This is a genomic window from Methylomicrobium lacus LW14 (assembly GCF_000527095.1).
In the GTDB taxonomy this organism is placed as follows: Bacteria; Pseudomonadota; Gammaproteobacteria; order Methylococcales; family Methylomonadaceae; genus Methylomicrobium; species Methylomicrobium lacus.
The window spans coordinates 804,417-862,087 of sequence record NZ_AZUN01000001.1 but is presented as its reverse complement, the minus strand read 5'-3'; the positions used below and the strand labels follow the sequence as shown (position 1 = coordinate 862,087).

The following is a 57,671-nucleotide window of genomic DNA, read 5'->3' as shown; positions in this document are numbered from 1 at the left end:
GGTAAAAGACACCAAAACTGGTCCGGACCGGCTTGCCCTGCTCATCGATCAAGACCTGCTTGAAATCGGCGGACAACGATTTGGAAGACGCCAAAAAGGCTTTCAGCTGCTGCACCGGCTTATCGTCCGCCTGCGCCGGCAAATAGCTGAACAATAATAAAATCAGGATAAAACCCAACCACTTTTGTTGACTCATTAAAACACCTCGTTAAATTCTGTGACGGTCAGTGAGCGCTGAATTAGGCGCACGGAGCCCTCTCCTTTAGGGAGAGGGCTGGGGATTTTTATTCGCTCTGCGGAAAAAACTCCTCAAACCACGGCCTATCCTGTTCGATGACCGCATTGCCGCAGGCCGAATAGGCGGTCGGTTCGGAGCCTGCGACATAGGGATAGCCCCTGCCGTAAGGACAATCGGGCCCTGCCACCAAACCGGAATACGGGTCGACACGCACCATTTTGATATTATCGGGCGGCGTCAAATTGACCGGCTGCCGTGAAATCTGCCGCATAAACGCGGTCCAAACTTGCAGCGCACCGGTCGCGCCGGTCAGTCCGGCCGGCTTGTTATCGTCGCGGCCAACCCAGACCACCGACAAATAATCACCGGTAAAGCCTGCAAACCAGCTGTCTTTCGCATCGTTGGTCGTGCCGGTCTTGCCGACCAGACCGTAATCCTGCGGAAACACCGAATAAGCCGAAGCGCCGGTGCCAGAATGCATCACTTCCTGCAGGATCGTATTCAGGATATAGGTCGAGGACGGATCGACCGTTTGTCTGACCGTATACGGATAGCTTTGCAGCCTGTCCCCCGAGGCGGAGACCACCGCCTTGATGCCCTTGATCGGCGTCAGGAAACCGTCGCCGGCGAGGGTCTGGTACATCTGCGCGACTTCGAGCGGCGATAATTGCGCCGCGCCGAGCAGGAACGAGGGATACAATTCGACCTTGCGGTTGACGCCCAGGTCTTTCAGGGTTTTCGCGACCCTGCCGATACCAACGTCCATGCCGACCCGCACGGTCGCCAGATTGTACGATTTGGCTAATGCGGTATGCAGGCCGATCGTGCCGTGTTCCTTGTGATCGTAATTTTTCGGACTCCAGTCGTTGCCGTTGTCGCCCTTGATGAAGATCGCACTGTCGCTGACCGGGGTCGTGATCGTGTAGCGCCGCGGATATTGCAGCGCGGTCAAATAAATCACCGGCTTGATCAGCGAACCGATCGGCCGCACCGCATCCAAGGCCCGGTTGAATCCGGCCGAGGAGTCGTCGCGTCCGCTGGCCAGCGCGGCGATCTCGCCGCTGTCCCGGCGCGTGATCACGACGGCCGATTCGAGCGCCTTGGTGGCCTTGGGCTGTTTTTCCAGCTGCGGCAGCTTGCGCTTGATCGTTTCCTCGAGCGTATCCTGAATCTGCGTATCGAGCGTGGTAAAGATTCTGAGGCCTTCGGAGGTCAGATCTTCCTCGCGGTAATCCTGTCTCAACTGGCGCTTGACCAGGTCGAGGAAGGCCGGATAGCGATTCGCCGAACGACGCAAACTGGCGATCACGTTTAAGGGTTTGGCTTTTGCGGCGGCCGCGTCTTCTTCGGTGATGTACTCCTGTACGGCCATTTCATCCAGGACCAGATTACGGCGCTGCAACGCACGCTCCGGAAAACGCCGGGGATTGTACTCGGATGGCCCGCGCACCAACGCGACCAACGAAGCCAACTGCTCCAGCGACAAATCCTTCAACGGGCCGCCGAAATAAAACTGACTGGCCAGTCCGAAGCCGTGCACCGCGCTGCCGCCGTCCTGGCCCAGATAGATTTCGTTCAGATAGGCTTCGAGAATCTCGTTCTTACTGTAACGATATTCCAGGATCATCGCCATCAGGGCTTCCTTGAGTTTCCGGGTCAGCTTACGCTCGGAGGTCAAATAGAAATTTTTGACCAGCTGCTGGGTGATCGTACTACCGCCCTGCACCATGTCGCCGGCCTGGATGTTCGCGACCATCGCCCGCAGAATCCCGCGCAACGAAACCCCGAAGTGATCGTAAAAATCCCTGTCCTCCGACGCGAGCAAGCCCTTGATCAGCATCTCCGGCGCTTCTTCGAGCTTGATCAAGATCCGGTCTTCCTTGATGGTCGGATAAAAGCTGCCGATCTGCACCGGGTCCATCCGGACGATCGCCAGGTTTTGATTGTTCGTCAGATCGGTGATGCCCGCGATGCCGGCTTCGGAAAAATCCACGCGCATCGCCGCACTGGGCTGCGGTTCCTGCTGATCCCAAAAGGCGAAGGTGCGGGTCTTGACCGAAACTTGCCCGCCATTGCGGAAATAAGTGCCTTCCGCGGCCAGTTGCTGATCTTTTCGGTAATGCAGCATCTCCAGCAAATTCTCGAATTTTTGCGCGCTGATCCCATAGCCGGCATACAGCTCAACCGGATTGCCATACACGCGCGCGGGAATCGCCCAGCGTTTGCCTTCGAACTGCGTGCGGACCTGGTAATCAAGGTAACCAAGGTAGGTGAATAGAAAAAAAGCGCCGATGCCGAGCAGGATGACGAAGCTGTTTCTAAACCAATGGGATGTCGATTTTTTGCTGGGTGGCGTCTTGTTATACCGGGGGGAACCTCGCCGGGTCGGTCTGTCTGTCATGGCCTTTTTAAGCTTTAATGAGATGAATTTTCCGTAACGTGTCCGGTTATTATACCCAGTTCAGGCATGCCGGCATCAGAAACCGTGACATTAACAAGTCAACGATGAATGGATAATGAATGAAACCAAAACCTGCCGGGGGATTTTGCCAGCCCGGCAGAGGTCCAGGATGCGGCATCAGTTTGCCGAGGTCAGCACCGGTTTGAGTACCATTTCGGCGCGTTTGTCTGCCCCTGACGGCAGCCGGGCGCTTCTGGAGTCTATCCAGGCGGCAATGTCCTGCCAGGTCTTGTCGGCCTGCAAATCACGCAGCAGCATGTGATAGCCTTGTTGATAAAAGGCGACGGTTTTTTCCTCGGCGGCATGGTTGTCTTTCAGAAAGCGCTGTAAAAAGGCATAGGTCGGCTTCTTCGGAATGATGTCGTCCTTTTCGCCATACAACAGCAAGGTGTCTTCATTCAGTTTATCGGCGCTGTTGAACGCCAAGTCCATCAAATTGGCCAGGCCGTACAGCGTTTCGACGCGCGCGCCCTTGATCACCCAAGGATCGCTCCCCAATTCGCGCAGCATTTCGATATTGTCCGACGGCGTCACCTTCACGACGCCTTTGCCGGTCAGCCTGAGCCACGGCGTGGTATGCGCGAGTACCCATAACAGGCTGTTCTGATACCAGGGCATCGTCTTGCGCGCCCACAACGCCGGCGCGGCCAGAATGATGCCGTCGATCAAATCGGTCGTATCGTTTTTGACTGCGGTCATCACTACCGCGCCGCCCATGCTTTCGCCGAGCAAGAACAAGGGGCTCCGGGGATAGCGTTCCTTGACCAGGCGCGCCAGCGTCAACAGATCGTCTTCATACGATGCACAGCCGGCCCACAACCCGCGTTTCGGCCCCTTGCCGAAACCGCGCTGATCATAGGCGAAGCTGGCGATGCCGTGCTCGCTGAAATAGCGCGCGGGCTTATCGAAAAACCGGCTGTAATCGTTGAAGCCGTGTACCGCGATGATCACGGCTCGGGGTTCGCCCTGCGTCGGCCATTCCCTAAGCGGCAGCCTGGCGCCGTCCTCGGTGATGAAAGCTTGCGTATCAAGATCGAGATGTGCGGCGGTCGTTTTCGCGCCGGAAGGATAAATCGACGGCACACAGCCGGCCAGTAAGCAAGAGAGGATCAATATAATGTGCGTGAAAATCGTTTTCATAAGCTGTTCCCGGTTAGCTTCCGGGATAAAATGGACAGCGCGGATGCACCCTCGCAACAACGCCAAAACTATTGACTCTATTGATCTTTGAGGAGCGACTAAAGTTCATCGGGTTTCAAGGCCAGAATAGCGTTAGAATACCGATAATTCAATCCCCAAACTCGCCCGTCATGCCTATGGCAAATCAAAACCGAACCGTTGTTATCTCGCCCATTTTCCGAGGCTTAGTCAATCGGATTCTGCCGAACTCCCAGGCCGTCTCGCTGTCGTTGATACTGATCGTCCTTTTTGCGCTGATTTATTCGCTGTCCGGCATGCTGATGCCGGTGTTCGCCTCGGTCGTGCTCGCTTATCTCCTCGAAGGCCTGGTTGCCAAAACCGAGGCGGCAGGCCTTCCGAGATGGGTGGCCGTCTATCTGGTGTTCTCGATCTTCATGGCCTGCGTCGGCTTTCTGTTCTTTTATCTGCTGCCGATCGTTTCGCAACAGGCGGTCGAGTTCGTGCAGCAGATTCCGGCGATGGTGTACCGGCTGGAAATGAACATCATGCGGCTGCCGAAGCTGTATCCTAAACTAATCTCGGAAAGCCGGATCCAGGAAATCATGCATATCCTGCAACGCGAAGTCTGGACCTACGGGCAAAACATGCTGTCGCTTTCGGCCGCGTCGCTGGTCAGCGTGGTCAGCGCGCTGGTTTACCTGTTCCTGGTGCCGATGATGGTGTTTTTCCTGCTGAAAGATAAGAGCCTGCTGATCGACTGGTTTTTGCAGTTCTTTCCGCGCGATCGGCATCTGACCGTGCGCGTCTGGGAAGAGGTCGACATGCAGATCGGCAATTATATCCGCGGCAAGTTTGCCGAAGTGTTCATCCTGTGGGCGGCCAGCTTCGTGACCTTCAGTTTTTTCGACCTGAACTATGCGATGCTGCTCGCGGTGTTCATGGGGCTGCAAGTGGTGATTCCCTATATCGGCGCGACGCTGGTCACCTTTCCGGTGCTCGGCGTCGCTTATTTTCAATGGGGCTGGGGTAGCGATCAATTCATGTATGTCGCGATCGCCTATGCGGTGATCCAGGCCCTCGACGGCGTGCTGCTGGTGCCTATCCTGTTTTCCGAGGCGGTCAATCTGCATGCGATCGCGATCATCGTCGCGATCCTGTTCTTCGGCGGCCTGTGGGGTTTCTGGGGCGTCTTCTTCGCGATTCCGTTGGCGACCGTCGTCAAGGCGGTGCTGTCGGCCTGGCCGCGGCTTGGCGACCCCAGCCAGGACGCGTGTTTTGACCTATAGGTAATCCGAACCGTAATCGGCCAGCCGCGAGCGTTCGCCGCGGCGCAGCGTGATATGCGCGCCATGCTCCCAACGCTTGAAACGGTCGACCACATAGGTCAAGCCCGAGGTCGTCGCGGTCAGATACGGCGTATCGATCTGCGAAAGATTACCGATGCAAACGATCTTGGTGCCGGGACCTGCGCGAGTGATCAAGGTCTTCAACTGTTTCGAGGTCAGGTTCTGCGCTTCGTCGATGATCAGATAACGGTTTAAAAAAGTCCGGCCGCGCATGAAATTCAGCGAACGGATCTTGACCCGGTTCATCAGCACGTTTTGCGTCGCGCCCTGCTCCCATTCGGTATTGCCGGAACGGTTGCCGAGCAATTCGAGATTGTCCATCAGGGCGCCCATCCACGGCGCCATTTTTTCTTCCTCGGTGCCGGGCAGAAAGCCGATATCCTCGCCGATCGGCATTGTTTCGCGGGTCATGATGATTTCGTGATAAAGCTTCCGTTCCATCGTCAACGTCAACCCCGCGGCCAGCGCCAACAACGTTTTGCCGGTTCCGGCCGTGCCCAGCAAGGTCACGAAATCGATATCCGGATCGAGCAGCACATTGAACGCAAAATTCTGCTCGCGGTTTTTCGCGGTGATGCCCCAGACATTGTTATGCTTAGAACGGTAATCGCGGGCCAGCTCCAATATCGCGGTGCGGCCGTCACACGAGCGCACGATCGCCTCGAAATTCGACGAGCCTTCCATGTACAGATATTGATTCGGATACCATTCGGCGACCAGAGGATCTTCGAGCTTGTAGAAGGTTCTGCCCTTTTCCTGCCAGGAATCCATCTTGCTGCCGTGCAGGTCCCAGAAATCGTCCTCCAGCGCCATCGCGCCGCTGTACAAGAGCTCGATATCGTCGAGCACCTGGTCGTTGTGATAATCCTCGGCCGGCAATTCGAGGGTCGCCGCCTTGATCCGCATGTTGATGTCTTTCGACACCAGAATCACCTTGATGCCGGGCAATTGCTTGGTCAGCGCCAACACCACGCTCAGGATCGAATTATCCGCCAGGCTGCCGGGCATCGTCGCCGGCAAAAGCTCGCTCATGATGCTGGTCTGAAAATACAGACGGCCCGATTTTCCGATCATTCCGCCCTTGCCGTTTGCCTCCAGACGCGATAACGGCAGCCCGTCCTTGATACAACCGGGATCGACATCGCGGATCAGTTCATCGAGAAATCGGCTCGCCTGGCGCACGTTGCGCGCGACTTCGGTGATGCCTTTCTTGGCCCGGTCCAGTTCCTCCAGCACGATCATCGGGATGAAAATGTCATGTTCCTGAAAGCGAAAAATACAGGCCGGATCGTGCATCAGCACATTGGTGTCGAGCACGAATAGCTTTTTGTCGGGCGTGGTTTGAATATTCATGAATTCCTTGGACTGTCTGATGAATGCTGAGAGGTCACCCGCCCCGCTCCCGACGCTGATGACCATGAGCGGATCAAGACTTAAGAATAATCGCTTTAAACAAATTTATAAAGCACGGGTACGGCAAACAAGAATAACGCGGTTGTCGCCTGCGCAAAGAAATTTGAGAATTGCGATAGATTACTCAGAAAAATTTTCATTTCCATGATCTCGACTATACTTAAATCGGGGCCTGAAAGAGGCAGGATGATGATTACAAGCGGTCTTTGCCTTCTACACGTTAAAAAGTCATTATCCTTTGACTTCAGCCGCTAGAATACCCCACCAATCACTGCTACCGTCTTCCCAGTTAAAACCCAGAGCAATGATACCCGTTCACGCATTAAGATCAGCCCTGCTGTTTCTAACCAGTATCGCTCCGGCGCTTGCCGCCCAGGAGCCGCAGGACGTGATCGATCTTCAGCTGCGCTGGCACCATCAATTCCAGTTTGCCGGCTATTACGCGGCCGTCGCGAAGGGTTTTTATCGGCAGGAAGGATTGGAAGTCCGACTGCATGCGGGCGATCCGGCGCATCAATCGGTTCAGGAAGTCTTGTCCGGACGCGCGCACTATGCCTCAGGCAACAGCGAAGTTCTCTACAAACGCTTACAAGGCAAACCGCTGGTCGCGCTGGCCGCGATTTTTCAACACTCGCCTTCGATACTGCTGGTGCGCAAGGATTCCGGCATTGGCTCGGTGCATGATCTGGCCGGCAAAAAAGTGATGCTGATGAACCGAACCGATGACGCCGACGTTCTGACCATGTTTTTGAATGAAGGCATTGCGCTTTCCCAAATGGACATCATCCCCAGCAATGATCAGATTGACGACCTAATCACCGGCAAAATCGACGCTATTAGCGCCTATTCCACCAACGAACCGTTTTACCTGAATCAACGCCATATTCCGTACAACATCATCGACCCCGGCAACTACCGGGTCGATTTCTACAGCGATATTCTGTTCACTTCCGCTCAAGAATTGCGCGATCACCCCGACCGGGTCGAAAAAGTGCGCCGCGCGACGCTGAAGGGATGGCGATACGCGATGGATCACCCCGATGAAATCATCGGTCTTTTGGTCAATGAATATCACGTCGAAAAAACCCGGGCGCATCTCGAATTCGAGGCGGCCGAGATACGCAAGCTGATCTTTCCTGACATCATCGAAATCGGCCACATGAACCCGGAGCGCTGGCAGCATATAGCCGACACCTTCGTGAAACTCGGCTTGATCAAATCCAGCGCTCCGCTTGACGGCTTCATTTACAGCACGAAGGCCAAACACCTGCCGGCATGGGTACAGCCCGCGCTGACGATCGCCATCGCCGTGCTTATCGCGGTGTTGTCCGCGACTTATTATCTGCTGCGCTTGAACCGGCGCCTGATCCGCGCCGAGGCTCTATTACGCGCCACCAATACCGTTTTTGCTGCGGAAATCGATGACCGCAAGGCAATCGAAATGAGCTTGCGGGAAAGCGAAGCGCGCTATCGCTCATTGTTCGAAAATATGCTGGGAGGCTTTGCCTATTGCCGAATGCTTTATCAAAACGGTCAACCCGAGGATTTCATTTTTCTGGAAGTCAACGCGGCATTCGACTGTTTGACCGGTTTACAGGATGTGACAGGCAAAAGAGCCAGCGAAGTGATTCCCGGCATCAAGGCATCGAATCCGGAATGGTTTGCGATTTACGGAAGTGTAGTGACGGGAGGCGCTCCCGAAAAATTCGAAACCTTTGTAAAACCGCTGAATAGCTGGTTTTCGATAGCGGCTTACAGCGCCGGCCAGCAATGTTTTGTCGCGGTCCTGGAAAATATCACCGAACACAAACAGATTCAGCGCAGTTATGAGCAAATGGCGCAGATCGATCATCTGACCGGCCTGGCCAATCGCCGGCATTTCACGCAGCAGGCGGAAGCGGAGCTAGCTCGCACCTTGCGCCATGGCGTCCCCCTCTCCCTGCTGATGCTCGATTTGGATAACTTCAAACGGATCAACGACAATCATGGGCACCAAACCGGCGACCGGGTTCTGCAAACATTCAGCGACATCTGCCTGTCATCCCTGCGCAAAGTGGATCTGATCGGCCGTATCGGCGGAGAAGAATTTGTGATCATGCTGCCGGAAACCGCCATCATGGAAGCGATCGACGTAGCCGAACGCCTGCGCAAGACGGTTGCGGATGCATCCCTTCCCTTGGAAGATGATCAGGCGCTCCGTTTTACCGTATCGATCGGCGTCTCCACGGTCAATGCCTTGTGCGTCCATATTGACGGGCTTCTGCAAAAAGCGGATCAGGCGCTCTACCAAGCCAAGGCGGAGGGGCGCAACCGGGTTTTTGCCGAGGCTTCGGTACGGCAAAACCGAATGCTCTGTTAAACGCGCCGTTTCTCGATCGGCGAAAAGCTCAGCTCAAACCCTCGACCGCCAGCAGCACTTCCTGCGCATGCTCCTTGACCTTCACCTTGCGCCATTCGCGCACCAGATTGCCCCGGCTATCGAACAAAAACGTGCTGCGCTCGATGCCGCGCACCTGCTTGCCATACAGTGACTTCATCTTGATCACATCGAACAGGCCGCAGAGGGCTTCATCGGGATCGGAAAGCAGTTCGAACGGAAACTCCTGCTTGCATTTAAAGCCTTCGTGCATTTTGACCGAATCGCGCGAAACGCCGAATATGACCGTATTCAGCACGGCAAAGCGTTCGCTCAGATCGCGAAAATCGCGGCCTTCCTGGGTACAGCCGGGCGTATTGTCTTTCGGATAAAAATACAGCACGATGTTTTTTCCCTTAAAATCGCTCAAGCGGAGCGTCTTGCCGCCGGTACACGAGATTTCAAGGTCGGGCGCCACGCTGCCGAGTGTCAAAACGGTCATCAGGGCATCCTAACGTTTAATCGGTTCAAGAATCGCATCGATATTCAGTTGATCGCAAAAATCCAGAAATTCTTCGCGCAGCGACAGCAAACGGACTTCCGGCGGGATCAGCACGATAAATTTGGTCGAGAATACCGAAGTCGCGATATAGGGCGCCTGATAGGAACTGCCCGAGACTTCCTCGATTTCGATCCCGTGCATCGTTAAAAACGTTGAGACCGACTCGATAATATTGTCGCGGTCCACCGACAAGGTTTCGAGCGAATAAGGCAGAAATTCTTTTTCATGAGGCTCATGCTCGGGCCGGAGCATCTGAATTTGAATTTCAAGCCGTTTTTGCAAGGCATCCAACAGGTTCTCAAATTTGGCGATTTGATTCCAGTTGCCCTGTACCAACAAATGAGCCGCATCCACCTGTTTCAGGCGAGTGTAGCGGATTTCCAAAATACTGCATTTACAATCGCGGATGGTGGATAATATTTCGGCAACAAAATAGTTCCGATTATGTCCTAATACGGTAATGGCTAATTGCATATTTTTTCTAGGTTTTATCGACTCGTAGGGACAATTTGACAAAATTACATTTACTTAGCCTTAACTGCTGAATTAAGCAAATGAAAGTTATTGGATTTTTTCTGCGGCAAGCCATAAACTAGCCTTTCGAGATGCGTTATATTACTATCAAAGTTCACCCAAATGACAGAGCCAGCCAACAAAAAGTCTAAAGAAGGGCGCTACCGCCTCGACTCGAACCTCATCGAGGTCGAAGTCGAACCGGTCGTCGAGCCGTTGACCGACCTGGACAGCGACGAAGACGCGATCGATCGGTTGCTGATCAATACGGGGTTCGATGCCGAAACAGATTTTTTTTCAGCGGAAAACCTGGACCCGGATGCATGGGACAAGCCGCTAGCTGCCTACGATACTCGGACTGTCGAATTTGACGCGTTAAGCGATGACCCGATATTGGCTACGCGGCAAACCGGCGATGACGAGACTATCGAACCTGTCGACCTGGGCTCACCGATTGCCGACATCGAGTTAACCCCGGCGCCATTGCAACAGGAAACCGCAAGCGTTGACGCGCTGATTGAAAAGGCCGAACCTGTGCCTGCCGAAGATGACGGTTTTTGGGCGCCTGATGACCCTGAGGCCGAATTCAACGAATTCAGTCATGCTGCTTTCAACTTAGACGAAGCGATTGAGCCTGTCAACCTGGACTCACCCGTTGCCGGCATCAACCCGACTGAGGCAGCGGTCATCGATAACGCGCCGTTTGCATTTTCTGCTGCGCTTTTCGAACCGTCTGCCCCCGCGGCCGAGACGGAGCCCGAACCGCATCGCGCCTGGCAGGGCCCCAGGGACGATGCGGCTCCGATCGCGGCGGCGATTGCCCCCCCTGCCGAAAACGGCGGCGATCACACACCGCTCACGGACGCCCTGCTGGAACAAGCCATCCCCCCTGAGGTCCCGGCCGATTGGAGCCGCTCGCTCTCGCTGCAGGAAGCTACCGGGCGGCAATTGGCGATTCTCGAAGGCAAAACCAGAAACGCCGGGCGCCTGTCTTTGGTAGCGCTCGCTTTGTCCCTGACCGCGCTGTGCGCGGCGCTGACGCTCGGCTATCTGAATGTCCAGACGCGTGCCGAGCTGAGCAAACTCAAGACGATGACGGCCATCCTTGAAGAAGATATGGGCGGCTTGAGCGAAAAAGCGGGCAGCAACAACCCTACGGAGGAGGACAGCGAGGCGGCGCCAAGCCATTTTTCCGAAGAACCGGAGCCAAGGACGGAAAACAAAGCCATTGCCGCGCCGCCAACGGCGGCAACCGAGCCCGCACCGGCAGAGCTAGCCCCGAAGCCGGCCTTGGTCAGCAAAGACGCTTCGCCACCCGTGCGCAAAATTCAGACACCCAAGCCCGCGCTTAACATGGCGCGAGCCAAAGCTTCGGAAAAACCGGCCGCTAGCGCAAGCGGCGCCAAGTGGACGGTCAATCTGGCGGCCTTCAGAGCCATAGCCGATGCCAGAAAAAAAGCCGCGGAATTCCAGCGCAAAGGCATAGCGGTCAAAGTGATGAAAGTCGATATCCAGCATGCGACCTGGTACCGGCTTGCCGTGCCCGGCTTCAAAACCAAGGAAGCCGCCAGCGCGCATTCGACGAAATTAAAGAAATTGCTGCGCCTGAACTCGATTTGGGTCGCGGCTCTTTAAATCGCTTCCCAGCAACAAACGGTGGCCGCATCGCGCAAAACCACCGCCGGCTGATCAGGATTACTTCGCCGGCTCGCTCGGTGTCGGTGCGGCTTGCACCGGCGCATCGGCGTTTTTGGGCGTTTCAGGATTCGGTTTTGCCGCTTCGGTTTTCTTATCCGCAGCCTCCGGCGGCTCGGACCGGAGCATGATCGCCGAATAACAGTTCATCATGCTTTCGGTTAGGTTGTTATGCGCATCGGCCAAGGCTTTCGGCGATCCGAAATCCTTGCGCAACTCATCCAACGTCTTTTTCGGATCGGTTGACTTCATCAGCGACAACATTTTGGTGTAATTTTTATAAGCGGTACGGCGCTCCGGATCAAATTCGAAATAACCCGGCATATGCATCGTCGTGGTGTCGATCACGCAGCTAGCCATTTTTTCCGGATCAATCTTATAATCCTTCACATCCTGTTCCTTCTTCATTTCTTCCAAAACCGCCTCTTCATAGTCACCCTTTTCAGCGCAGGCGGTGATGAATAAAGCAGAAATCGAAATGAGCAGAATTTTTTTCATTAAAGTCAAACCTTTGATAATTTTTAAACAATTCCGAGGGGTTCAGGGAGAAAATAAACTGTTTGAACCCTGGACCTAATTTCCTATTTCCTTCATCGCATCGCTAATCCAGGCCTCGGCCTCGGCATTGATCTCGGCGGCCTTGCGGCCCTTGCTTTCGATCGGCGGGCCGATTTTGACCTTGATCGTGCCGGGATATTTCAAAAAACTGTAGCGTGGCCAATAAACGCCGGCATTATGCGCAATCGGCACCACCGGATAACCGGATTGCTGCGCCAGCAGCGCGCCGCCGGCACTGAATTTTTTGCTTTCGCCGGGCGCGGTACGGGTGCCTTCGGGAAAAATGAGCACCCACAGCCCGGATTTTAAACTTTCGCCGCCTTTGTCGAGCAACTTGCGTAGCGCCGCGCGCTGATTTTTGCGATCGATCGCGATCGGTTTCAGCATCGCCATCGCCCAGCCCCAGATCGGCAGCCAAAGCAGGGACTGTTTCAACAAGACCGAATGCATCGGCAAAAATTCGCGATAAGCGAGCGTTTCCCAGGCCGACTGATGCTTGCTCAGAACGATCGAAGTGCGGCTTGGATCGATATGCTCCATGCCCTCGACTTGATAGTCGATGCCGCAGCAGACTTTCGCGAGCCACAGCACCCATTTGACCCAGAGCCCGGCGATCCGGTAACGCATCCGGAAAGGCAGTACGATCGCCAGCACCACCAGCGGGCAGATCACAAACAGCGACAACGTCATGCCGAGAAACAGCAGCGTCGAACCGAAATAAACCTTAAAGTTATTGTCCCGAGACGAGGGAGTTTGCAGCGTCATATAAATTATCGAATACTGGAATCTTCAAATCGGGGTTGGCGTTCAGCGTTTTCCGGCCCTTGCCGGTCTTAACCAGGATAGCCCGCGCGCCGGCCGCTTCGGCGGCCTGAATGTCGCGCAGCGAATCGCCGATCAGCACCGCATCGTGCAGGTCGACCTGATGCTCGGCCGCAAATGCCAGAAGCAACCCCGGTTTCGGTTTGCGGCAGTCGCAACCGTTCTCCGGCCCATGCGGACAAAAATAAATCGCTTCGATCGCGCCGCCGTTTTCGGCCACCAAGCGGAGCATCTTTTGATGGATCTTATCGAGCATCGCCCGATCGAGCAGGCCGCGCGCGATGCCGGATTGATTCGTGATCACCGCGACCTTGAAGCCTTTCGCATGCAGCAGCGCAATCGCCTCCAGGCTGCCCGGAATCGGCCGCCATTCATCCGGCGATTTGATGAACTGGTCGGAATCCTCGTTGATCACGCCGTCCCGGTCGAGCAAAACATAACGGTTTCGAGTCATATTTTAAATCGGTTAGCCTCGATTCCGTTTATCCTGAGCGAAGCGACATTCATTCCTGATCAAGACTGCAATTTCGAAATATCCGCGCAGGTCAAAAACTGTTCGGACAGCAGCGTCAATAACGCCAGACGGTTTGCGCGCAATTCGAGATCGTCGCACATCACCATCACATGGTCGAAAAAGTCATTGACCACCGGTTCAAGCTGCGCGAGCCGGTTCAACGTGCCCTGATAATCCCGCTGCGCCAGCAAAGGCTTGATCGCTTCGCCGGCCGCATTGGCGGCTTCCAGCAAGCGCTGTTCCTGCGCTTCGGCCAGCGCGCCGACGCTTGCAGCCGGCGCGGTTTCCGATTTTTTCAGGATATTGCGGATGCGTTTGTTCGCGGCCGCGAGGCTTTCGGCCTCCGGCAACTGCCTGAAGGTCTTGACCGCGGCCAGGCGCTGGATGAAGTCGAGCGGCTCGGACGGATTGACCGAGAGGACCGCCTCGAACTCGTCGGACGTGTAGCCCTGATCCAGACAGTAGCCTTTCAGCCGGTCGAACACGAATTCGGTGACCGCAACACGCGTCGCATCGACATCGAAGGCATGGGTAAACTGGTACAGCGCAAAATCGATCAGATCGCGGATGTTCAGCGGCAGACGGTTTTCGATGATGATGCGCAGCACGCCGATCGCCGCGCGCCGGAGTGCATAAGGGTCCTTGTCGCCGGTCGGAATCAGGGCGGCGCTGAAAATGCCGCACAAGGTGTCGATCTTGTCGGCCAGCGCGACAATCTGACCGGTCACGCTGCCCGGCGTCGGACCGCCTGACTGTTTCGGCAAATAATGCTCTTCGATCGCCAAAGCGACCTCGGCCGGCTCGCCGTCCGCGAGCGCATAATAGCGGCCCATGATGCCTTGCAGATTGCCGAATTCGCCGACCATGTCGGTCAAGAGATCGGCTTTCGCGAGCAAGGCGGCGCGCTTCGCGTGTTCGACATTGGCGTGCAGCAGATTCGCGATCACCTCGGCCAGCTTGATTACCCGTTCGGTCTTGTCCGCGACGGTGCCGAGTTTTTCCTGGAATACGATGCTGGACATGCTCAACACACGCTCGGCGAGAGGCTTCTTGCGGTCCTGCTTCCAGAAAAATTCGGCGTCGGTCAGACGCGGAGTGATTACCCGCTCGTTGCCGCGCTGGATTGATTCGGGACGCTTGCTTTCGATATTGCTGAAGGTGATGAAATGCGGCAGCAAGGCGCCGTCCCGGTTCTTGACCGGAAAATATTTCTGGTTGGTCTGCATCGTCGTGATCAACACTTCGGCCGGCAGTTCCAGGAAGCGCGGATCGAAATTACCGGTCACCGGCACCGGCCACTCATTCAGCGCGGCGACTTCTTCGAGCAGATCGTCCTCGATATGCGCAATGCCGCCGACCTGCGCTGCCGCCTTATTCGCGGCGTCGCGGATGATCACCTTTCTGGCGTCGAAGTCGGCGATCACCCGGCCCTGTTCATGCAGCGTTTGGACGTAGGCTTCGGGGCTCGTGATCGTCAATTGTTCCGGCGCATGAAAACGGTGGCCCTGCGTCGCGCGGCCGGTCGTCAGGCCCAGAATCTCGGTCTCGATCACGTGCTCGCCGAACAACAGCACGGCCCAATGCACCGGTCTGACGAATTCGGTCGTAAAATTGCCCCAGCGCATTCGTTTCGCGATCGGCAAGGCGGCCAGGCTCTTGCGGATGATGTCCGGAATCAGCTTTTCGGTGGCTTGCCCTTCGATCTCCTGGGTGTAGGACAGCCAGGCGCCCTTGTCGGTATTCAGTTCCTGCAATTGCTCGAAGGTGGTGCCGCAGCTGGCCGCAAAACCCAACGCCGCCTTGCTCGGGCTGCCGTCCGGCGCATAGGCCGCCTGCAAGGCCGGGCCGCGTTTTTCGACCGTCTTGTTCGGCTGCGCGGTCTCGAGATTTTCGACCCATACCGCGAGGCGCCGCGGCGTCGCATAAAACTGGCTGCCGGAAAAGGCCAATCCGGCCTCGTTCAATCCGGCGACGATGCCGTTTTGCAGCGCCTGGGCCAGATTCAACAAAGTCTTCGGCGGCAGCTCTTCCGAGCCCAATTCGAAAAGTAAATGTTTAGTATCGCTCATCGTGATTCTCCCTGTCCTGCCAGCATCGGGAAGCCCAGCGACTCCCGGCGCTGGTAGTAAGCCTCGGCGACCGATTTGGCCAAATTTCTGACCCGCAAGATATAACGCTGGCGCTCGGTGACCGAGATCGCATGGCGCGCATCGAGCAGGTTGAACGTATGCGACGCCTTCAGCACCATTTCATAGGCCGGCAGCGGCAGGTTCGCCTGGATCAATTTCTGGCATTCCTGTTCGTAGGTGTCGAAACATTTGAACAGGAAATCGACGTTCGCATGGTCGAAATTGAACGAGGACATTTCGACCTCGTTCTGATGAAACACGTCGCCATAGGTCACGACGCCGTGCGGCGTCCGTGCCCAGACCAGATCGTACACGCTCTTGACGCCCTGCAAATACATCGCGAGCCGTTCCAGGCCGTAGGTGATTTCGCCGGTCACCGGCCGGCATTCGAGCCCGCCGACCTGCTGGAAATAAGTAAACTGCGTCACTTCCATGCCGTTCAGCCAGACTTCCCAGCCGAGCCCCCAGGCGCCCAAAGTCGGCGATTCCCAATTGTCCTCGACGAAGCGGATGTCGTGTTCGAGCAGATCGAAGCCCAGAGTGCGCAGGGAGCCGAGATAGAGCTCCTGAATGTTGTCAGGCGACGGCTTCATCAGCACCTGATACTGATAATAATGCTGCAAGCGGTTCGGGTTTTCGCCGAAACGCCCGTCGGTCGGCCGGCGCGAAGGCTGCACATAGGCGGTATTCCAAGGCTCGGGCCCGATCGCCCGAAGAAAAGTCGCCGGATGAAAAGTCCCCGCCCCCACTTCCTGATCCAAAGGCTGCAACAAGACGCAACCCTGCTTGGCCCAGTATTCCTGTAGGGCCAGAATCAGTCCCTGAAATGTCGATACATCGTAATTCGAACTCGCCACGGTACACACACGATATGCAGTAAAAATCCGGCGATTATAACTTAATTTTTGGCTTGAGGCAGGGTTTGTGATGGACGGCTGGCGGATTTACCGCCGCGAGTTAGAACCGAGACGGACGCCCTGCGCCCCGAACCGCGAAGCGGCTCAAGATACGCAGAGCTTGGGAACGCTAAAAAGATTGATCGAATCCTTACAGAATCTTCAAATATTCCAACAACGCGGCTTTTTCCTGTTTCGACAGCCGGGTACCGAATTCATGGCCGCAGCGGCTGTTGCCGGATTTGATGTTGTCGCCTTCGCAATCGGTCGTCTTCAAGACATAATCGAATTTGCTTTGCTCGACCGCGAGTCCGATTTTTTCAGGGTCATAGGCGGGGCCGATCTTAAATTCGACGGGCCGATTCTGCGCCGGCTCCAACAATGCCGCCAGCGTCGGCACCGAACCGTTGTGCAGGTAAGGCGCGGTCGCCCAGATGCCCTGCAAGACACGGGATTCGTAAGCAATAGCCGGAGTCGGATCGGTGAACTTGTCCTTACAGGCATACCCCCCGGCCTGCCGCAAGCTCGGAGGCGCCTGCATGGTCTGATAGGCGCCTTTCAGCAACGCGCTGTCCGAAGTCACCAGATCCGCCTGTTTTTTCAGCAACTGCTCGGTAATTTCCTTGACTTTGCGGTCTTTGGCAGCTTTTGCATCGCCGACCAGACGCTCGATCAAGCCTAATTTGGTTTGTGCCTTCAACTCCAGATCCAGCGTTTTCGGTGACTTGGTGTACTGCAACAAGGTGCCCATACCGACCATGCTCAGGACTCTGACCGCATTTTCGTCCTTTGCCTTCAGCGGCTTCTCGAGGAACGGTATCTTCGCCCCGGCCAGCACGCCGGTATCGACCGTCAAGCCAAACAACTCGAACTCCTTCGGATCCGTGCCGACATAGCACAGCGGCGTCGCCCAGGTCTTGTTCAAGGCGCGTGGAATCCCGTCGCGAATACCGTGGCACCCGGCGCAGCCGCCGTTTTCGGTTTGGGTCGGGCTTTCATAGATCGCCTTACCCTGCGCGGCCAACTTCGCATTGACCGCCCATTTGCCTTCTTTCCACGGCCATGCCGGAGGACCGATCTTTTTGACCAGATTCTCGACCGCCTTCAGCCCATCAAAATTGGCCGAATTATGTTTCAGATAATCGAAGCCGAGAAGCTGGCCTGGGGCTTTTTTCGGATAAAAATCGGCAAACACGCCCAGCACTTCACCGTAATTGCGCGACAACCCCAATAAACCGTTGCCGTTGTCCGCAAAGCCGGGCCACTGGGTCTTGTCCTGAATCGGCGCATTCCAGATGAACGGATAGCGCACCGGCGTGTCGGCCAAGTGAATGTTGGATTTGATGATATGATCCGGCGCCGTGCCGATATCCAGGCCGGTCACCCGGTTCAGGATCATCGCAACCGCATCGAGACGCGCAGGCCCCCACGGCTTGTCCTTCGGTAAGGCGATACTCATGATCGTATGATAAGGCAGGTACCAGGTCTCGACTTCTTTCCGCAAGCGCGTTTTTTGCTCGGCCGAAGGCGTTCCGCCCAGTACCGCGGCAGCGAAAGCGTCGAAGGACGGCTGATCATTCAGCGTATGCCCAACCGCGCCGTCCAAATCGGCTGCAAAGGTCTGGAAGTCGGAGATTGCAGGCCCCCCGTCGATCCGGTAGGCCTTGCCGCCTACCTCGATTTGCCGGGTGTGGCAGGCGGAACAGGTCATGCCGACCGCGTTGCCGTTGACCGTGAAACCGACCGGCAGGCCTTGGGTCTTACTGTCGGGATTCGGCAGATATCCGTAACGAGACATGCTGTCGTCTAAAAACGGCTTGCCGTTCGCCTGTTTTAATGCCAGAAACCATTGCAGAGGCATCAGCCGGGAGCCCTGATCCTGCGAGTAATATTGCAGGCGCGCCGCCTGGGTCCATTGTTTGCCTTGGTCGGTGTAGACCGGAGCGGATGCGGCGCTTGCCAAGCCGGGCAACAGGCAAACCGTAGCTGTGAAAAGGAGGGAAAGGGGATTCAACTTGAAGGATCGAAGTCGGATCATCATGACGAAAACCTCATTGTGAAAATGTTATTGTTATTGTTTTGGTCGACATATTTATAGCCATGTCAAGGCTTAAAAGCTTTCCCGAGAAGCCCTTGGAGGTATTAAAAAACCTCCAAGGGCTTTGCTGCCCTCGCGATTGTGATTGTGGGTCTAATGTTGATGCAGCCCCTGGATTGAAAATAACTTGCCGAAATTTAGTCCCTTACTTTTTCCTGTCATCCTCGGTCATCAACCGCGCGGCCAAGGCGTGGTCCGAAAAAGTCTCCAGCGCATGCCCGACCTCGCGGCACTTGCCGCCCTGCGCCGCGTAATCGTTGCTGAAATCATGGATGAAATCCATCACGGTATGATCGATCAGATAACCGTTCGAGAAATCGAAAATGAGCGTCTTGCCATTTTCGAGACCTGCCAGCGCCTTTTTTAACGGCAGATAATTCGAGAACAGCGCCGATCCCAACAGTTTGACCACGATCGTGTCAGTCCCTGATTGCTCGATCGTGAAATGGATCTTGAACATATTTTCGAGCCATACCCCGCGCGCGATGTGGATGCCCAGTTTGACCGCGATGCCGAGCAGCACGCCGATCAGCAGATCGGTCGCGAGGACCCCGAGCATCGTCACCACGAACAGGCCCAACTGTTCCGCGCCGATCGCCCAAACCTGGCTGAAGGTCTTCGGCGAGGCCAGCTTGAAACCGGTATAAACCAGCAGCGCCGCCAACGAGGCCAGCGGAATGTTATGGATCAGATGCGGAAACAAGGCGACAAATCCCAACATAATCAGCCCGTGAAAGAAATTGGCCCAGCCGGTTTTGGCGCCGTACTGGATATTGGACGAACTTCGCACGATCTCGGCGATCATCGGCAAACCGCCGATGAAACCGGCGACCGTATTGCCCAAACCGACCGCGGCCAGATCCCGGTCGATATCGGATTTGCGCTTATACGGATCAAGCTTGTCTACCGCATTCGCGACCAACAAGGTTTCGAGACTGCCGACCAGACAGATGCTGATTACCGCGCCCCAGAACTCCAGGGTCAGCGCCTTCGAATAATCGGCAAACTGAAAAAAGGACGACCAATCGTCCGGAATATCGACCAGAAATTTCGGCGCAATCGCATGCGCATGGCCGGCCTGGAGTTCCGCGTCCGTCAAGAAGGGATGCCAATGTTCATGCTGCACGCCGAAAATCTGCCCGAGCCCCATACCGGTCAACAGCACGACCAAGGGGGCGGGAACCTTCTTCAATTTCGGATGCTTGACCCAAGGCCAGAAAATTAAAATCGCCAACCCGCTGAGGCCGATGAAGGCGATCACCGGATCGGGATTCAACAGGCTGTGCGGAATCTGCGCGATCGTCGCGAAGATGCTGCCCGGCTCCGGGCTCGCCCCCAGCATCACATGGCTTTGTTTCGCGATGATGATGATGCCGAGACCCGCCAACATGCCGTGCACGACCGCCGGCGGAAAAAACGCGCTGTACTGGCCGGCCTTGTAAACGCCCATCAGCACCTGCAAGGCGCCGGCCAGCATGATCGCGGCCAAGGTATAACGGTAGCCGGCCAGCACATCGCCGTCGCCGAGCGTTTGCACCGCGCCGAGGATCACGACGATCAAGCCCGCCGCCGGGCCGTTGATCGTCACATGTGAACCGTTCACCCGCGAAACCAAGAGGCCGCCGACGATCGCGGTGATAATGCCCGCCGACGGCGGAAAACCGGAGGCGACGGCGATGCCGAGACACAACGGCAAGGCGATCAAAAACACAAAAAAACCGGCGAGCAGGTCGCTGCGCCAGTTTGCCTTCAGGGCGTCCAGGCCGAATCGGGGCGGCATTCCGGGTTGCATATTCATCAATAAACCTCGTTGAGTGACTAGGGGAACCCTCGTCAAGTCATGCGTGGCGAGGAGGAGAGAATCCATACGGGAATTCTACCACTTCTTACTGTAATGAAATGAGCATCCGGCGCATTCAGCCTGCTGAGGCGAAAAAAACAGGCTTACTGAGGAAACATTTTAACGCTTCTCAAATCTCATTTTTCGGTTAATAATTACCGAAGCGGGATTTTCACGAGAGTTGTGCGCAAAGCGTCCCACAATCGCATTTATTGACTATCTTTGAAGGCGCGGACCTGATCAAGAAGGGATTAAGACCGTTACTCTGAAATAAACAGTAGTAAATATTACTTTCTAAGCATCGACCTTATTAAGAAGGGATCATTAAAGGCCTGCATTGCAGGCCTTTTTCATGCGTTACTGGCCGAAGGAAGTTGTAATTTTTATGTGCCTACGACAATGCTTGTTCGGTGTTTGCGGTGTTTTGATGGGCGTTCCTGTAGCGAGTGCAGACGGCGCGCCTGCCGGGTTGATTGCCGAACTGTCTGACAAAGATGCCGCCACCTGGGCCGGTTTGCAAAAATATGGGGTGAATATCGGCGGTTGGGCGACGGCTGGCATCAACTACAACACCAACAATCCCAGTGACCGCAGTAACGCTCCGGTATCCATGACTGACCGGAACGCAGAGTTTCATTTGTATCAGTTGAATCTGTTTATCGAAAAAGCCGTCACCAAAGCCTCGAACTGGGATGTAGGTGGACGCTTCGACTTCATGTTCGGCACGGATACCCGATATACACAAGCGACCGGCCATTGGGACATGGGGTTGATCAGCCAACGCGACCTGCGCTTTTATGACATCGCCCTGCCGCAGGCTTATGTCGAGGTCTATGCGCCGATCGGTAACGGCCTGAGCGGAAAGTTCGGACATTTTTACGGTCTCATCGGCTACGAGTCGGTACCGTCGCCGCCGAATTTCTTTGCCTCTCATTCCTACAGCTTCAAGTCCTCGCCGTTTACCACGACCGGAGCGCTGTTTAGCTATGCGCTCAACGACCAATGGAGCGTAAACCTCGGCGCGGTGACGGGTGGAGATAATTTCGATCGGGATTTAGGCGCCTGGAGCCATATGAGCGGACTGACCTGGGCTAATGCCGACACCGGCACCACGGTTTCCTTTTCGGTGTTGCAGGGCGATGTCTACCAAAATCAGAGTTCTGAGCTGGTGTATTATTCGGCGATTCTCCAGCAAAACCTCGGTAAATGGCACTATGTCCTGCAGCACGACCGGGGCACCCAACAAAATGCCATCGCTCAGGGGCAGAATGCCGACTGGTATTCCATCGCCCAATACCTCACCTATGACATTGACGCTCAATTGGGCGCCGGTTTACGCGGAGAGTGGTTTAGGGATGACGACGGGGTCCGCTATTCCGCAGGCGCCGCCAACTATTACGCACTGACGGCGGGCTTGAACTGGAAACCTAAGGACTGGTTGATGGTCCGGCCTGAAGTGCGTTACGACTGGAGCGAGGCGCAAATCGCTCCATTCGACGGTGGGCATCAGACCGACCAGGTTCTGCTGGGTATTGACGCAGTCATCCAGTTTTGATTCCCCTTAGTGTGATCACGGGGTGTTAGCCGCCGTATTACTGATGGCCCTTGCCCCAAAAGCCCTCTGAGCATCCGATCCGGCTCAGCCCCGCTATCTGCTGACGAAGCCGGCGTGGGCTATCGATTGAACGAGGAGGAAACCCCATAACCTTGCGAAATCCTACAAATTCGCAATCATCACGTCTGCAAATTCGCTGCATTTGACTTCGGTCGCCCCGTCCATCAGGCGGGCGAAATCATAGGTGACCCGTTTACTCGCGATCGCGGCATCCATCGCGCGGATCACCGCGTCGGCCGCCTCGGTCCAGCCGAGATAGCGCAGCATCATCTCGCCTGACAGGATCAATGAGCCGGGGTTGACCTTGTCCAGATTCGCATACTTCGGCGCGGTGCCGTGAGTCGCCTCGAAAACTGCGGCGCCGTTTTGGTAGTTGATGTTGCCGCCGGGCGCGATGCCGATGCCGCCGACCTGTGCGGCCAAGGCATCGGACAGGTAGTCGCCGTTCAGATTCAGGGTCGCGATCACGTCGAAATCGTCGGGGCGGGTCAACACCTGTTGCAGAGTAATATCCGCGATCGCATCCTTGATCAGAATCCTGCCTGCCGCGAGGGCTTCGGCCTGCTCCTTGTTCGCGGCCGCCTCGCCATTTGCGGCCTTGGTTTTCTCCCATTGCAGCCAGGTATAGGTCTGCTCGGGATATTCCCGCTCGGCGAGTGCATAGGCCCAGTTGCGGAACGCGCCTTCGGTAAACTTCATGATGTTGCCTTTATGCACGATCGTCACGCTCTTGCGATTATTGACCAGGGCGTAATCGATGGCGGCGCGCAGCAGGCGTTCGGTGCCCTCCTCCGAAACCGGCTTGATGCCGATGCCGGAAGTCGCGGGAAAGCGAATCTTCGCATACTGCTTCGGAAAGTGTTCTTGCAGCAGGGCCAGGAAGCGCAGGTTTTCCTCGCTGCCCTGTTCGAATTCGAGCCCCGCGTAAATGTCTTCGGTATTTTCGCGAAAGATCACCATATCGACCGACTCCGGTTTTTTGACCGGCGACGGCACGCCCTTGAACCAGCGCACCGGCCGCAGACAGACATACAGATCGAGCAATTGCCTGAGCGCGACGTTCAGCGAGCGGATGCCGCCGCCGACCGGCGTGGTCAATGGCCCCTTGATCGAGACCAGATAATCGCGGCAGGCTTCGACCGTCGCGTCCGGCAGCCAGGTATCGAACTGACGGAAGGCTTTTTCGCCGGCGAAGATTTCGAGCCAGTGAATCTTGCGTTTACCGCCATAGGCGCTCGCGACCGCCGCATCGAGCACGCGCACGGTCGCCCGCCAGATGTCGGGACCGGTGCCGTCGCCTTCGATGTAGGGAATGATCGGATTGTCCGGAACGAGCAATTTGCCGTTCCGCATCTTTATCTGACTGCCGCCGGACGGCGGGACGAGAGATGGACCTGTCATGACGACTCCTATGAAATCGAATAAACTGACTGGGCAGCCGCGGTTCGGATAACTTGCGGCATTTTAAAATGCACTGCACTAGCATCATAGCAAAAGGCAATGGCTTTGTCCTGACCGTTAATGTATCTTCAGTATGGCGCTTTTCGAGGCGGCGACTCGCAGAGGATCTGACCGTGATCCAGGAACCTGACAGAACGCAGGAGATAACGAGAATGAAACGCTTATTTTTTGCCCTATGGCCCGATCCGGAAACCCGCACCCGATGCACGGCCGTTGCCGCCGCGCTGAAACAGGCCGGACGCCCGGTACGCCCCGACAATTTGCATATCACGCTGGTGTTTCTGGGCAGCGTCGATGAAGCGACCGAAACGAAACTGGTCGAAGCGGCCGCGGCGATCCGTTTCGCGAAAATTTCGATCCGATTCGATGCGCTGCACTATTGGCGCCGCCCCCGAATCATCTGCCTGTCCGGCAAACCGGAAGATTCAGCGGTAGCATTGCTGGTCGAACAACTGAACACGATCGCCGCGGCGCAGGAGATTACGACAGATGACAGGCCTTATCAGGCGCATGTGACCTTGATCCGCAAGGCCAGCCAATTGCCGCCATTGACCTTGGAACCGTTCCTCTGGCAGGCCGATGCTTTCTGTCTGGTCGAATCCTGCTCGACGCCGGAAGGCGTCGCCTACCGGGTACTGAAAACCTGGCAGGCTTATGAAGACCAAACCCCGATCGACAGCGAAGCGGATTAACAAACCCGAGCGACGCGATTATAATCGACGACACCTCCTCCACCCACCGTCCCTGAAACGCCATGCCCTATCTGAAACTGAACACGAACCGCGCGATCTGTGACGCACAAGCGCCGCCACTGCTGAGCCAACTGCCGCAATTAGTGGCGAAGAAAACCGGCAAGCCCGAGCGCTATGTGCCGGCCGAATTTTGGGGCTGGAACGGCTCGACGTTCGGCTGACCCCCATAGACTGACCGGAGACAAACATGAACGACAAAGAATTAGTCGCACAGCATGCCGCGCGGAAAATCGAAAACGGGATGATCGTCGGCCTCGGCACCGGCTCGACCGCGAATTGTTTCATCGAGGCGCTCGCCCGGCGCCATCATCAGGAAGGCTTAAAGGTGCAAACGGTCTCCAGTTCGGTGGTCAGCGCGATCAAGGCGCGCGAGCTCGGCCTGCCGTTACTCGCGGTCGAACAACTGACCGGCCTCGACGTGTATGTGGACGGCGCCGATGAAGTCGCGCCCGACATGACCTTATTGAAAGGCCGCGGCTTCGATCTGGTGCGCGAAAAGCTGCTGGCCGGCGCAAGCCGGGAATTCTGGGTGTTGATCGATCCCGGCAAGCGCGTCGGCCGGATCGGCGAACGTTATGCTATTCCGGTCGAAGTGATCCCGTTTGCCTGGCAACTGGTCAAGGAAAGTCTCGCCGCGATCGGCGGCAAGGCGGAACTGCGGCAAACCGCGAACAAGGACGGTCTGGTGGTGACTTCACACGGCAGTCTGGTGCTGGATACGGCGTTTGCGGAAGCGTTCGACAGTCACACGCTGGATACGGTATTGAACGGCATTCCGGGCGTTGTAGAACACGGCATTTTCAGCCATCTGGCGAGTGCGGTGTTCTGCGCCAAGGCGGGACGGGTCGAAGAGCAGATCGCCTGATCGTCCCGTAATCAGCGCTCCCACGTCGAAGCGCGGGAACGCCGCATTGAAATCAATATTGTTCTTTGTCGGTAATCTTGCCTTCACTGTCGACGGACACGGACCAATGGCTGCCGGGAACATCGAGCGTAAAATCGAACTCCTCGCCCGCCCCGTTCGGATTCACAATCTGCAGCGCTTGCTTGATTTCGTGATTCGGAAACTCGGCCTTCAGATTATCCAGGGTTCCCGGCGGCAACACGCCCGAGGGATCGATCACCGGCGCACTGACGAAAAAATGGCCATTCTTGCGGTAGTATTCGACCAAGGATTCCTCACCGTCCTTGAAATGGATTTCGTACAGGTCCTGATTGAAATGTTTTTTGGCCAGCGCGCTGATGTTCGCCGCATTCGGATGTTTCTTATACAATTGGTCGGCGACCGGGGCCGGCAAACCCTCTTTGCCGAGCAATTCGGCATGCGCCGAAAACGAAACGAACGCGGCCGCGGCCAACAATGAAGTCATGAAGAGTTGACGCATATTCCCTACCTAATAATAAATTTATTATAATTATCAATCTGATGCGGTATTGCAAAAAGAAAACCGCAATACCGCGGTTTGCGGTTCAGCAAAAAGCTGCGCAAATTATAACCAATATTCGTCAAAACCCGGATACGCAACATTATCACCGCATCCGATAGACTCACGCCATCCACGCCTTTTTGCAAACTTTCGAAAACCGATGCCGAATTCATCACCCGTAAAATCTTCCACGCTCAGCGTCGAACACTGGATTGCCTTGCTGAGCCTGGCCGGCATCGGCGCTTATCTGCCGCTCCGCTACGGACTCGCGATCGGCAGCCAGACCTATCGCCTGTCGCTCTCGGCCGCGTTCGGACCGGACGCGGCGCCGTTGTTCGAGCAAAGTTTCGCTTTCACCTTTGCGCTCGCGCAATTGCCGCTGCTCGCGGTGCTGGTTTTAGGCGGACTGCCCTTGCTCTCCCGCCTGCTCGTGAAACTGCTGCACGGCGATCTGGGCGCCGATCTGTTGGCCGGAATTTCGATCGTGACCGCGGTATGGCTGGACGAATGGCTGGCCGGCAGCCTGGTCGTATTGATGCTGTCGGGCGGCGCGGTGCTCGAAACTTATGCGCTGCGCAAGGCGTCTTCGGTGCTCGAAGCCCTGGCCAAGCGGATGCCCTCGATCGCGCATAAAAAGACCGGCGACACACTGACCGATATCGCGGCCGACAAAATCCGCATCGGCGATACGCTGCTGATCCTGCCGCACGAGATATGCCCGGTTGACGGCACCGTGCTCGAAGGCGCAAGCACGATGGACGAGTCCTATCTGACCGGCGAACCCTATCTGATGTCGAAAACCGCCGGCTCCCAGGTGTTGTCCGGCGCGATCAACGGCAACGCCGCACTGACGATTCACGCGGATAAAGTCGCGGCGGATTCCCGCTATGCAAAGATCATGGAAGTGATGCGCTCGTCCGAACGCTACCGCCCGAAAATCCGCAGGCTCGGCGACCAACTCGGCGCCCTGTACGCGCCGCTCGCGCTCGCGATCGCGACTGTTGCCTGGTACGGCAGCGGCGATGTCGTGCGCTTCCTGGCCGTGCTGGTGATCGCAACGCCCTGCCCTTTATTGATCGGCATTCCGGTCACGATCATCAGTTCGATCTCGCTGGCCGCGCAGCGCGAGATCATCATCAAGAACCCGGCCATCCTGGAAACGCTCGGCCTGTGCCGAACCGCCATTTTCGACAAGACCGGCACCTTGACCTATGGGCGTCCCTCCCTGATCGCGATCAAGACCGCAGCAGAACTCGACGAAGCCAAGATACTGACGCTGATTGCAAGCCTGGAACGCTATTCGAAGCATCCCCTTTCAGGAGCGATTCTGAAGGCGGCCGAGAAGGCCGCATTGCCCTTGCTGCCGGTTGCCGAGATTGCCGAACTGCCAGGGCAAGGCATTTCGGGCCTCATCGCCGGCAAAAAAATCGCGATCACCAGCCGTCATGCCGTTGCCGAACAACTTCCGGAAGTGCTCGCGCGCCTGCCCAAGGTCGGCGGCGGCCTGGAATGCATCGCCCTGATCGACGGCCAGTATGCGGCGACGCTGCAATTTCGCGATGAAGTGCGCGCGGACAGTTCTTCGTTCATCAATCATTTACAGCCGAGCCATTTGTTCGACCGGGTGATGCTGGTGTCGGGCGATAGGGAATCCGAAGTCCGCTATCTGGCCGAACAGGTCGGCATCGAACAAGTCCACTTCAGCCAAAGCCCAGAACAGAAACTGGCGCTGGTCAGGGCCGAAACGCGGAAAGCCAAAACGGTCTTTCTCGGCGACGGCATCAATGACGCGCCGGCGTTGACCGCCGCGACGATCGGCATCGCCTTCGGTCAGAACAGCGACATCACCGGCGAAGCGGCCGATGCGGTGATCATGGACAGTTCACTGCAGAAAGTCGACGAACTGTTCCATATCGGCGAAAGAATGCGCAAGATCGCCCTGCAAAGCGCGATCGGCGGCATGGCGCTGAGTGTGGTCGGCATGGGCGCGGCGGGCATGGGTTATCTGACCCCTGTCGCCGGCGCCCTGGCCCAGGAACTGATCGATGTGCTCGCGATTTTGAATGCGCTGCGGGCCGCGCTGCCGCCGAAAACGTTGTCCGATTTTTGATCCCACAAGACCGGTAGGGTGGATACGCTGCGCCCTTCGACAGGCTCGGGCAAGCTTAGCCATGACACTTAGCGATAAAAGTAGCCGTCTCTGTAATCATGGTCATTATGCTTGAAATAGCGAATATCCTCGGATGATCGCGCAAGCTTTTCCTTCAGAATCTGCCGCTCCCGCCGATTCAGATGACCATCCTGTGTGAAACGGCGTTCGACCCACTCGATATGGCGCTGCTGCCGGGCCAGTTGTTCATATTCATAAGGCGTCAACTGTCCCCGTTCGAGCCCGCTTTCGATGCGCTGACGCTGTTCCGACTGCACCCTGTTCACCTTACCCGCACCGTGGACGCGATAACCGGCGTGGTCGTGATAATCGCGGTAATGCGCCTCGGCGGTGCCGATCGAACTTAAACCGGCCAACAACGCCAAAATCTTTGCAATTTTCATGGTCTGTCTCCTCTGTTGATGACGGCTCTAGATTAGCCGCGGCAAGTTGAATCCAGACTGAACGCTTTTAAAAAATGATAGAATGCCGCGCGATGAATAAGACCAACACCCCGCCCAAGATTTATACGGTCTCCGAATTGAACCGCGAAGCCGCGCTGGCGCTCGGCGAGCATTTTCTGATGATCTGGGTCGAAGGCGAAATCTCGAACCTCAGCGCGCCCTCGTCCGGCCATCTGTATTTTTCGTTGAAAGACGCCGGCGCCCAGGTGCGCTGCGCGCTGTTCAAAAACCAGCAGCGCGGACTGCGCTGCAAACCCGCGAACGGCATGCAGGTTTTGCTCCGGGCCGAGGTCAGCCTGTACGAGCCGCGTGGCGATTATCAATTGATCGTCGAAAGGATGGAGGTGGCGGGCGACGGCGCACTGCGGCGCGCTTTCGACGCGTTGCGGCTGAAATTGTCCGAGGAAGGCCTGTTCGATTCCTCCCGCAAAAAAAGCCTGCCGCGCCTGCCCCAGGCGATCGGCATCATCACCTCGCCGACCGGGGCCGCGATACGGGACATACTCAGCGTCTTGAAACGGCGCTTCCCGGCGATTCCGGTGATCGTATATCCAACGGCCGTGCAAGGCGCCAATGCCAAATTTGAAGTGGCCGAGGCGATCCAAACCGCCAACCGGCACGCAGATTGCGATGTCCTGATCCTGGCGCGCGGCGGCGGCTCGCTCGAAGACTTGCAGGCCTTCAATGAAGAAATCGTCGCGCGCGCGATGGCCGCGAGCGCGATTCCGATCATCTCCGGCATCGGCCACGAAACCGACGTCACGATCGCCGATTTTGCGGCGGACCTGCGCGCTGCGACGCCTACCGCGGCGGCCGAACATGCCACACCGGATCAGCAGCAATGGCTGAACGGCTTCATGCAGCTCGAAAAACGTCTTGAGCAAGTCTTGCAGCGCAAACTGATCCGAACCCGGCAGAGCCTGGACTGGCTGGATAAGCGCCTTGAGCAGCAGCATCCTGGCCAAAAACTGCGGCGCAATGCCGAACGGCTAGACGCATTGAGGTTGCGCCTGACGCAAACTGTGCTGAAAATACAGCAGCAACAGAAACACCGGCTCGCGGCCGCAAGCGCCAGATTGGCGCAGTTCAATCCTGCCGTTCGCATCCAAAGCCACCAACAACGGCAACAGTACCTGACGCAACGCCTGGAACGGGCGATGCAGCACAAGCTGGAGCAAAACCGGCTCAGACTGGCGAACGCCGGCCAGACCCTGCATGCGGTCAGTCCGCTGGCGACATTGAATCGGGGCTATGCGCTGGTGACGCAGCCCGAGAGCGGCAACATCGTCCGCTCGATCCGGCAACTTGCGGTCGGCGACAGGATTCAGACGCGGATCGCCGACGGGCAATTTGTCAGCGAAATCGTTGATCTGTAAGCTAACGGTGAAATCGAGTCTGCTGCTATTTTTTCCAGAATTCGGGCAAGAACAGGATCACGATCGAAAAGATCTGCACCCGGCCGAGCAGCATCGTAAAGCTGCACACGACCGTCTGGAAATCGGTCAGACTGGCATAGTTGGTGGCAGGCCCTACCTGATTCAAGCCGGGACCGGCGTTGTTGAAGCAGGCGATCACCGCGGACAAGGCGCTGACAAAGTCCATCCCGCTGAGCAGCAGCGTGAACACCAGGATCACGATGCTGATGAAATACAGAAAAATGAAGCCGGTCACCGAAGTCACGATCGCGTTGTTGATCACATGCTCGCCGATTTTCAACGGCCGAATCGCCTGCGGATGAATGAATTTGAACAATTCGAGCCGCGCCTGTTTCAACAGAATGATCGTCCGGATCATCCGGATGCCGCCGCCGGTCGAACCGGACGAGGCCGAAAGACAGCTCAGAAACAGCATCCACATCGGCACGAAAATCGGCCACTGATTGAAATCCTGGGTCGCAAAACCGCAATCGGTCGCTATCGTGACCAGATTGAAGGTCGCATGACGCAACGCGGTCCAGAAATCGGCATAGGTGCCGTTCTGCCACAAGACCGACGCCGCCAGTACGCAACTGCCAAGCACCAGCGCCAGGAAGCTTCGCGCCTCCATATCGACCGCATAGGGTTTGAAGGACAGCTTGCGTATCGCGACGAAATGGGTCGCGAAGTTGATCGCGGCGATCAACTGAAAGACGGTCAGCACGACCTCGATAGGCAACGAGTTGAAAAAACCGACATTCTGATCATGCGTCGACATGCCGCCGAGGCTCATCGCCGCGAACGCATGACAGACCGCGTCGAACCAGTTCATGCCGGCCAGCTTTAACGACAAAATGCAGGCGACCGAGATGCCGGCATAGACCATCCACAAGGCTTTCGCGGTCTGCGCGATACGCGGCGGCAGGTCCGATTCCTTGACCGAGCCCGGGGTTTCGGCGATGTAAAGCTGCATGCCGCCGATGCCCAAGATCGGCAAGATGGCGACCGCGAAAATGATGATGCCCATGCCCGCGATCCAGTTCAGTTCATGGCGCCAGAGATTGATCGACATCGGCAATTGATCGAGCCCGGACATCACGGTCGCGCCGGTCGTGGTCAAGCCCGAAGCCACCTCAAAATACGCATCGACAAAACTCATGCCGGGGAAATAATAGAGCAGCGGCAAGGTGCAAAAGACCGGCGTGACCGACCAGGTGATCGCGACCAGTAAAAAACCGGTCTGCCGCGAGACTTTTTTCTGGACGCGCAGGGACGGAAAAAACAGCAGCGCGCCGGCCAGGAAGGTGACCAGCACACCCTGGGAAAAAGCCGATGTCGCCCCGTCGCCGGCCCAATACGACGTGATCAGGCAGGTGGTCATTAAACCGCTGAAGCCCATTGTCACCAGGCCGAAAATATGCAGAATCGTCAAAATCATAGCCATGACCGCGCGGGGTGACAAAGCACGCCGCCCATACCGGTTGAAAAAAAATGCGGAAAGATCGCGGTGGGAAATTTCAAGAGTAGTTATGGCAATCGCAAGCCACGAAAATCATCGATAAAGTTTGCTTCATAAGGTTTTATTCAGCGGCTGGAAGATTTTCTCAATATTGCTGACCAGCTTTTTGTCCATCGCAAACATCACCACATGATCGCCTTCTTCGAAAATCACGTCGTGATGGATCGGAATGACTTGATTGTTGCGGATTAATGCCCCCATCACGATACCGGGCGGAAAATGGATGCTGTCCACGCGCTTGCCGACCACCGAATTCTGATCGCTGTCGCCGCTGTAATGCGCGACCGCCTCGATCGCCTCGGCACTGCCGCCGCACAACGAACGCACCTGCGCCACATCGCCGCGGCGTACATGCTTTAAAATGCTGCCCAGGGTTTCCTGGTTCGGCAACACCGCGACATCGATATCGGTATCGGTCAGCAACTTCGTATAAGACTTGTGATTGAGCAGGCAAATCGCCTTGCGCGCGCCGAGGCTTTTCGCGAGCGATGCGGAAATGATGTTGACGCCGTCATTTTCGGTAATCGCGCAGAACAGATCGGTGCTGCCGACCGCTTCATCCATCAATAACGTTTCATCGGCGCAATCGCCGTGCAACACGATCGTTTTTTCCAGCTCATTCGCGATCTTGTTCGCGCGCTTCGGGTTCTTCTCGATGATCTTGACCTGATGATCGTCCTGCAGCGCTAACGCCAGGCGTTTGCCGACATGGCCGCCGCCCGCGATGATGATCCGCTTCAGCGGCGCTTCCAGTTTATGCAGCGCTTTTAATACATGCCGGACCTGCTCGCGCGGAGCGACCAGAAAAATTTCGTCACCGGACTCGATATCCGCGCCGCCATTGACGATCAGGGGCTTGCCGTTGCGGAATATCGCGACGACGCGGATTTTCGCATCGGCCAATTCATCCTTGATCGACTTGATCTTTTTGCCGGTCAGGAAACCGTGCGTCCCCACCTTGACCGAAAACAGCCGCACCAGGCCGCCCGCGAAATGGGAAATATGCAAAACCCCAGGAAACTCGATCAAATTGCGGATCGACTCCATCACGATCTGTTCGGGACTGATCACGATGTCGACCGGAATGCCGGTCGGACTGAAGAGATTCGGATTTTTCATATACTCGATCGCGCGCACCCGGGCGATCGTTTTGGGACGGCTATACAGCGTATTGATGATCAGACAGGCCAGCATATTGGTTTCATCGCTGTCGGTGACCGCGATCACCATATCGGTATTATGCACGCCGGCCTGTTCGAGTACGCTGGGATGCGCCGCATTGCCGGTGACCGTCGCGATATCGAAGCGCTGCTTCAACGAATCCAAGAGCTCTGGCTTGAAATCGACCACCATGATATCGTTTTCTTCACTGGCCAAGGCCTCGGCGACCGACGAGCCAGTCACTCCCGCTCCGAGAATCAGAATCTTCATAATTGGATGTTTGAACCCATGCAGTGAAATTGGCGGAGTATTATAGATAACGCCTTAAATATTGCATCAAAATTATACGCCGTCCTCAATGATTATAGCCGGCCGCGCTGATTTAAACACTTGATTATTGATATGAATCAATTGCCTGTTAAATATCAGTCAGTTGCATCGCAGATTCAAGAGCATCAGCAATGCCGTTAAGCGGCGTGATCCGCTGCGGGATGATTTTGTCGGCAGAGTAAAATTTACGCCTGCGTTTGCCCCGCAAACGCCCTGCAATTCGGAACGCCGGCAGGCGCTTGGCGAATCTTCTCCCGGCCTTTCGATGCGCACCATTCAGGGTGCATTAAGTTTGGCTCTTGATAATAGACTGCAATTTGTTGGAGGCGGCTGTCTCGCTAAAATGGGCCTTGAGCACAAAGTTCGGCCATCAATGTTATGCTTTATCCATCGAGGGCCAGTGTCATATGAGAGTGCGCCCACGACCCCGTTATTTATTCCACCGACTATTTTAATCTATGAAAAAATTCTACACATTCGGAAAAATCGCCTCGCTTGCGTCTGTCACGCTGATTTCAGGCTGCTTGGGCGGCCTTGGCAATAACAATAACGGCTACCCCGGTGGCGGTTATTCCAACCCAGGTTATCCGCCTGCCGGCTACCCCAACACCGGTTATCCGAACGCAGGCAATCCTTACGGCGGTTATCCAAACGGCGGCAACCCTTACGGCGGCTATCCGAATAACGGCGCCCAAAACAGCAGCCCCTTCGGCGCGATGCAAGGCGCGGTGATCGCCGCGATCATTCAAGGCATGGCGGGCAGCGTTTTCAATGGGTCAATCGGCTCGCAGCTGGCGCCGGTCGACCAAAACTTCCGGCTTCAACAGTTGGGCAGCCTGTTGCAATCAGGCTCGCTCAACCAGTCTCAGCAATGGCTTAACCCGCAAACCGGCAGTAAAGTCGCGATCAATCCGATCGGCCAGCTCAGCCTGAATGCAAAAACCCAGCAGCAATGCCAGAATCTCGAAGAAACCATCACGCTGCCCGACGGCAAAAAGATCCGCGAAAAACGGGTTGCCTGTCTCGATTCGCAATCCGGAAAGTGGAATCTGATCAAATAGCGGCTTGACGCATCTTTTGCCCTTTTGCCGGACGGGAATTTGTCCCGTCCGCATCAGTCCTCCGCCGGCTTGGGTATGATATGATATGATTTGATACACGGAAATTTTCTGTTTTTTACCCTATTCAACCCGATTGACCTGCGCGATGACTGATTCCTTTCTCTCCACCAAATCCATTCCATCCGAAGAACGCCTGATCATGGCGCTGGACGTTCCGAGTTTCGAAGAAGCGCGCCAATTGGTCGACACGCTCGGCGACAGCGTCGTGTTTTACAAGGTCGGGATGGAATTGTTCATGTCGGGCGATTATTTCGGCTTTATCGAATGGCTGAAACAGCGCAATAAAAAAGTCTTCGTCGACCTGAAATTTTTCGACGTGCCCGCGACGGTTGGCCGCGCAATCAAGGCATTGAGCCGCAAGGGCGTCGATTTTGCGACGATTCACGGCAATGACGCGATCATGGAAGCGGCCGCCAAGGACAAGGGCTCGCTGAAGGTATTGGCGGTGACCGCGTTGACCAGCCTCGACCGCGGCGACCTCAATGACCTGGGTTTTCAATGCGACGTGCGCGAACTGGTGCTGTCGCGCGCCCGGCGCGCCTTGCAGCACGGCTGCGACGGCGTCGTCTCATCGGGACTCGAAGCGCCGATGCTGCGCGCGGAGCTGGGCCAGCGCCTGCTGGTCGTCACGCCGGGCATCCGGCCGGTCGAAAACCGTGAGGAAGACGATCAAAAACGCGTCGCGACCGTCGAAACCGCCTTCCAAAACGGCGCCGATTATATCGTCGTCGGCCGCCCGATCCGTGACGCCGAAAATCCGAAAGTGATGGCCGAAAAAATTCAGGGCCAGATTCGCGAGCAATTCCGCTAAACCCTGAGCGCGTCTTGCCGGCGGATTTTTTTGTGTGTCCGTGTTTGTATCTTGCCGGCTCTGTGGTAATGTGGGCTGATTATGGTACTTGATCCCGCCTTCCCTACCTCCTACCCGGTCGCCTTTATGATGGGCTTTCTGAGCAGCGTCCATTGCATCGGCATGTGCGGATCGATCATCGGCACGCTGACACTCAGCCTCGACGCCAAAATCCGCGCCAGCAAAGCCGCGCTGATCCCTTACGTCTTCAATTACAACGCCGGCCGCATCACCAGCTACGCGCTGGCCGGCGCGTTAGTCGGCATCCTCGATCTGTTGATCGTGCTGTCGATCGGCAAGCTGGACGGCTACCGGCTGCTGCAAATTCTTTCCGCGCTGATCATGACCGCCTCGGGACTCTATATCGGCGGCTGGTTTCCGCGCTTCGCCTATCTCGAAAAAGCCGGCCTGAAACTGTGGAAACTGATCGAGCCTTACGGACGCCGATTGCTACCGGTCAAAAACCGCCTGCATGCGTTTCTGTTCGGCATGGTCTGGGGCTGGCTGCCGTGCGGTTTGGTCTACGCGGCGCTGGCCTTGGCCGCGACCGCCGGCAGCATTCCCCAAAGCATGCTGACCATGTTGTTTTTCGGCCTCGGTACTTTACCTGCGGTGATGGGTGTCGGTATAATGACCGGATTATTGACGCGGTTATCCAGATTGCGCTATTTCAAGCAGGCCGCAGGCCTGTTCATGATCGTGCTCGCGCTGTTCGCCGCTCTGCCGTGGCTAAACCCGATGGCTTACACGGCGCATTCTGCAATTCATTGAGGTCACAGCTTATGAACCCATTTAGCTCGATCATTGGCCAGTCCCCGGCATTGGAGTCCTTACTACGCAGCGCCGGCATCGCGGCGATGACCGATGTCACGATTTTGATCAAGGGCGAGACCGGCACCGGCAAGGAAGTGCTGGCGAATGCGCTGCAAAAAGCCAGTCCGCGCGCCAATAAGCCGTTCATTACACTGAACTGCGCCGCGCTGCCCGAAAGCCTGATCGAATCGGAATTGTTCGGCCACAGGAAAGGCGCCTTCACCGGCGCGATCGCGAATCAGCAAGGCCTGTTCCAGGCGGCCGACGGCGGCACCCTGTTTCTCGATGAAATCAACTCGCTGCCGGTTTCGATCCAGGCCAAATTGCTGCGTTTCCTGGACTCCGGCGAATGCCTCGCGGTCGGCGATACCAAGCCTTACAAAGTCAACGTGCGCGTAATCGCCGCGACCAACAGCGATCTGGTTCAGCAAATCTCCGCCGGCCAATTCCGTCAGGATCTGTATTTCCGCCTGAATGTCGTGCCGATAGAGTTGCCGTCATTGGCTCAGCGCCCCGAAGACATCGAGTCGCTGATCAAACACTTTCTGGCCGTTTTCTCAGATACCCATGCAATCGATCCGCCTAAATTCAGCCGGCAGTCGATCAAGATCCTAAAGGCTTACCCGTGGCCCGGCAATATCCGCGAATTGCGCAATTTGTGCGAGCGCCTGTGCATTCTACTGGCAGGCAGAACGATAGAGCCTGAAAATCTGCCCTTTGAATTTACCCGCGGCTTTACCGAAGAACACCACATCGAAACCGGCTTCAAGCTGCCGGACGGCGGCGTGCAACTGGATACGCTGGAAGCCGACCTGATCTATCAGGCCTTGAATCGCACCCAAGGCAACCGCAGCCAATCGGCGCGGCTGTTGGGTCTGTCCCGCGACACCCTGCTTTACCGGATGCGCAAACACGGCTTTGCCGCGCAGTAAAATCCTGCGCTGCTCGCCCTTGCCCCGGTCATTCTCGCGGCAAAAACAGCCTTACATCATAGCGATAAACAGCGAACCCACTGCACGGTAATATTGTCGCTCTTGCCGTTCGCGCGCAACAGCGACAGCTTGGCCGCCTTTCCGAGTTCGTTGATACCGCTTTCCGGCTGCGCCAGTTGCAGAAACTCCTGCGCTTTTACATTCTCCCAAAAGCCGTCGCTGCATAATATAAAGGTCTCCCCCGCCTCTGCGGCCGGATAGACGGCGATCTCGCTCTGATGCCCCGCCGCCACATTAATGCTGCGCCGCAGACAATTCTGTTCCGGATGCCCGCCCATTTCGCTTTCGGTGATCTTGCCCTCTTCCAGCAAGGCCTGCGGGATCGAATGATCACGGGTCCGCCATAGCACCTCACGCGGACTCAGCCGATACACCCTCGAATCGCCGCAATGCGCGGTCAAAACCTGATTTTTATCGAGGTAAAGAATCGCGCAGGTCGTGTGCGCCTCGAGCGCCGCCGGATCGCCCGCGAACAGATTTCGCATTTCCTCCACGGCGGCGTCGATCCATAACGCCATCGTCACCCCCGGCTTGTTCTCCATCAAGCGCGCAAAAGCTTCGGCATTTTTGATCAGGCCATGACAAAAGAAACGTGATGCCTTTTCGCCGGCATGATGCCCACCGAGACCGTCCGCGACGACAAACAGCGCAAAATCAGGATCGACGCGATAGGCCATGCAGTCCTGGTTAATCTCCCGGTTGCCCTGCGAGGTCAGTTGATGATGAACCAGTTTCATAGACTCATTTAACGGCTTGCAAGACGGCTTTGCAGCATCAATTGCTTCAAATCGCGAACCGCCTGATCGAGCCCGCTGAACAAGGCCCTGGCCACGATGGCATGACCGATGTTCAATTCGACGATTTCAGGAATCCGGCAAATGGCCTGCACGTTATGATAATTCAGGCCGTGGCCGGCATTGACCTGCAAGCCGGCAGCGTGCGCCAGGCGCGCGGCTTGGCGGATGCGCTCCAACTCCCGCGCGCACGCGGCGGGATTTTCGGCGTCCGCATAGCGGCCGGTATGCAATTCGATCACCGGCGCGCCGGCTTTAATCGCCGCCTCGATCTGCGCTTCCTCCGGATCGATGAATAGCGAAACTTCGACGCCGACCGCCGCCAGTCTGGCGCAGGCCGAGGCAATATGGGGCAGATTGCCGGCGACATCGAGGCCGCCTTCGGTGGTCAATTCCTCGCGTTTTTCCGGCACCAGACAGCAGGCGGTCGGTTTGAGTTTTTCCGCGATGCCGACCATTTCTTCGGTCACCGCCATTTCCATATTCAGCCGGGTCTGGATCATCGCCTGCAATAAAAACAGATCGCGGTCCTGCATGTGCCGGCGGTCTTCGCGCAGATGCGCGGTAATGCCGTCGGCACCGGCCTGTTCGGCGACCAGGGCCGCCTGCACGGGGTCCGGATACACGGTGCCGCGCGTCTGCCGCACGGTCGCAATATGATCGATATTGACGCCTAATAAAATTTCTCTGCTATCCATTGGCTTATAAACGTTTAATGATTTCGTTGAGGACCTTGCGGCTGTTCAGCGGCTTGCCGTGCAATAATTGATCCAGCACGCGCCTCAGCAACACTTTCGCCCCGACCAAGACTTCCGCATCGCTGAAATTGCGGGACTGCATGGCCAGCAAGGTATTGCCGGAATAAATCCCGTCCATCGCCTCGACTGGACTCAGATCGGCATCGAGGTGATATTTTTTAAGGGGATCGACCGGCCTGTCGTGATGAGCATCGTAAGCGAGTTGCAGACCGTAACCGGTCTTCTCGATCAGATTGAGCTCGAAATTTCTCAGCAAGGCTTCGAGCAAGCCTGGCTGCTGCAAATCGCCCAGGCATTGACGATAATCGGCAAACAACTCCGGATGCGGATCGTCCGGGTGCAGAAAAGCTGAGGTCAATTCATTCAGATAAAATCCGCAATACAATGCGAAACCGTTCAAGGGCAGGTACGATTCTGCCAGTTCGACATCGGTCAGCGTCTTTAATTCCGCCTTGCCGAGAAAAGTCAAATGCAAAGGAACAAAGGGCTGCAGCAAGCCTTGCGATTTCGATTTGGCTTTCCTGACGCCTTTCGCCAAGACCGAAATCCTGCCGAAATCGCGGGTAAAGGCCTCGAAGATCAGGCTTGATTCGCGGTAGCTGCGCTGCCGGAGGATATAGGCGGGCTGTAAATAGACACGGGTTTCAGTCATTAAATCCGAGGCTGTGCAAGGCGCGCTCGTTATCGGACCAGCCTTTTTTGACCTTCACCCACAGTTGCAGATAGACTTTCTTGTCGAGCAGCTTTTCGATGTCCAGGCGCGCATCCATGCCGACCTTTTTCAACAACTCGCCGTCCTTGCCGATCACGATCGTTTTCTGCGCCGAACGCTCGACCCAGATCACCGCATAAATCTTGGTGATGCCCGGCATTTCCTGATACAGTTCGATTTCGACGGTCAACGCATACGGCAGCTCGTCGCCAAGACGGCGCGTCAACTTTTCGCGGATGATTTCGGCGCATAAAAAACGCTCGGGACGATCGGTGATTTGATCTTCCGGGTAAATCAGGCCGCCTTCGGGCAACAACTCGAAGATCGCGCTTTCGAGGTCTTCCAGGTTGGTGTTTTTCAACGCCGAGATCGGCACCAGATGCTTGAACGGAAAGCGGTGCTGCGCCTCGGCAAAAAACGCCAGAATCTGCTCCTTGTCCTTGATCCTGTCCACCTTGTTGACCGCCAGAATGACCGGCAAGCCCGCCTGTTCGAGCTTTTTGAAGATGACTTCGTCATAGTCCTGAAAGGTCAGGCCGTCGATCAGCCAGACCACCACATCGACGCCGAGCAGGGTCGTATCGGCCGTCCGGTTTAGATAGCGGTTCAACGCGCGTTTTTCGCTTTGATGCATGCCGGGCGTATCGAGATAAACGATCTGGCCGGCTTCGGTGGTGTTGATTCCGACGATCCGGTGCCGGGTCGTTTGCGGCTTGCGCGAGGTGATGCTGATTTTCTGTTTCAGCAAATGATTCATCAATGTCGATTTGCCAACATTCGGGCGCCCGATCAGGGCCGCAAAACCGCATTTCATTGATCTGTTTTCTCCAGTAATTGCAGTATTTTTTCTGCCGCCGCCTGTTCCGCTCGCTTGCGCGACACGCCGGTGCCGATACACGCATCCTTCAACAGCGGGATCGTGCATTTGACTTTAAAGGTTTGTTCATGCGGCAGACCGGACATGGTCAACAGCGTATATTCGGGCAAGTCGATTTTTTTCGACTGCATCAGCTCCTGCAGCTGCGTCTTCGGATCTTTCTGCCAATTATCCAGCGACAAGGCTTGGACTTTTTGCTGAAACAAGTCCTTGATCCATTGCTTGCAGACATCCATGCCCTGATCGAGATACAACGCGCCGATCACCGCCTCCAGCGCATCGGACAGAATCGATTCGCGCCGGAAGCCGCCGCTTTTCAATTCGCCGGAACCTAAGAGCAGGTAATCGCCGAAGCGATGTTCGCGCGCCAGCTCGGCCAGCGAGCCCTGATTGACCAGATTCGCCCGCAGCCGGCTCAGTACGCCTTCGGGAGCGCAGGGAAATTTGTCATATAAAACTTCGGCAATCACGAAACCCAGAATCGAATCGCCTAAAAATTCCAGGCGTTCGTTGTTTTTCGCGCCGGCGCTGCGATGCGTCAACGCCATCAAAAAAAGATCGGGATTATTAAAGGTCAACCCCAATTTACCGCACAAGATCTTCGGTTCCCTAATCACACGCCGCCGTCTCCTCCAGTCTCTATCATGTCATGAAAATCGACCAACACGCTGAGGTTATAAGCCAACGGCTTGACCACCTCATAGGCGATCTCGACTTTCACATAATCATTGCTCTTGCTCACTTTAATATCTTCCGGAGCAATAAAATCGACATAACCGATATTAAAGCGATTATCGAGGCTCCGCCTGATCTCGTGTTCGGTCATCATCGGAAATGCCGAATCTTTTTTCAATGCGGATAATGCACTCGCGACCTTATTGTGATCCATATAAATCGGCCCGATTTTCAAAACCAGAAACACGAAGAAGCCGGCGATACCCAGCAGAATACATAAGGAAATAAAGGTCAGACCCCGCTGATGTTTTGGCAATGCTTGCATAACGCCTCCCAGGCTTAATGAATGAATCCCCTAAGTCTAGTTTATTTTAACGCGGTGCCAATACGGTCAAAACCGACGCCTTTATCCTGCCAATCCCAGCTCATCCAGATAAAGAACGCCTTGCCGACCAGATTTTGTTCCGGCACCATGCCCCAGTAACGGCTGTCGTTACTGTTGTCGCGGTTGTCGCCCATCACGAAATAATGCCCCTCCGGCACCACAAACACGCCTTCGACCGTAGGCGCTTCCTGCCGGACTAGAATTTTATGTTCGACGCCGGTCAAATCCTCGTTCAGTTCGATCGACCCGCTCATGTCCTGTCCCTGGCCGCGGCCTTCATAGGTGCCGATGGCCGCCTGACTGACCGGCGCGCCGTTCACGGAAAGCGTTTTATTGAAATAGCCGATCTTGTCGCCCGGAAGACCGATCACGCGCTTGATGTAATCGACCGTCGGGTCCTTAGGAAAGCGGAACACCACGATATCGCCGCGCTGCGGCTCATTCACCTCGATCACTTTTTTGTTGATCACCGGCAGGCGAATGCCGTAAGTAAATTTATTGACCAGAATGAAATCGCCGATCAACAAGGTCGGCATCATCGAGGCGGAAGGAATCCGAAACGGCTCGGCAATGAATGAACGCAGCACTAACACGATCAACACGACCGGGAAGAACGAATGCGCATATTCGACCAGCCAGGGTTCGTTTTCTGCGTCGTAGGGTCTGTTTTGGGTCTTTAACCATGCGACATAGCCGCCCCAAATGACGCCCGTGACGACGGTCGCCACGAACAGAAAAAACGAAAAATCGTAGTCCATCGTTATCCAATCCTGTGCTGATTATAAAGTGAAGACACCGCTCTATTCCTTGTTCAACTGCAAGACCGCCAAGAAAGCCTCCTGCGGTATCTCGATATTGCCGACCTGTTTCATCCGTTTCTTGCCGGCCTTTTGCTTTTCGAGCAATTTTTTCTTACGGGTGATGTCGCCGCCGTAACACTTCGCGGTCACGTTCTTGCGCATCGCCTTGACCGTCGAGCGGGCGATCACCTTCGCGCCGATCGCGGCCTGAATCGCGACCTCGTACATCTGCTTCGGAATCAGGTCCTTCATTTTTTCGACCAGATCGCGGCCCCGGTTTTGGCTTTGATCGCGGTGCACGATGATCGACAGCGCATCGATCTTGTCGCCGTTGATCAATACGTCGAGCTTGACCAAAGGCGCTTCCTGGAAACGCAAAAACTCATAATCGAACGAGGCAAAGCCGCGGCTGACCGATTTGAGGCGGTCGAAGAAATCGAGCACGACCTCGCTGAGCGGCATCTCGTAATGAATCGCAACCTGCCGGCCGACGAACTGCATGTCTTTCTGCACGCCGCGCTTTTCGATGCACAGATTGATCACGCTGCCGAGATAATCCTGCGGCACGAAAATATTCGCGCGGATGATCGGCTCGCGGATCTCCTCGATCAAGCCCGCTTCCGGCAGCTTGGCGGGATTATCGACCATAATGATCTGATTGCCGTGCGTGACGACTTCATAAACCACGGTCGGCGCGGTGGTGATCAGGTCGACATCGTATTCGCGCTCGAGCCGCTCCTGGATGATCTCCATGTGCAGCATGCCGAGGAAACCGCAGCGGAAACCGAAGCCCAGGGCCTGCGACGTTTCCGGCTCGAACTGCAAGGCCGCATCGTTCAGATTGAGCTTGTTCAACGCCTCGCGCAACTCCTCGTAATCGTCCGAGCTGACCGGATACAGCCCCGCGAACACGCGCGGCTGCACCCTCTGGAAGCCGGTCAATTGCTCGGTAGCCGGCTTGTCGGTCCAGGTAATCGTATCACCGACCGGCGCGCCGAAAATGTCCTTGATGCCGGCCACGACGAAACCGACTTCGCCGGTATCGAGTATGTCTTTTTCGAGACGCTTCGGCGTAAACACCCCAACCTTCTCGACCAGAAACGACTTGCCTGTCGACATGATCGTGATCTTTTGTTTGCGACGAATGCTGCCATGCACGATACGGACCAGCGACACCACGCCGAGGTAACTGTCGAACCACGAATCGATGATCAAGGCCTGCAAAGGCCCCTCGCTATTGCCTTCGGGCGGCGGAACCTTGGCCACCAGTTGCTCCAGCACATCGCTGACGCCTATACCCGTCTTCGCGCTGATCTTCAGCGCTTCATCGGCCGGAATGCCGATTACATCCTCGATTTCGGCAATCACCCGCTCCGGTTCGGCGGACGGCAGATCGATCTTGTTCAGCACCGGCACTACTTCGAGGCCCTGCTCGATCGCGGTATAACAGTTCGCGACGCTTTGCGCCTCGACGCCTTGCGCCGCATCGACGACCAGCAAGGCGCCCTCGCAGGCGGCCAGCGAGCGAGAGACTTCATACGAAAAATCGACATGTCCCGGCGTATCGATGAAATTCAGTTGGTAAGTCTCGCCGTCCTTCGCCTTATAATCCAAAGTCACGCTCTGCGCCTTGATCGTAATGCCGCGCTCCCGCTCGATATCCATCGAGTCCAGCACCTGCGCGGACATTTCCCGATCGCTGAGCCCGCCGCAAATCTGAATGAAACGGTCCGCCAGCGTCGATTTGCCGTGATCGATATGCGCGATGATCGAGAAATTTCTGATATGTTTTAAATCCACTGTATCTGCTAAGTCTGTAGAGGCCGATGAACGGAAGGCGGGACCATACCGGGAAATGATTGTCCAATGCTGTTGGAGCGAGTCGGACCGCGCCTGAATATAAACCGGACATTATAACAGAATCAAGCAGACCTGAACCGCAAGGATTTGCGTAAAACAAATTTAAACATCGTTTCACCACCTCTCGCCGGGCGGAACTATCGAAGCCGTGAAGTTGGCTTGAAGCGTTCGGGGCGGGCTTGCAAATCCCGCCCCGCCCCTGGAAACGCCGCATCGAAAGCCGCCGAGGCGCCATTTCAAGAACCTCAAGAAACCGGCAAATGCAGGTGGCGATGACAAAAATAACGGAACCTCGAACCGTAACTGCGATGTGTCCTTTTCCAGGTATCCCGAAAGGCTTCCGACTTCGCCCATTGGATGAACAAGGTCCGCCAGCCTTCGTTATCCGGATGTTTCCAGGTTTCCTCTAAATCCAGATCCAAATACACGTTCTCCATCAGTTGAATCAATTCGCTGCAGAAATAAAACGTCGACCGGAAAGTTTCGGGAATCGGTTCGGGGGAAGCTGCAGCCAATTGCGCATCCAGGGATTGCAGGTCTTTATTACCGCCGATCGCCGACCAGAGCCCCATCAGGCGGTCCGCATGCCGGGAGAACTGGGCAATGCTGGGCAGAATCGGCGACCAGATGTCGCTGAGCCTTTTTGCGCACTCGATAAAATCCGGCGCCTCGATATAGAGTCCCTCGATGTAGAGCCGGGTATCGGAATCGATATTTCTCAGCACCGGGTCGAAAGTCCGCCTGGTAATATCGCGCCCCAAGCGGCGATAACTCTCGAACTGGTCTTCGCCATAGAATTGGTCGCTGGTCGACTCGTGCGGGAAAGCCTGATGCGACGCCTTATATTGCATCACGGCCGTATCCTCATGCCCATTCATCGAGGCTTTGATATAGATTAAGGTGCCGGTAGAACTATCCTTATAAACGATCTCGCCTACCGCGCAGCGATTCCGGCTCCAGCGGACCCCAGCATCCGGCTGGATGGAGCGCACATCGATGTCGATTTTCGCCCCAAAATCGACATCGCACATCCGTATCAGGGTGCCCAAGCCTTCAAACTGATACTCAGGATCGCACTCGCCATCGCTGATGATGATCACTTTACACTGGCGTTTTATCAGTTCGTAAGCAGCCAGATTTTCGAAATGACCGCCGTCCGAAATCGACAGGTAATCGGAACGTTCGTTCGCCGCACCGAACAACTCCATCAGCAAATAGGTCAAGCCGAATCTCGGCGAAGTCCTGTTAACGTTGGGTTGGCTCGGATTCGGAAACCACCAGCCCAAGCGCACGTTGAACAAGGTCATCAGGAAGGCGGTGACCGGCGAGGTATGATAGCCCATGTTCGGGTTCGCGGCGGCGCCCGATACCGCAATCGCCTGCCCCAACGTCGGCTGGCCAAAGCGTTTGCAAAATTCGCGCGTATTCAAATAACCGACCGGCCTGCTGCCGTCATCCCCGCCGCCTTCGCTTTTGATTCGATAGCGGCTGCCGAAAGCATAGGGCGTCAAGGTAAAGTTCGCGCTTTGCCGGGTATGCAGCGCTAAATCGCTCGACCCGCCCAGATTCAGCGCGCAATTGACGATATGCAAAGGCCCGTTCAAATCATCCAGATCCGCCAGCGGCAAGTCGTCGCGATCGTCGAAGCCGGTAAAGATCTGCGGCTGGCGCTGCGTCGGCCGGGTGGCGCCGAGCCGGGTCGCTCCGAGATAACAGCGCGCGAGCCGGTTGCGGTAAAAAGCGTTGAAGCTGAATTCGTTGATATCGACACGCCAGCCGAGCAGCAATGTCAGCATGCACCCCGCCGCAAATAGCAACATCGCCCAATGTTCCTGGCTTATGTCTGCCGGCGCCTCCTTGATCAGCACGGACACGAGCGTCGACACCGCGACCAGCAAACCCAGGATGAACGCGAATGGCGCGATTTTCGCGACGACCTCGAGCACCCTCGAGCTGCCTCCATTGCCTGCGGTCGACGTGGATTTTCCGGCAAAAACACCGGCGATCGTCGTTCCTATCCAGGTCCCTCCAAGTAGCTCATCCCAGTTTTCCTCCACCAGCAGTTTGCTAAGAGCCGGCCCATATACGGCCGCCACGCTGATCACCATCCAACCGACGCCGTAAATCGACAACCAGGCGCCGAGGCGGCTCCACCATTCGCGCACGCCTTCGATCGAGTGACGCCCCAAAACGCCCAGCATCATGATGATCGAGATCGAGAATGCAAACAGGATCAGCGGCGGCGCCCAAACAAACGCCAGCCATTTCCCGACGTCTTCCGGTTGCTGCACCCAGCCTTTGAGCAGCCACCGCCCATCCTCGTCAGGCGTTATCCATGTGTGCAGCAGCAACATGGTCGCGGTGATCAACAGATACAACACCAAGGTCGCGATCGTGGGCGACAATACCAGCACCACGCCTTTTTCAAGCTGGGCGAGCAGGTTCGCGTCGGGTGTTTCTTGCGCATCGTCCGCGCCGTCCTTCAGGCAGCAGAAGGCGAGCAAAAACAGGGAGACGAAAGCGACTGTCAGCGGGAACGGCCAGTAGGCCCAAGCTCCGGTAAAAAAATCGCCGTAGGTTTCCCAATGACTATAAGGCGGTTTCAGACTTCGCTGCCAGACGATCGCCGCCACGAAAAAACCGACCGCCAGCATCGGCAGCACGACCCAGAGCTGCACCGCCCCTTGCGAATAATCGAACGGGACATCGCGATCGGACCTGTCTTTTCTGAATTGCAGCACGGCCGGCAGCAGAAAGAAACCGACCAGCACCAAACACAGCGCGATTGCAACCGCAACCGCAACATCCGAAATTTCACTCGCCAGCTCCCGGTATGCAAAAGGTTGAAAGTCGTAACGCTGATAGACCGCCGCGGCGATCGCGAGCAACACAAAAACCCTGAGCCACTGAATCTTGGCCTCCGTCTTTTTGATGTTCAGGCTGCGATTGTTGTAGGCGATGCCGGTCACCGCGAGAATGAACAGCGCGACCGTCGTCCAGCGCCAATCGAGCGCGATGAAAGGCGCATCCCCCGCCTCGGGCCACCAATTGAACACCGCAAACAACAGGTGCGGGACCAACAGCAGCACCGCAAGGCCCAGAATCACCGTCAACTGTATCATCAAGGTGTTGCGCAGCCAGACTGCCGCCATCGTCCAGGTGTCGGCGCTGAACAGCCCGACCTTGGGCGACAGATAATTCGAGTAGCGGCGCAAATGCCGAATCGAATCGTCCCATTGATCCTTCGCCTCCCCGCTCAGCCAGTCAGACACGCCATTCCCATTCGCGCGCCTGCAATTCGCGCTCAACCAGGCGCCGATATAGCCGCCGCCGGAAACGGTCGACAGGTAATCGACTTTCTTCAGCAAGCCGAAATCTCTCAGCGCCTCCAGCACGCCCAGGCCGAACGATGCGCTGCGGATGCCGCCGCCTGAAAAAGCCAGCCCTACGAGGTTTTTCGGGTCGATAGCCTGCCCCTGGCGTGCACCGAGCTTCTTCAGTTCATAGGCGAATACGAAGGCCCACTCCGGGTCGAGAGCGAATTGTTCGCCCCATTCCGTATCGCCGGCCAGTTTTTCCGCCCAGGCAAAATCATCGCTAAGCCGGTCGAACCACTCCGGTTTATGCAAAAACAGCGCGGCCCATTCCGGTTTACTAATGAATAATTGGAGCCATTCCGAATTATTTTTAAATGATTTTTCCCACGCGCCATCCGCATCCAATTTTTCGAGCAGGGATTTTGCCTGGCTTTTGAACAGGCCGATCCATGCCGGATGCGGCAAAAACAAGTTCAGGCGGTCGAGATAAGGCGCGCTGGTCAGGAACGCCGCCGCTTCGTCATGGTCCGCAAGCACGTCCCGCCACCCCGGATGGCGCGCAAAAAGCTCGGCCAATTCCGGTTTGGCGGCAAGGCGCTCGCCCAGTTCAGGCTTGCGTTCGGTCAACAGCAGGCGCCATTCCCCCTGCGGATCACCGAGGGTGAAGAGATCGATCCAGGCTTTTTTGTCCTTGAAAAGATCGAACCATTTTTTATCCGGCAACAGACTTTCGAGCGTATCTGCACCGACTTTATTCACAAGCGAAGGATGTTCATTGTTATTATTCATATTTCCCCCTACTTTATTTTTCAGCCCGGTAAGGGCATAAGAATCTTACGTTAGGCCGCAGTCAACTCGCCCCGCAGAGCCCTCACTGCAAGCATAATAATCCCGTAATTTTTACATTATTATTAATTTATTAATCAATTACTTGTATCTTATACTTGATACTTTATGTTTTTTGCAGCCGGCTCGTGCATCCTGCCACAAAAACCACTGAACTGCCAGTTCTGACTGTAGCTTTTCTTTATCGGGAGCATGCTATTAATTTTCTAACATCGCTTCGCGCCGAACTGGGGTTCGGCGTTCCCTGAGTTCCCACGGCAAATTAGCTTGAAGGCGTTGTCTCCGCTGATCGCCTGATCCAATGCGGCAAAACGCTGGACTTATCCTTAAACACAGAGAACAAAATAAACGGAGAATGGAGACTCGAACCGAAGCCCGTTAAATTTTGGTAAACCGATAAAATATCCGCTTGGCCACTTCGGCGGTCGCGATATAAAGCGCAACAATCCCTCCCAATAAAGCCAGCAGACTGAATGAAAGCGGCTCAAAGCCGATCAAAGAAGCGAACGGCAAATATGGCAAGGCAATTGTCAAAGCGATAATCGTTAACGTGGCGCCCACCAGATAGCTGCCGGGCCGGCTTTTGAAGACAGACTTGCTGCTGCGAACGACAAAGACGATCAAGGCCGCCGATACCACCGACTCCAAAAACCAACCGGTGCGAAATTGCTCGACGGGTACCTTTAACCCTAACAGCAAACCGAAGGTTAGATAGTCGAATAGTGAACTGACGATGCCGAAGGTGAACATGAATTTGCGAATGAATTGAATGTCCCAGCGCCGGGGTTGGGTCACCATTTCCGGGTCGACGTTATCGGATGCTATAGTCATTTCCGGAAAATCGGTCAGCAGATTAGTTAATAGTATTTGCTTGGGCAATAACGGGAGAAAAGGCAGGAACAGCGATGCCCCGGCCATACTGAACATATTGCCGAAATTGGAACTGGTCGCCATGAACACATATTTCAGCGTGTTGGCGAAGGTGATGCGGCCTTCTTTGACGCCTTTGACCAGAACGTCCAGATTTTTTTCCAAGAGCACGATTTGAGCGGTTTCCTTGGCAACATCGGCTGCGCTATCGACCGAAATGCCGACATCGGCGGCATGCAAGGCGGAAACATCATTAATCCCGTCGCCCATGTAACCGACCACAAAGCCGGCTTTTTTCAGGGCGATGATAATGCGTTCCTTCTGGTTGGGTTCGACTTCGGCGAAGACATTCACCTCGGCTACTTGATTCATCAAGGCCCTACCGCTCATTTGCGCAATTTCCGGGCCGGTCAAAATCTTGGCGCCCGACAGCCCCAATTGATGACTGACGCTTTCGGCAACCAAACGATTATCGCCGGTGATGATTTTCAGGGTAACGCCGAGTTCGCGTAATTGCTCGATAGTTTGGGCGCAGTTGGCTTTGGGCGGGTCGAACAAGGTGATAAAGCCCAAAAACAGCATCTCCTTTTCATCGTCCTTATCAAGCTTATTTTCTTCAGTCAGGGGCTTATAGGCAAGACCCAAGGTGCGAAGGCCTTGCGCGCTATAGGCTTGATAACTTTGTTCAATACGGCTTCGAACTTCATCGATAGCGGTCAAGCTGCCGTCGCTGTTTTCAGCGTGCGAGCAGACATCCAGCACATTGGTCAGCGCACCCTTGGTAATCAGAACGCTCGTGCCGGCATCGGAAATCAGCATACTCAAACGTTTACGATAAAAATCGTACGGAATTTCAGCTAATTTTCGGCACTCTTTGACATCGAACGAACGAAAATTCCGGATTGCTTCATCGATCGGATTATTGAAGCCGGTCTCGTAAAAAGAATTCAGATAAGCATAACGCGAAACCTTCTCGCTGGGTTTGCCCTCCCAATCCACCGCGCTCTTCAGGTGCACCTTGCCTTCGGTTAAGGTGCCGGTCTTGTCCGAACACAGTACGTTCATACTGCCGAAGTTCTCAATCGAAGCCAGCTGTTTGACGATGACTTTTTCCGCGGCCATGCGTTTGGCGCCATGCGCCAGATTAATGCTGATCACCGCGGGCAACAATTGCGGCGTCAGCCCCACAGCCAGCGCCAATGCAAACAGGAACGAATCGATCACCGGTTTATGCAGATAAACGTTCACCGCAAAAATCATGATGACCAGGATTAAGGTGACTTCCATCAGCAAATAGCCGAAGCGCCTGACTCCGCGTTCAAAATCGGTTTCAGGCGCTTTGAGTTTGATACGTCCGGACAGTTTGCCGAATTCGGTACTTTGCCCGGTGGCAATGACTAAAGCCTGTGCTTCACCGCTTTGCACATGCGTTCCCATCCATAGCGCATTGCTGCGCTGGCCTAGCGGCGCATCGGCGGCAACGAGGCCGGGTGATTTTTCGACCGGATAACTTTCGCCGGTCAACATCGCTTCATCGATGAAAAGATGGTCGGCGGTCAGTAACACACAATCGGCCGGAATGATGTCGCCGGCTTTCAAGACGACTATATCGCCCGGAACCAGTTCGTCGGCCGGAACCTCCGATGCGATGCCGCTGCGCATGACCGCCACCTTGATTTGCACCAGCGCGAGTAATTTTTCGACCGCATCGGCCGCGCCTTTTTCCTGCCAGAATCCCAGGACACCGCTGATCAAAACGATGGTCAAAATAATCGCCGCATCGACTTTGTCATGTAGGAAAAAGGATAACCCGGTCGCAAACAGCAAGATCAGGATAATCGAGCTTTTGAACTGAGCCAAAAACAGGTGCACGGACCCCGTTTTTTTCTTTCCGTTCAGTCGGTTGGCGCCGAAGCGTTTAAGGCGCTCGCCGGCTTCCTGATCGCTGAGGCCTAGCGCCGGCGTTTGCAGCCGTTGCAGATGCTGATCGACGCCAATGGCCCAGAAAGCTGAATCGGTTTTGGCTGCCGCCGGCAGTTTGGGTAGTGTCATGAGACTCTCCTTCGATAAGACTGAATTCCTGCCAAGTTTTTCCTAAAGCGGATCACCTCCGTTAATCGATCTGAAATTAACGGCAGCTTTGTCGACCTTTATTTACCGGTATGAATGATCTTATTCTTGAAGGCCGAGAGCGCGTTTTTAAGCTTATCCCAGGTGGCCGCCGCTTTTTGAGTATGAATGACGTCTTTGATTCCGTCGATGGCATCGTAAAGCGGCTTATAATCTTCCTTGGCGCCATAACCCAAAATTTCAGCCAGTTTCAACTTCTCCTTGGCCGCATCGGTCAATTTCAAGATTTCGTCCCGGCTGGTTTCTTTTTTTAAATCGCTTTTATGTTCCAACTCGGATGCAGCCGTCAGCAACGCCTCGGCTTTCAGCACCGGCAACGGCATGATCTCGGTGGTTTTATCCAGCAGACTCAGAACAGCGTACAGCGCTTCCTTAGCCTCCTCCGTTTTGCCTTGATCGATCAGTTTGGCCGCCTCCTTGATGGCCGCAGGGTATGTGCCTAAAGGAATGCTTGTCGTGGTAATGCGTGCTTCGCTGACCAATTCATCCAGAAGATAACGGGCATCCTGCACCTTATGCCCTCTGAGTAAGGTATCGGCTTGATCGACCATTTTTTGGACTTGAGCGGAATCGCTGTCGAAATCATCAACCTCCGCTTCGACATTCGCGGAAATCAAATCGATCTTGGGGTACTTCGCTAACAAAATACCGAGTTTGCCGGAAACATCCTGAAGTAAGGCCGTCGCTTTTTTCGTATCGTTCGTTTGCAACGCCATTAAGGCGTGCTGCGTGCCCGTCACCGCCTCTAATGCCTCATGCTCTATTTTTTGTTGCCTTTCCGCAAGCAGTTTATTCTTTGTCGCCAGCGATTCTTTCGGCACAGACGCCGATGCAGAAGCCGCTTGGGGTGAGTCGGTTGCCGCTGAAACGCTGAATGCCATCCCGGCTGACACAACGATGGCGATCGCCGCCGTCGCGCTCGTTTTTTTCAATGCCTGTCTGTTCATGTTTTTGCCCTTTATATCGAATGATGGTTAGCACGGCAATTAGCCGATAGACATAAGCTTAAGCTCTCGATGAGGCGATCACTGCGTTTGCCGATATGATCTGAATCGGAGTGGATAGGCTTCGTGTCTTTGCATTTCGTAATACAGCAAGCCGCATGCCAAAACCATCGCATCGCTGACAACGGGATCAAGGAAAAGCTTGCCTATCCCCCTAAAGCCCGCTATTGACGCGATTGCTTAGAAATTGGCAGAGCGACTTGGACCGTAAATACCCCCCCTGTTTATTCTCTTTTCGGCCGTTTTAAATGCTTTACAGCACTCGGTATCGGTTTAATAAACTCATCCAAGGTGGTTGTTTTAAACCCATTCAATCCATAGCTCCCTTCGTTAAAGGGAGTATGGACATCCGAGTCTTTTAGGATATCTGGACAATTTTTTGGCCCCGGCGTTGCGGTGCGTAGGGATGATCCGCGTTACTGTCGCAGTGGCTCTGCGGACCTTAGCGCTCGGTTTTTTTGAGGAAGATTACGCGTGAATCGGGAACTCAGGAACAATGCTCGAAAAGGCCGTTGTTTAGGCGATTTTTTAGAAAAAATGTATCCATAATCGATTGCAAATAAATCGTTGGCTTCGGCTTCGCTCAGCCACTGGCAAAACCCTGACCGATTGACCCGGTCAGCAATAATCTCTCAAACTCCTGTGCGGAAACCGGCTTCGAAAACAAGTAACCCTGCGCATAATCGCAGCCGACGGCCGCCAGCAAGTCGCGCTGCGCCTCGGTTTCGACGCCTTCCGCGATCACTTTGATGCCCAGTCGGTGCGCCATGCTGATGATCGCATCGCACAAAACCATGTCATTCGATTGCGGGGTAATGTTGTGGACGAACGACTTGTCGATCTTGAGGTAATCGATGTCAAATTTTTTCAGGTAGGACAGCGAGGAGTAGCCGGTGCCGAAATCGTCGATCGCCACCTCGATGCCGGCATCCCGGAACTCGAGCAACCGTTTCGTGACCCGATCATTCGCGTCCAACAGCAAACTTTCGGTGATTTCGACCACGATGCTGTGCTCTCCCAGCTTGTGTTCGCGCAGATGCTCGATCCAGGATGAATTCGCGCGATTTTCAATCAAAAACTGTACCGGGGATTTGTTCACGCTGATCTGAAAATCCCGATGGTACGCGGCTTGCCAAACGGCTACCTGTTTCGCGACCTGCCTGAACACCCAATCTCCGATCTCTACAATCATGCGGGTCTCTTCGGCGATCGGCACAAAAATCTCGGGGCTGATAAAGCCCTTTTCCGGATGCCGCCAGCGCAGCAAGGCTTCGGCCTTGTGGATGCTTCCGGAGGCAAGATCGACGATCGGCTGATAGTACAGCTGCAACTGGTTGCCCGCGATTGCCGCGCGCAGATCATGCGCAATGCCTCGGCGCAGTTCGGCGGCGGCCTGCATGGCCGGAGTAAAATAATGAAAACGGTTACGGCCCTCGTTTTTAGCCGCATACATCGCATGGTCCGCGTTTTTCAGCAACGCTTCGATCGAGGTCGCGTCATTGGGGAATAGCGCGATGCCGATGCTGGCCGAGATGTAGGCCATTTCGTGTTCCAAATAAAATGGCATCGCCAATTTATCGAGAATGTTCTGCGCAATACGGCCGATGCTCTGGTCATTCTCGCAATCGTTGATGATCACGGTGAATTCGTCTCCGCCCAAACGCGCCACCATATCGGTTTCACGCACGCTCTCGCGCAGGCGTTGCGCGGCATCCTTGAGCAAACGATCGCCCATGCCGTGGCCCAACGAATCGTTGATTTCCTTGAAATGATCCAGGTCGATAAAGAAAAGCGCGGCCCGCTCGCCCTTGCGTTGGGCTTTTTTCAGATCCTGCTCCAGACGATCATGGAACATATTGCGATTCGGCAGGCCCGTCACATAATCGAAGTTCGCTTGTTTCCAGATGATGTGGTCAAGGCGCTTGATTTCCGAAATATCGCTGAATATGCCCAAATAATGCGTGATATTGCCGTTCTTGTCATAGATGACGTTGATGTTGATCCAGATCGGGAAATGCTTGCCGTCTTTATGCTTGTTCCATACTTCGCCCCGCCAACTGCCGGCCGAGCGGATCGCGTGCCACATGTTAGTGTAAAACTCGCTATCCTGGCGTCCGGACGACAACAGAGAAGGATTTTTTCCGATCACCTCCTCCGCAGGGTAGCCGGTGATATCGGAAAAAGCCCGGTTGACCGAGATGATCTGCCTGGAGGGGTCGGTTATCAGAATCCCATCCATGCTGTTCTCAAAAACCTTGCCCGCCAAAAACAGCTGGTCATTCGTCCTTTGTTGTACGAGGACGATACTGACGAGGTTGGCGGCCAATTCGAGTAATTTCTGATGAAATGCATTGGGCAGGCGGTGTTCGAAGCTTGATAATGCAAAAGACCCCAGAACTTTGCCATTCTTGGCGCGGATAGGCACTGACCAGCAGGCGCAAATGTTAAACGCTTCCGCTAAATGGCGATTATCCTGCCAGCGGGAATCGGTCAACGTATTCCTGACATAAACCGGCTGTTGTCGATAGACGGCATTGCCGCAAGAACCGGCGCCCGGCCCGGGGCGCAGGCCGTTAAGCAATCTGACGGCCTCATCCGGCACACTCGGCGCGGCGAAAACATTTAAGACCTGGCCCGCTTCGTCGAACAGCATGATCGATGCGGCCGAGTTAGACACCAGCAATTCCCCAAACAAACAGATCTGCTCGCAGATGCTGATCGCATCATGCCCTTGCGCGACCCGGCTCACAATATCTTGCTGCTGTTGCAAAATTCTGGTCTGATCCTGAACGGTCAGGTCTAAAAAGTCCGGTTGCCGGGCCTGTTTTGGCAAATCTTGTGCCGAGGACTGATTGTTTGAACTCATTAGCAGATTCTTATCGCATCAAAAACCTGGCGACCCTACCGCTTTTTCAGGGTTCACCCGCATGATTAGCCCCGTCAGTACCCACATCTGTATTGATGTGGACAGCAGCATAGTTGCAACGGGAAATAAATAATATAAGTATATATGAATATTAGAAGAAATGTGAACTGATACCCTTCGGCACGCAGTGGACAATAGCTTGATGATAGAAGGACCGTAAAATCCGCACGGGCCCACATTTTGGCTTTGGCAAAAAGCAGAGTGTTACAAAATACAAGATGCCGTGAAATTTTTCGTGCCTTTCGAGTTTTTCGTGGATATTAATCGTGCGTAACTGCGCGCGTGAAACTGTCAATTGCGGTCATCGGCGTGCAAAGCCGTACATTGCCATTATGTATGGCGCTCGCCATGCTGAAATTCTACCTACTCCACTTTTTATTATTTGCTCGCGCATCGTTCGCGCAGAGCGCTGTCTGCCTGAAAGCCGATGAAACGGCCGTCAACGATGCCGCGCGCGCCTAGGATTTCGTCAAAAACAACTTCCCTAAATGAAAGTGAATTAGCGGATAATAACACGCCATCGACAACGCAAATCCCAACAGGACATGATTGGTTACGAGCCTGCAATAGAAGTCAAAATGCAACGCCTTTTTGCGAGCCTATCCGAGAAAGATAGGCGCCGCTATGCCGGCATAGAAGCCGCCAAGCTGGGGCATGGCGGCATTGATTATATCGCCCGACTATTTGCCCTGGACCCCAAGACCATCCGCCGGGGCCAGTTGGAACTCGACGCGACCGATGACCCGGCAGCGGATCGGGTCCGAAAAAAAAGGTGGGGGCCGGAAAACGGCGCTTGAGCAATCGGCGCAGTTGGAGACTCACTTTCTCGACCTGTTGGCGGACTTCACCGCCGGCGACCCGATGCGCGAAGGCGTCTTGTGGACGAATCTGTCGTGTGGCGAAATCAGTCGGCGCTTGGGCGCGAAAGCGACGCCGGTCAGCCCGAACACGGTGCGCAAACTGTTGAAAAAACACAAATTAGGTCGGCGTAAAGCGCGCAAGAAAAAGGCGTTGGGGGCTCACCCTGACCGCAATGCCCAGTTCGAAAACATCGCCCGGCTCAAAGACGCGTATCTGAGCGCAGGCGATCCGGTGCTCAGCATCGATACCAAAAAGAAAGAACTGCTGGGCGATTTCGCCCGCGACGGTTACACCTACACGCAGGTGCCGGTCGACACCCTGGACCATGATTTTCCTAGCGTCGGCAACGGAAAATTGATCCCGCATGGGCTCTATGATTTAGCGCGGAACGAAGGCACGATACACCTCAACACCAGCCACGATACCAGCGAATTGTGCTGTGCCAGCATTGCCCAATGGTGGCAACGGCACGGCAACCGGCACTATCCCGAAGCGCGCAGGTTGCTCATCCTCTGCGATGGCGGCGGCAGTAATGCTGCCAATCGCCATGTGTTCAAGGAAGCGTTGCAGGCGCTGGCGACCCAATTGGGGCTGGAAATTCGCATTGCGCATTATCCGCCGTATTGCTCAAAACATAATCCGATTGAACATCGCCTGTTTCCGCACATCACCCGCGCCTGCCAAGGCATCGTCTTTCATTCGCTCGCCATTGCCAAGCAGTTCATGGAACAGGCAAGAACGTCCACCGGACTGAAGGTCACGGTGGAGGTGTTGGCGGGCGTTTATGAGACCGGGAAAAAATGTGCTACGGATTTCCTCGAAAACATCAGGATCGTTTTTGATAAACATCTTCCTCGTTGGAATTATCGGGCTTTTCCGTAGGAGCGTTTCGGGAAGTTATTTTTGAGCAAATCCTTAGGCTTCCTGAACACAACGATAAAAACAAGAAAAACGGCATCAACCCTGAAACCTTATTTTTTAGCGAGCCCCAAACCCGCTTATTTGAGAAATTGATTTTGTTCATGTTGCTATCCTCTGTCTTAATTCACGTTAACCGCGCTCCAGGCGGCAGCGACTGTTGCTTTTTCAGCACTCTCCAAGCCGAAAAGATCCCCTGCCGCGGCAAGAGTCGCCGCACGCGCTCCCGCATAGTTCGTCGAGGAGGTCATATAGACGGTGAGCGCCCGGTACCAGATTCTCTGCGCTGCATCCCGACCAATCCCGGTCACTGATGAGCCATTGCAGGTGGGACTTGCCGGAATCGCTGCGCTGCCTTCGGCCAGCAGATAAAAGAAATGGTTAGCCACGCCAGAGGAGTAGTGGACATCGAGACTGCCTACCGAACTGCTCCAACAGCTTGCCGATCTGCCGTCGAGACTCGGATTGTGCATATAACGAAGCGCCTTGGTTCCGCTCTTATAAAGTTTTTCACCGATTAGATAGTCGGGCCTGTCTTGAGCATTATTCGCATAGTACTCCACCATCGTGCCGAAAATATCGGAAGTGGCTTCGTTCAATCCGCCCGATTCGCCTGAGTACGTCAGGTTAGCGGTGCGCGAGGTTACGCCGTGACTCATTTCATGTCCTGCGACATCCAGCGAATCGAAAGGATTAAACGTTGTCCCATCGCCGTCGCCATAGGTCATGCAAAAGCAGCCGTCGGACCAGAAGGCATTGTTATAGTTTCTTCCATAATGCACGCGGTTAAATGCCCCCTTTCCATCATTGGCGATGCCAGTTCGACCATGCACATTCTTGAAGTAGTCCCAAGTCATCGCCGTTCCGTATTGAGCATCGACGCCAACCGTCGCTCGGTCTGTAAGCAGGAAGTTACCCCATGCATTGTCTGCATCGGCGAAGAGACTACCGCTACCTCCTTGTTTGTTTTTCATATCGACGGTGTATTGGTTACCACGAGAAGGATCTCTCAGAGAATAACTGTTGGAGCTGCTGCTATAATCCGTTGTCACCGCGACGGTTCCATTAAAAAAACTATCCCCATTCCCGTCAGAGCTGCTAGTTTCAATATCATCCCAATGATCGAGTAGCTGCGGAGCATTGGCGCCGATAATGTAATGGACTTCCGCTGGCGTTCCATCATCCTTACTACCCAACACCTTGACATCCCAAGCAAGCACAGGATCTTCATCGCGTGTATAGACGACCAGTTTACTGATAGATGAGGCATTGCGAATGCCGGTCGCAT

General features: G+C 55.4%; 47 protein-coding genes (2 of these 47 cut by a window edge). 16 read left to right on the top strand and 31 right to left on the bottom strand.

Annotated elements, in window-relative coordinates:
• The 3 genes from lolA to METLA_RS0103800 form a co-directional block, all read right to left on the bottom strand.
• Nucleotides 1–196 carry the beginning of an outer membrane lipoprotein periplasmic chaperone LolA gene (gene lolA / locus METLA_RS0103810; protein WP_024297292.1) on the bottom strand. Its footprint begins 434 nt before the window's first position, so 196 of the gene's 630 nt are visible here — the first part of the coding sequence; the start codon lies at nt 194–196; its stop codon lies beyond the left edge, outside the window.
• An 88-nt stretch (nt 197–284) separates the two neighbouring features.
• Entirely contained in the window at nt 285–2,639 is a 2,355-nt protein-coding gene (gene mrcB, locus METLA_RS0103805; RefSeq protein WP_024297291.1) for a penicillin-binding protein 1B, read from the bottom strand.
• Between the two features lie 177 nt (nt 2,640–2,816).
• Nucleotides 2,817–3,839: an alpha/beta hydrolase gene (locus tag METLA_RS0103800; protein WP_024297290.1), complete on the bottom strand. Its 1,023-nt coding sequence runs from the start codon at nt 3,837–3,839 to the stop codon at nt 2,817–2,819.
• A gap of 176 nt (nt 3,840–4,015) precedes the next feature.
• Between METLA_RS0103800 and METLA_RS0103795 the strand changes: the two genes are divergently transcribed.
• Nucleotides 4,016–5,125, top strand: a complete 1,110-nt coding sequence (locus METLA_RS0103795) for an AI-2E family transporter (RefSeq protein ID WP_024297289.1) — start codon at nt 4,016–4,018, stop codon at nt 5,123–5,125.
• On the opposite strand, the gene METLA_RS0103790 is transcribed toward METLA_RS0103795, so the two are convergent.
• Nucleotides 5,120–6,538 (bottom strand): PhoH family protein, encoded by a 1,419-nt coding sequence (locus METLA_RS0103790; protein ID WP_024297288.1) that lies wholly within the window; start codon nt 6,536–6,538, stop codon nt 5,120–5,122. The two genes, METLA_RS0103795 and METLA_RS0103790, sit on opposite strands and share 6 nt — an antisense overlap.
• A 364-nt stretch (nt 6,539–6,902) precedes the next feature.
• Between METLA_RS0103790 and METLA_RS21275 the strand changes: the two genes are divergently transcribed.
• The gene (locus METLA_RS21275; RefSeq protein WP_084480053.1) at nt 6,903–8,957 is read left to right on the top strand and encodes a diguanylate cyclase; all 2,055 of its coding nucleotides are present in this window, start codon (nt 6,903–6,905) and stop codon (nt 8,955–8,957) included.
• 28 nt (nt 8,958–8,985) lie between these two features.
• Here METLA_RS21275 and METLA_RS0103775 read toward each other — a convergent pair whose 3' ends face one another.
• Both METLA_RS0103775 and METLA_RS0103770 read right to left on the bottom strand, forming a co-directional pair.
• Nucleotides 8,986–9,456 carry a peroxiredoxin gene (locus METLA_RS0103775; protein ID WP_024297286.1) on the bottom strand — a complete coding sequence of 157 codons (471 nt, stop codon included), beginning with the start codon at nt 9,454–9,456 and terminating at the stop codon, nt 8,986–8,988.
• A 9-nt stretch (nt 9,457–9,465) separates the two neighbouring features.
• Nucleotides 9,466–9,990, bottom strand: coding sequence for a glycine cleavage system transcriptional repressor (locus METLA_RS0103770; protein ID WP_024297285.1), 525 nt, complete (start codon nt 9,988–9,990; stop codon nt 9,466–9,468).
• A 162-nt stretch (nt 9,991–10,152) separates the two neighbouring features.
• Here METLA_RS0103770 and METLA_RS0103765 point away from each other — a divergent pair, with 162 nt between their 5' ends.
• Nucleotides 10,153–11,664, top strand: coding sequence for an SPOR domain-containing protein (locus tag METLA_RS0103765; RefSeq protein ID WP_024297284.1), 1,512 nt, complete (start codon nt 10,153–10,155; stop codon nt 11,662–11,664).
• 60 nt (nt 11,665–11,724) lie between these two features.
• Here METLA_RS0103765 and METLA_RS0103760 read toward each other — a convergent pair whose 3' ends face one another.
• The 7 genes from METLA_RS0103760 to METLA_RS0103730 form a co-directional block, all read right to left on the bottom strand.
• Nucleotides 11,725–12,222 carry a hypothetical protein gene (locus METLA_RS0103760; protein WP_024297283.1) on the bottom strand — a complete coding sequence of 166 codons (498 nt, stop codon included), beginning with the start codon at nt 12,220–12,222 and terminating at the stop codon, nt 11,725–11,727.
• Between the two features lie 75 nt (nt 12,223–12,297).
• Nucleotides 12,298–13,047 carry a lysophospholipid acyltransferase family protein gene (locus METLA_RS0103755; protein ID WP_024297282.1) on the bottom strand — a complete coding sequence of 250 codons (750 nt, stop codon included), beginning with the start codon at nt 13,045–13,047 and terminating at the stop codon, nt 12,298–12,300.
• Complete coding sequence (gmhB, locus tag METLA_RS0103750) at nt 13,013–13,558, bottom strand: D-glycero-beta-D-manno-heptose 1,7-bisphosphate 7-phosphatase (RefSeq protein WP_024297281.1); 546 nt, start codon at nt 13,556–13,558, stop codon at nt 13,013–13,015. The genes METLA_RS0103755 and gmhB overlap by 35 nt, the downstream gene beginning before the upstream one ends.
• Before the next feature lie 59 nt (nt 13,559–13,617).
• A complete protein-coding gene (gene glyS / locus METLA_RS0103745; protein WP_024297280.1) occupies nt 13,618–15,687 on the bottom strand; it encodes a glycine--tRNA ligase subunit beta in 2,070 nt (689 codons plus the stop codon).
• Nucleotides 15,684–16,604: a glycine--tRNA ligase subunit alpha gene (glyQ, locus tag METLA_RS0103740; RefSeq protein WP_024297279.1), complete on the bottom strand. Its 921-nt coding sequence runs from the start codon at nt 16,602–16,604 to the stop codon at nt 15,684–15,686. Before glyQ ends, glyS begins: the two co-directional genes overlap by 4 nt.
• A gap of 190 nt (nt 16,605–16,794) precedes the next feature.
• Complete coding sequence (locus METLA_RS0103735; protein WP_084480052.1) at nt 16,795–18,684, bottom strand: di-heme-cytochrome C peroxidase; 1,890 nt, start codon at nt 18,682–18,684, stop codon at nt 16,795–16,797.
• A gap of 202 nt (nt 18,685–18,886) precedes the next feature.
• Complete coding sequence (locus METLA_RS0103730; RefSeq protein WP_024297277.1) at nt 18,887–20,539, bottom strand: SulP family inorganic anion transporter; 1,653 nt, start codon at nt 20,537–20,539, stop codon at nt 18,887–18,889.
• Nucleotides 20,540–21,008: 469 nt separating this feature from the next.
• On the opposite strand from METLA_RS0103730, the gene METLA_RS0103725 reads away from it, so the two are divergent.
• Nucleotides 21,009–22,136 carry a porin gene (locus METLA_RS0103725; protein WP_245598722.1) on the top strand — a complete coding sequence of 376 codons (1,128 nt, stop codon included), beginning with the start codon at nt 21,009–21,011 and terminating at the stop codon, nt 22,134–22,136.
• 162 nt (nt 22,137–22,298) lie between these two features.
• Here the strand turns inward: METLA_RS0103725 and icd are convergent, their stop codons facing one another.
• Nucleotides 22,299–23,597, bottom strand: a complete 1,299-nt coding sequence (icd, locus tag METLA_RS0103720) for an NADP-dependent isocitrate dehydrogenase (protein WP_024297275.1) — start codon at nt 23,595–23,597, stop codon at nt 22,299–22,301.
• Nucleotides 23,598–23,809: 212 nt separating this feature from the next.
• Here icd and thpR point away from each other — a divergent pair, with 212 nt between their 5' ends.
• The 3 genes from thpR (at nt 23,810) to rpiA (ending at nt 25,274) form a co-directional block, all read left to right on the top strand.
• A complete protein-coding gene (gene thpR, locus METLA_RS0103715; RefSeq protein WP_024297274.1) occupies nt 23,810–24,349 on the top strand; it encodes an RNA 2',3'-cyclic phosphodiesterase in 540 nt (179 codons plus the stop codon).
• Between the two features lie 62 nt (nt 24,350–24,411).
• Nucleotides 24,412–24,570 (top strand): tautomerase family protein, encoded by a 159-nt coding sequence (locus METLA_RS23130; RefSeq protein ID WP_198408443.1) that lies wholly within the window; start codon nt 24,412–24,414, stop codon nt 24,568–24,570.
• 26 nt (nt 24,571–24,596) lie between these two features.
• A complete protein-coding gene (rpiA, locus tag METLA_RS0103705; protein WP_024297273.1) occupies nt 24,597–25,274 on the top strand; it encodes a ribose-5-phosphate isomerase RpiA in 678 nt (225 codons plus the stop codon).
• Nucleotides 25,275–25,326: 52 nt separating this feature from the next.
• Here rpiA and METLA_RS0103700 read toward each other — a convergent pair whose 3' ends face one another.
• The gene (locus METLA_RS0103700) at nt 25,327–25,779 is read right to left on the bottom strand and encodes a hypothetical protein (RefSeq protein WP_024297272.1); all 453 of its coding nucleotides are present in this window, start codon (nt 25,777–25,779) and stop codon (nt 25,327–25,329) included.
• 217 nt (nt 25,780–25,996) lie between these two features.
• On the opposite strand from METLA_RS0103700, the gene METLA_RS0103690 reads away from it, so the two are divergent.
• Nucleotides 25,997–27,946, top strand: coding sequence for a heavy metal translocating P-type ATPase (locus METLA_RS0103690; protein WP_024297271.1), 1,950 nt, complete (start codon nt 25,997–25,999; stop codon nt 27,944–27,946).
• A gap of 68 nt (nt 27,947–28,014) precedes the next feature.
• Here the strand turns inward: METLA_RS0103690 and METLA_RS0103685 are convergent, their stop codons facing one another.
• Complete coding sequence (locus METLA_RS0103685; RefSeq protein ID WP_024297270.1) at nt 28,015–28,389, bottom strand: hypothetical protein; 375 nt, start codon at nt 28,387–28,389, stop codon at nt 28,015–28,017.
• Nucleotides 28,390–28,481: 92 nt separating this feature from the next.
• Here METLA_RS0103685 and xseA point away from each other — a divergent pair, with 92 nt between their 5' ends.
• On the top strand, nt 28,482–29,825 hold the full coding sequence (xseA, locus tag METLA_RS0103680) for an exodeoxyribonuclease VII large subunit (RefSeq protein WP_024297269.1): 1,344 nt from the start codon (nt 28,482–28,484) through the stop codon (nt 29,823–29,825).
• Between the two features lie 25 nt (nt 29,826–29,850).
• On the opposite strand, the gene METLA_RS0103675 is transcribed toward xseA, so the two are convergent.
• Nucleotides 29,851–31,308: a TrkH family potassium uptake protein gene (locus METLA_RS0103675; protein ID WP_024297268.1), complete on the bottom strand. Its 1,458-nt coding sequence runs from the start codon at nt 31,306–31,308 to the stop codon at nt 29,851–29,853.
• Between the two features lie 126 nt (nt 31,309–31,434).
• Entirely contained in the window at nt 31,435–32,814 is a 1,380-nt protein-coding gene (trkA, locus tag METLA_RS0103670; RefSeq protein WP_024297267.1) for a Trk system potassium transporter TrkA, read from the bottom strand.
• A gap of 518 nt (nt 32,815–33,332) precedes the next feature.
• Here trkA and METLA_RS0103665 point away from each other — a divergent pair.
• From METLA_RS0103665 to METLA_RS0103650, 4 genes are all read left to right on the top strand, one after another.
• Entirely contained in the window at nt 33,333–33,935 is a 603-nt protein-coding gene (locus METLA_RS0103665; RefSeq protein ID WP_024297266.1) for a hypothetical protein, read from the top strand.
• Between the two features lie 145 nt (nt 33,936–34,080).
• Nucleotides 34,081–34,806 carry an orotidine-5'-phosphate decarboxylase gene (gene pyrF, locus METLA_RS0103660; RefSeq protein ID WP_024297265.1) on the top strand — a complete coding sequence of 242 codons (726 nt, stop codon included), beginning with the start codon at nt 34,081–34,083 and terminating at the stop codon, nt 34,804–34,806.
• 81 nt (nt 34,807–34,887) lie between these two features.
• Nucleotides 34,888–35,616, top strand: coding sequence for a sulfite exporter TauE/SafE family protein (locus tag METLA_RS0103655; protein ID WP_024297264.1), 729 nt, complete (start codon nt 34,888–34,890; stop codon nt 35,614–35,616).
• 11 nt (nt 35,617–35,627) lie between these two features.
• On the top strand, nt 35,628–36,590 hold the full coding sequence (locus METLA_RS0103650; protein ID WP_024297263.1) for a sigma-54 interaction domain-containing protein: 963 nt from the start codon (nt 35,628–35,630) through the stop codon (nt 36,588–36,590).
• 56 nt (nt 36,591–36,646) lie between these two features.
• Here the strand turns inward: METLA_RS0103650 and METLA_RS0103645 are convergent, their stop codons facing one another.
• The 12 genes from METLA_RS0103645 to METLA_RS0103590 all read right to left on the bottom strand — a co-directional run bounded on the left by METLA_RS0103645 (nt 36,647) and on the right by METLA_RS0103590 (nt 54,544).
• Complete coding sequence (locus tag METLA_RS0103645; protein ID WP_024297262.1) at nt 36,647–37,387, bottom strand: PP2C family protein-serine/threonine phosphatase; 741 nt, start codon at nt 37,385–37,387, stop codon at nt 36,647–36,649.
• An 8-nt stretch (nt 37,388–37,395) separates the two neighbouring features.
• Nucleotides 37,396–38,142 (bottom strand): pyridoxine 5'-phosphate synthase, encoded by a 747-nt coding sequence (pdxJ, locus tag METLA_RS0103640; RefSeq protein ID WP_024297261.1) that lies wholly within the window; start codon nt 38,140–38,142, stop codon nt 37,396–37,398.
• Between the two features lie 4 nt (nt 38,143–38,146).
• Nucleotides 38,147–38,854, bottom strand: a complete 708-nt coding sequence (gene recO, locus METLA_RS0103635) for a DNA repair protein RecO (protein WP_024297260.1) — start codon at nt 38,852–38,854, stop codon at nt 38,147–38,149.
• Nucleotides 38,847–39,728: a GTPase Era gene (gene era / locus METLA_RS0103630; protein WP_024297259.1), complete on the bottom strand. Its 882-nt coding sequence runs from the start codon at nt 39,726–39,728 to the stop codon at nt 38,847–38,849. The genes recO and era overlap by 8 nt, the downstream gene beginning before the upstream one ends.
• Nucleotides 39,725–40,408: a ribonuclease III gene (rnc, locus tag METLA_RS0103625; protein ID WP_024297258.1), complete on the bottom strand. Its 684-nt coding sequence runs from the start codon at nt 40,406–40,408 to the stop codon at nt 39,725–39,727. The genes era and rnc overlap by 4 nt, the downstream gene beginning before the upstream one ends.
• Nucleotides 40,405–40,791 carry a DUF4845 domain-containing protein gene (locus METLA_RS0103620; protein WP_024297257.1) on the bottom strand — a complete coding sequence of 129 codons (387 nt, stop codon included), beginning with the start codon at nt 40,789–40,791 and terminating at the stop codon, nt 40,405–40,407. The genes rnc and METLA_RS0103620 overlap by 4 nt, the downstream gene beginning before the upstream one ends.
• 41 nt (nt 40,792–40,832) lie before the next feature.
• Complete coding sequence (lepB, locus tag METLA_RS0103615) at nt 40,833–41,609, bottom strand: signal peptidase I (RefSeq protein WP_024297256.1); 777 nt, start codon at nt 41,607–41,609, stop codon at nt 40,833–40,835.
• Between the two features lie 42 nt (nt 41,610–41,651).
• Complete coding sequence (lepA, locus tag METLA_RS0103610; protein WP_024297255.1) at nt 41,652–43,451, bottom strand: translation elongation factor 4; 1,800 nt, start codon at nt 43,449–43,451, stop codon at nt 41,652–41,654.
• A 305-nt stretch (nt 43,452–43,756) separates the two neighbouring features.
• A complete protein-coding gene (locus METLA_RS0103605) occupies nt 43,757–47,617 on the bottom strand; it encodes a patatin-like phospholipase family protein (protein WP_024297254.1) in 3,861 nt (1,286 codons plus the stop codon).
• Nucleotides 47,618–48,052: 435 nt separating this feature from the next.
• The gene (gene mgtA / locus METLA_RS0103600; RefSeq protein WP_024297253.1) at nt 48,053–50,596 is read right to left on the bottom strand and encodes a magnesium-translocating P-type ATPase; all 2,544 of its coding nucleotides are present in this window, start codon (nt 50,594–50,596) and stop codon (nt 48,053–48,055) included.
• 98 nt (nt 50,597–50,694) lie between these two features.
• Nucleotides 50,695–51,621: a YfdX family protein gene (locus tag METLA_RS0103595; RefSeq protein WP_024297252.1), complete on the bottom strand. Its 927-nt coding sequence runs from the start codon at nt 51,619–51,621 to the stop codon at nt 50,695–50,697.
• A 640-nt stretch (nt 51,622–52,261) separates the two neighbouring features.
• Nucleotides 52,262–54,544, bottom strand: a complete 2,283-nt coding sequence (locus METLA_RS0103590) for a bifunctional diguanylate cyclase/phosphodiesterase (protein WP_024297251.1) — start codon at nt 54,542–54,544, stop codon at nt 52,262–52,264.
• A 342-nt stretch (nt 54,545–54,886) separates the two neighbouring features.
• On the opposite strand from METLA_RS0103590, the gene METLA_RS22435 reads away from it, so the two are divergent.
• From METLA_RS22435 to METLA_RS0103575, 3 genes are all read left to right on the top strand, one after another.
• Entirely contained in the window at nt 54,887–55,066 is a 180-nt protein-coding gene (locus tag METLA_RS22435; protein WP_152539361.1) for a hypothetical protein, read from the top strand.
• A gap of 83 nt (nt 55,067–55,149) precedes the next feature.
• Nucleotides 55,150–55,401 carry a hypothetical protein gene (locus METLA_RS23125; RefSeq protein WP_029646383.1) on the top strand — a complete coding sequence of 84 codons (252 nt, stop codon included), beginning with the start codon at nt 55,150–55,152 and terminating at the stop codon, nt 55,399–55,401.
• Nucleotides 55,343–56,347 carry an ISAzo13 family transposase gene (locus METLA_RS0103575; protein ID WP_198408442.1) on the top strand — a complete coding sequence of 335 codons (1,005 nt, stop codon included), beginning with the start codon at nt 55,343–55,345 and terminating at the stop codon, nt 56,345–56,347. Before METLA_RS23125 ends, METLA_RS0103575 begins: the two co-directional genes overlap by 59 nt.
• Before the next feature lie 158 nt (nt 56,348–56,505).
• Here METLA_RS0103575 and METLA_RS0103570 read toward each other — a convergent pair whose 3' ends face one another.
• Nucleotides 56,506–57,671, bottom strand: the 3' portion of a protein-coding gene (locus METLA_RS0103570) for a M4 family metallopeptidase (protein WP_024297248.1). 379 nt of this gene lie beyond the right edge of the window; only the last 1,166 of its 1,545 coding nucleotides appear in the window; its start codon lies off the right edge, out of view; its stop codon occupies nt 56,506–56,508.

Coding starts and splice junctions, on each gene's coding strand:
- METLA_RS0103665 (WP_024297266.1), top strand. CDS start 33,333: ATGAAAAAATTCTACACATTCGGAAAAATCGCCTCGCTTGCGTCTGTC.
- METLA_RS0103690 (WP_024297271.1), top strand. CDS start 25,997: ATGCCGAATTCATCACCCGTAAAATCTTCCACGCTCAGCGTCGAACAC.
- METLA_RS0103605 (WP_024297254.1), bottom strand. CDS start 47,617: ATGAATAATAACAATGAACATCCTTCGCTTGTGAATAAAGTCGGTGCA.
- METLA_RS0103770 (WP_024297285.1), bottom strand. CDS start 9,990: ATGCAATTAGCCATTACCGTATTAGGACATAATCGGAACTATTTTGTT.
- METLA_RS0103735 (WP_084480052.1), bottom strand. CDS start 18,684: ATGATGATCCGACTTCGATCCTTCAAGTTGAATCCCCTTTCCCTCCTT.
- mrcB (WP_024297291.1), bottom strand. CDS start 2,639: ATGACAGACAGACCGACCCGGCGAGGTTCCCCCCGGTATAACAAGACG.
- METLA_RS21275 (WP_084480053.1), top strand. CDS start 6,903: ATGATACCCGTTCACGCATTAAGATCAGCCCTGCTGTTTCTAACCAGT.
- METLA_RS0103800 (WP_024297290.1), bottom strand. CDS start 3,839: ATGAAAACGATTTTCACGCACATTATATTGATCCTCTCTTGCTTACTG.
- METLA_RS0103760 (WP_024297283.1), bottom strand. CDS start 12,222: ATGAAAAAAATTCTGCTCATTTCGATTTCTGCTTTATTCATCACCGCC.
- thpR (WP_024297274.1), top strand. CDS start 23,810: ATGAAACGCTTATTTTTTGCCCTATGGCCCGATCCGGAAACCCGCACC.
- pdxJ (WP_024297261.1), bottom strand. CDS start 38,142: ATGGATAGCAGAGAAATTTTATTAGGCGTCAATATCGATCATATTGCG.
- METLA_RS0103575 (WP_198408442.1), top strand. CDS start 55,343: ATGACCCGGCAGCGGATCGGGTCCGAAAAAAAAGGTGGGGGCCGGAAA.
- METLA_RS0103590 (WP_024297251.1), bottom strand. CDS start 54,544: ATGAGTTCAAACAATCAGTCCTCGGCACAAGATTTGCCAAAACAGGCC.
- METLA_RS23130 (WP_198408443.1), top strand. CDS start 24,412: ATGCCCTATCTGAAACTGAACACGAACCGCGCGATCTGTGACGCACAA.
- METLA_RS0103685 (WP_024297270.1), bottom strand. CDS start 28,389: ATGAAAATTGCAAAGATTTTGGCGTTGTTGGCCGGTTTAAGTTCGATC.
- mgtA (WP_024297253.1), bottom strand. CDS start 50,596: ATGACACTACCCAAACTGCCGGCGGCAGCCAAAACCGATTCAGCTTTC.
- METLA_RS0103595 (WP_024297252.1), bottom strand. CDS start 51,621: ATGAACAGACAGGCATTGAAAAAAACGAGCGCGACGGCGGCGATCGCC.
- rpiA (WP_024297273.1), top strand. CDS start 24,597: ATGAACGACAAAGAATTAGTCGCACAGCATGCCGCGCGGAAAATCGAA.
- trkA (WP_024297267.1), bottom strand. CDS start 32,814: ATGAAGATTCTGATTCTCGGAGCGGGAGTGACTGGCTCGTCGGTCGCC.
- xseA (WP_024297269.1), top strand. CDS start 28,482: ATGAATAAGACCAACACCCCGCCCAAGATTTATACGGTCTCCGAATTG.
- METLA_RS0103795 (WP_024297289.1), top strand. CDS start 4,016: ATGGCAAATCAAAACCGAACCGTTGTTATCTCGCCCATTTTCCGAGGC.
- lepB (WP_024297256.1), bottom strand. CDS start 41,609: ATGGACTACGATTTTTCGTTTTTTCTGTTCGTGGCGACCGTCGTCACG.
- METLA_RS0103730 (WP_024297277.1), bottom strand. CDS start 20,539: ATGAATATGCAACCCGGAATGCCGCCCCGATTCGGCCTGGACGCCCTG.
- recO (WP_024297260.1), bottom strand. CDS start 38,854: ATGACTGAAACCCGTGTCTATTTACAGCCCGCCTATATCCTCCGGCAG.
- glyS (WP_024297280.1), bottom strand. CDS start 15,687: ATGAGCGATACTAAACATTTACTTTTCGAATTGGGCTCGGAAGAGCTG.
- METLA_RS0103765 (WP_024297284.1), top strand. CDS start 10,153: ATGACAGAGCCAGCCAACAAAAAGTCTAAAGAAGGGCGCTACCGCCTC.
- METLA_RS23125 (WP_029646383.1), top strand. CDS start 55,150: ATGATTGGTTACGAGCCTGCAATAGAAGTCAAAATGCAACGCCTTTTT.
- pyrF (WP_024297265.1), top strand. CDS start 34,081: ATGACTGATTCCTTTCTCTCCACCAAATCCATTCCATCCGAAGAACGC.
- METLA_RS0103790 (WP_024297288.1), bottom strand. CDS start 6,538: ATGAATATTCAAACCACGCCCGACAAAAAGCTATTCGTGCTCGACACC.
- METLA_RS0103675 (WP_024297268.1), bottom strand. CDS start 31,308: ATGGCTATGATTTTGACGATTCTGCATATTTTCGGCCTGGTGACAATG.
- METLA_RS0103645 (WP_024297262.1), bottom strand. CDS start 37,387: ATGAAACTGGTTCATCATCAACTGACCTCGCAGGGCAACCGGGAGATT.
- METLA_RS0103655 (WP_024297264.1), top strand. CDS start 34,888: ATGGTACTTGATCCCGCCTTCCCTACCTCCTACCCGGTCGCCTTTATG.
- METLA_RS0103620 (WP_024297257.1), bottom strand. CDS start 40,791: ATGCAAGCATTGCCAAAACATCAGCGGGGTCTGACCTTTATTTCCTTA.
- METLA_RS0103775 (WP_024297286.1), bottom strand. CDS start 9,456: ATGACCGTTTTGACACTCGGCAGCGTGGCGCCCGACCTTGAAATCTCG.
- METLA_RS0103700 (WP_024297272.1), bottom strand. CDS start 25,779: ATGACTTCATTGTTGGCCGCGGCCGCGTTCGTTTCGTTTTCGGCGCAT.
- METLA_RS0103650 (WP_024297263.1), top strand. CDS start 35,628: ATGAACCCATTTAGCTCGATCATTGGCCAGTCCCCGGCATTGGAGTCC.
- era (WP_024297259.1), bottom strand. CDS start 39,728: ATGAAATGCGGTTTTGCGGCCCTGATCGGGCGCCCGAATGTTGGCAAA.
- gmhB (WP_024297281.1), bottom strand. CDS start 13,558: ATGACTCGAAACCGTTATGTTTTGCTCGACCGGGACGGCGTGATCAAC.
- METLA_RS0103725 (WP_245598722.1), top strand. CDS start 21,009: ATGGGCGTTCCTGTAGCGAGTGCAGACGGCGCGCCTGCCGGGTTGATT.
- icd (WP_024297275.1), bottom strand. CDS start 23,597: ATGACAGGTCCATCTCTCGTCCCGCCGTCCGGCGGCAGTCAGATAAAG.
- METLA_RS0103755 (WP_024297282.1), bottom strand. CDS start 13,047: ATGACGCTGCAAACTCCCTCGTCTCGGGACAATAACTTTAAGGTTTAT.